Here is a 57,194-nt window from a genome sequence, read left to right as displayed (position 1 = left end):
AGAAAATAAGAAAAAACAATCATTCTTTGAAATGCTGAGCGAGTACATTATGCTTGGTTTCACAATCGCGATAACAGTAGCAGCGATGTTACTTGGTTTCGTAGCATTAATTACAGCAATTAATAGCTTGTTTGATTCAATGTTCGGTATTACATTCCAAGCTATTTTAGGATATATTTTCTCACCATTAGCATTCGTAATGGGTATCCCACAAGCTGAGATGGTAACAGCGGGACAAATTATGGCAACAAAATTAGTATCAAACGAGTTTGTTGCGATGCTTGATCTTGGAAAAGTAGCTGGTGATTTATCGGCTCGTACAGTTGGTATTCTTTCTGTATTCCTTGTATCATTTGCGAACTTTTCATCTATCGGAATTATTGCAGGTGCAACAAAAGGTATCGATGAAAATCAATCAAATGTTGTATCATCATTCGGTCTACGCCTTGTGTACGGTGCGACATTAGTAAGTATTCTATCAGCGATTATCGTTGGTGTTATGTTATAAAGTGAATTTTTAATCAGTGGGGGCTTTATTCCCCCTCATTATTAGCTCTCACCAATCGGGATAAAAAAGGGTGGTCCTAGCTCATAGCTAGGGCTATTTTTATGGTAAATTTACATGAAAAAACCAATTAATTAGGAATATATTAACATATAAAAATCTTTTAAAATTTATATTGCATTTCGTCTAGATAACGCTTACAATTTGATTTGTAGGTGGTATCAATTTCAGACTTTCAAGTATGGTAGGAGAGAAGAAGCTACCTTTTATAAATTGCAATTTATGTAAACGCTTACTGATTTTAGATGACAGTTGAATAGTTTTAGGGGTTTTAAATTTTTTTAACAACAATGGTCAGACGTCATTCGTTATACGTTATACGACCAATAACTTGTGGGAGAAGTGGAGGATTCACATATGAAGTTCGTAATGTTTCTAGTCGGTTTACTTGTAGTGTTTGTACTAGGTTTCCTTATTAGTTCAGATCGTAAGAAAATTAAATATAAACCAATTGCACTTATGCTTGTCATTCAATTGGTACTTGCGTATTTCTTACTAAATACAAAGGTCGGATTTGTATTAGTAAAAGGGATCGCAGATGGATTTGGCGCTATTTTAAAATTTGCGGAAGCTGGGGTTAATTTCGTATTTGGTGGTCTAGCAAACGATGGACAAGCACCATTCTTCTTAACAGTATTATTACCGATTATTTTCTTAGCAGTATTAATCGGGATTCTGCAACATATTAAAGTTTTACCGATTATCATTCGTGCAGTCGGTTTCCTATTAAGTAAAGTTAACGGTTTAGGAAAACTAGAATCATATAATGCGGTAGCAGCTGCAATCGTTGGTCAAGGGGAAGTATTCATTACAGTAAAAGATCAACTAAGCAAATTACCGAAAAATCGTTTATACACACTTTGTGCATCTTCAATGTCTACAGTATCGATGTCAATTGTCGGTTCTTATATGAAAATGATTGATCCAAAATATGTAGTAACAGCACTTGTATTAAACTTATTCAGTGGATTCATTATCGTTCATATCATTAATCCATATGAAGTAAAAGAAGAAGACGATATTTTAGAATTACAAGAAGACAAGAAACAAACATTCTTTGAAATGTTAGGCGAATATATTATGCTTGGTTTCTCAATCGCTGTAACAGTAGCGGCGATGTTAATCGGTTTCGTGGCATTAATTACAGCAATTAATGGTGTATTCGATTCAATTTTCGGAATCACATTCCAAAGCATTTTAGGATATATCTTCTCACCATTAGCATTCGTAATGGGTATTCCAACATCAGAGATGTTACAAGCAGGACAAATTATGGCAACAAAATTAGTAACGAACGAATTCGTTGCAATGCTTGATCTTGGTAAAGTAGCTGGTGATTTATCAGCTCGTACAGTAGGTATTTTATCTATCTTCCTTGTATCATTTGCGAACTTCTCATCTATCGGAATTATCGCAGGTGCAACGAAGAGTATCGATGGCAAACAAGCAAACGTTGTATCATCATTCGGTTTAAAACTTGTATACGGTGCAACGTTAGTAAGTATATTATCAGCGATTATCGTTGGGGTTATGCTTTAATAAATTAAGAAAAGCAATGAGCGTAGGCTCATTGCTTTTTTTGTTTAACCTGCTTTATCCAAGTCTCTTTTAAAACGTGGTTTCTCTAAATAAGTTCCCAGTCTCCACACATATTCCACTGGCCCCATTCGGTATTTCTGGAGCCAATAGGTGCTAACGAATAATTGAATCGTATAAATTCCGATGGTTAAAAGAATACCGAAGAAATAGCCGATTTTCCCGTATAAGCCAAATCCATATGCGTAAAAAATGGTTGTTGCGATAATAGATTGCGCTAAGTAATTACTAACGGACATTTTCCCCATGTTCGCCATGTATGTTAGTAGACGGGTTGCTTTTTTGTAATGGAATAATAAAATGATTGTGCTTCCGTAAAAGAAGGTCATAGTTACTGGTGTAAGGCCATCTTGTAACATAATTAAAACCGGGTGTTTTATGAACATAGCTAAGATTTTAATTGTAAAAGAGAAGAGACCGGTGGCAAACCATATTTTTTTGACAGCAGGTATATGTTTACTGACCTCAAATAGCCAGCCTTTTTTCCCTACATACATTCCGAGTAGGAACAGTGGAGACATAAAAATTATTGCGAAAACTGATATGAAAAATAATCCGAATGCACCGTCAATTCCCATGTAATCAAAAGGATTTTCAGTCAATCTAAAGTTGACGTGATCCATATAGCTTCCAGTTTGATGGACTTTATGTTCTTTTTCAGTATAAGGTGCGAAATCATTTATATTTGTAGATGGATCAGTTTGATAAGACATAAGTGTAATAAGTGCGAGTAGAATAATCGCCCAAATAAGCAAAGTTTTCGGTTTTCGATTGATGAATATCATTAAAAAAATCCCGATTATTCCGTATGCAAATAAAATATCTCCCTCCCAAACAAAAGTGCCGTGAATGTAGCCGAGTAGTAAAAGAATGATAATACGTCTTATGTATGTGGGGAAGAATCTTTTTCCTTTTGTGATAATACTTTTTTGTAACAAAATAATGCTAAGCCCAAATAGAAAAGAAAATAGGGATATAAAGTTATGTGTGCCGAAAAATTGAATAAACCAATTAGCACCTTTATCAAGATCGCCAAATAGATAAGTTGGTTTTTCACTGGTGAAGAACCCAAATTGAATTAATGTCATATTGACTAGTAAAATGCCAAACAAAGCGAAACCACGAATTGCATCAACAGCTTCTACACGTTGATTCATTTTTCCTCTCCTCGTATATTCGTTTTTATATTGAAAATAATACCATTTTATATCTGGCACTATGTCAAATATGAGGAAATTTAAGGTGATTTTAAGATAGAGAGCAAACAAAAAAATCACCTTAATACATGTATTAAGGTGATTGAAATATTACTCAGCTGGAGGCGTAAATGTACGTTTCTCTAATTCAGCATCTAGCATAAACAGTGCGTTTGAATCGCTTGTAATACGTTTTAGTTTTTGGATGATGCTATCGAATGAAGCTTCTTCTTCAACTTGTTCGTCAACGAACCATTTTAAGAATGTAATTGTTGCATGTTCACGCTCATCCCAAGCGATATCAGATAAGTTGTAAATACGTTTCGTTACTTCACGCTCGTGCTCAAGTGCGACTTCAAAAGCGTTTAATACAGATTCGTATTCGTTATTCGGATTATCAAATCCAGTAATAATAGCGCGCTCTCCGCGGTCATTAATATAGTTGTAAAGCTTCATTGCGTGGAAACGTTCTTCTTCAGCTTGTACAAGGAAAAAGTTAGCGAATCCATCATAGCTCTCAGCTGTACAGTAAGCAGCCATTGCCATATAAGCATGGGCAGAGTAAAATTCAAAGTTCATTTGTTCATTTAATGCGTCGTGCAATTTTTTTGATAACATAAAATCCCCCTTAGTATTGTGACAAGAATATTATACCATAATTGATAATATTCTCATTTAGATACTTCGAACCTTTTTGAAAGCTTTGCGACGTGTGCGTCCATAATGTCTTGTAAGTCTAAATCATATTTTTGCGAAAGAATAATAAGGTTAGATAGTACATCGCCAAGTTCTTCTTTTAGTTCTTGTTTTAGCTCTTCTTCTGTTTTCGCATCTTCATCAGGGCGATCGCGGCCAATTTCAATAGCACGAACGACTCGTGAAACTTCCCCAACTTCCTCGGTTAAGAAATTTAAGCGAATAAAGGCATTATACTGTGACCAGCTTCGTTTTTCGTAAAATTCCTCAACCCATCTTTGAAATGCAACGATATCCATTTCTTCCTCATCTCCTCAATATGTTGTACAATGTCAATTGTATCATAACAATATATAGTTTCGGGGTGTAGGAATGAGAAAGATTTGTGTGTTTGCAGGTTCTAATTTAGGGGAGAGACCAGAATTCAAAGAGCAGGCAATTCAGTTAGGTAAAATGTTTGTTGAGAACGAGTATGAGCTTGTATACGGTGGTTCATGCGTTGGATTAATGGGAGAAGTAGCAAACGAAGTTCTTCGTTTAGGTGGACGTGTAACAGGTGTTATGCCGCGCGGTCTATTTCGAGGAGAAATTGTACATACAGGATTAACAGAATTAATTGAAGTAGAAACAATGCACGAACGTAAAGCGAAAATGGCAGAGCTTGCGGATGCTTTTATCGCGCTTCCAGGCGGATACGGAACGTTTGAAGAACTATTTGAAGTTGTATGTTGGTCACAAATTGGTATACATAATAAGCCGGTTGGTTTATTAAACATAAAAGGTTTTTACGGACCAATTCTGCAAATGGTTGAACGTGCAGCAGAAGAAGGATTTATGAATCCATCAAATAAAGAATTGATCGTTTCAGCTGAGACAGCAGATAAACTAATTCATGCAATCCAAAATTATGAGCGTCCTGTTTTGGGAACGAAGTGGAAGCAACTATCATAGCAAATACGGAAACACATGTTGTTTTAATTTAAGATGGCATGTGTTTTTAATTTGGTTAAATATGTTAATGTTTAGATGTAATGTTTTGGGGAAAGGAGAAATAGATGGAGGAGTTCGTATATTTACGTCCGGTTTTTAAAAGTATTTTAGCAGCGTCTATTCTTGTTATGCTAATTGTTTTGAGACAGAAGAAAGAGTTGATTAATGAATTTTCGCTTTGGTTTATCTCGGTATTGTGTATCGGTGTTTCAGCGATAACGTTGTTTATGTCCGGATTTATCGTTGATGAGTATAATCTAGGTGGAGATCCACAATCGTTTTGTATGTTTATTGCGATTGGTTGTATTAGTGGTCTGAATTTCATTATTTATTACAGAAGGCAATAAAAGAGGCATTCCATATTACTTTGGAATGCCTTTATCATTTTGATTGCTTTGTTTTTTATACAGGTACCAGCCACCCCAGCCGCCACCAATTGCTACGACAACGAGGAAAGCATAGTCCTTAACCTCGACACGTATATTGAAAATATTAGCTATAAGTAAGAGAATCCCAACTGTTATTAACGCAAAAAATGCTCTAATTAAGTAGTCTTTCAACTGAACCACTCCCGTCATTTAAGTAGTAAATGATGAATTTGGAAAAGCTAAAGGGTGTTTCCTATATTTTAACATAGATGAGATTGTAATATATTGATAAAAGTAGGGGAGAGGGGCGCTGATATTGTCGTGATTTGTCGGCAAATTGATATCCTTTGTCAAATCGTTGATATATTGCGGGTAATGATCGATATAATGAAAAAATCGTTGATATATTGCGGGTAATGATCGATATATTTGAAAAATCGTTGATATAATTTCGTGTACCGTTAAGTGCGACCATTACATAAAAAAGCGACTCTAAACGAGCCGCTTCCGCTTTTAATTATTATTGATTCAAGAACGCACGTAGCATCCAAGCGTGTTTTTCTAGTTCTGTGTAGATGCCTAGTAGTAGGTCAGATGTCATTTCATCGTCAGAGTCTTGAGCAATTTCCATGCCTTTTTTCAGTTCGACTAGCATCATTTCGTAGTCTTTCATGATTGCTTCGACCATCCCTTCTGCAGTTTCTCCGTATGCTGCTTCTTGAATAGAAGATAGTTCTAAGTATTCTTTCATTGTTGCTACTGGTTTGCCGCCAATTGCTAAAATACGTTCTGCAATTTCATCGATGTGAGTAGCTGATTCTGTGTAAAGTTCTTCGAATTTCTCGTGTAATGTGAAGAATTGAGGTCCTTTTACGTACCAATGGAAGTTGTGAAGTTTTGTGAATAAAACGCTCCAGTCTGCTACTTGTTTGTTTAATACTTCAATTACTTGTTTGTTCATTATGATCAATCTCCTTTTGAGTTGTTATGTGATATCAATTACTAATTTATAATCATTATAATCTAGTAATCTCTATAAATCAACCCTTTTGCTGGAATTAATTTGAACAAATTATGAACTGTTGTAAATAAAAGGCCCTATTACGGTGAAGTAATAGGGCCTTTGTTTGAGATATGGCTCTTGTTCTAAACGAGCCGCTTGTGCTTTTAGTGATATCCAGCTCCGGTGACTAGACCAGTCGGTCATTTCGCTCTCTCGCTCGAAGCAAAAAGCGCTTCAAGGTCGAGAGCTTGAAGTGTCCTGCGATTCTGAACGAGCCGCTTCCGCTTTAAATGATATCCAGCTCCAGCGGCTAGAACAGTCGGTTGTTTCAATCCTTCATTCGAGGCAAAAAGCGCCTCGTAATCAGGAGTTCCAACACCCTCCTGTTCTGAACGAGCCACTTCGCTTTTATTTGTTAAACGGCCTTTTGTTTTTCTTCTACATCCTGCCCATCCCAGCACTCTGTATTTTTTAAGCCAGGGATAGAGTTTGCAACGAAGACAGGATCTTTTCCTTGTTTCTTTTGTTTCAAATAGTCTACTAATGCAGCGTAAGCAAATTTGCTAAGGAATGAGATGGCAATTAAGTTTGTGAATACCATTAGTCCCATGAATAAATCAGCTAAACTCCAAACTGTTTTAAGGGCAGCGATTGATCCGAAGAATACCATTCCGACAACTGCAACACGATAAATCATTAACCATGTTTTGCTTTCTTTAATGAATGCGATATTTGTTTCACCATAATAGTAGTTTCCTAGAAGTGAACTGAAAGCGAATAGGAAAATAATAATTGCTAAGAAGGTGCTTGCCCACGGTCCAATTTGTGAACTTAATGCGTTTTGTGTTAATTCGATACCTTCTAAATTTGATCCTTTGTAAAGTCCAGAACATAATACGATAAATGCTGTTGATGTACATACTAAGAATGTATCTACGAAAACGCCTAACGCTTGAACAAGCCCTTGTTTTACAGGGTGAGATACATCAGATGTTGCTGCTGCATTAGGAGAACTACCCATTCCCGCTTCTGTAGCGAATAAACCGCGCTGAATTCCGAACTTGATTGCTGCTCCAATACCACCAGCGATGGCTTGGTCTAAACCGAATGCACCGTTAAAGATTTCCATGAAAATGCTTGGTAACATACTGAAGTTGTTAATAACGACAAAAATAGCCACGCCGATATAAACGATTGCCATTGGCGGAACAATCATTTCTGTAATACGTGAAATGCTCTTAATGCCACCAAAAATAATAACTGCAACTAATAAGGCTAATAGAGCGCCTACGATTGTTCGCTCTAGTCCAAAAGCATTTTCAAACGCTATTGTTACTGTATTTGCTTGCACTGAATTGAAAATTAATCCGTACGCAACTGTAATAAGAAGTGAAAACCAGACGCCCATCCAGCGTTTGTTTAACCCTTTTTCCATGTAATATGCTGGTCCACCACGGAACCTACTTCCATCTTTTACTTTATAAATTTGCGCAAGTGTACATTCTACAAAACTAGTAGCTGCTCCGATAATTGCGATAAACCACATCCAAAATATTGCGCCAGGTCCACCCATTGAAATTGCTAATGCTACACCAGCTAAGTTTCCGATACCGATACGTGCTGCTGCACTTAAGCAAAATGCTTGGAATGGTGAGATGCTATCTTTCTTTTTTTCTTTTCGATTAAACCCTTTACTAATTAAGCTGACCATCTCACTGAAATGAGTAATTTGGACAAATTTTAATTTAAAAGAGAAGTAAAGACCGAAGCCGATTAGCATTGCAATAAGAATATATGACCATAAAATATTATTCGTTACCTCAAGGAATCTGCTAAAGATATCAACCATATAATACACTTCCTTTTTTTCGTAATAAGAAAATTATATGCAAAAAATATACGAGAATCAATTTTTCTAAAAAATTATGTTACTTAAATCATTTTTGTGTTATGATTATGTTACATCGTAATATTTTTAGAATTATTTACATTTTAAAAAACTAAATTTAAAGCGAGAAGGTGGGGATAATTTGAAAGAAAATTCTTTATGGAAAGTAAGCCTTGAGAGTTTGAAAATGAGAAGTAATATATTTTTTATCATTACATCTTTAAGTATCTTTTTAGGGTCCACTTATTATTACAATAAAAGATTTCCAAATCACAAATATCCTGAGTGGTTAGAATTTCTAAAGTTGATTGGATGAATAAAAGACAGAAAAACAGAAAATTAAAATAAATAAGTTATGGAGGAGCTAAAAATGAATATTAGAGAAAGTGAACTTCCAGGTATTGGTTATAAGTTTCAAATCGTTACGAAAGGTAACGAAAAGATGGTAATTGTCATTCATGATGATGGTCGTAGAGAAATGTATCATTTTGATTCAGATCATGAAGAAAGCATCTCAAGTATTTCGCTACGTGACTCAGAGGCGAGACAAATCGCTGCAATATTAGGTGGAATGGTATATAAGCCTAGGGCGTTAGAAAATGTTGAGATGGTTTTTGAAGGTTTAGCGATTGAGTGGTTCAAAGTGGAGAATACAGCTCCAGCAATCGGAAAAACAATTGGCGATCTTGAAATAAGAAAAACATATAGTGTAACAATAATCGCGGTTATGAAGAAGAACATGAAGAAGCTATTTAATCCAGGACCAGAAACAATAATTGAAGAAGGAGATATGCTTGTAGTTTCAGGTGAGAGAGAAGAAATTAAAAAAATCATTAATGAATTACTTTCAAATAGGGGGGACTGATTAGATGGATACGTTAATTTTTGAAGTTGGTACAGCTTTAGTTTTAGTGGCAATTGCAGCAGTAATTGCTGGAAAATTTAAATTCTCAGTAATTCCTTTTCTAATCGTTCTTGGAATGTTAGTAGGACCGCATGCACCGACAATAGGTGTTATCGATCTCAAATTTATTGAAAGTGCAAGTGTAATTTCCTTCCTTGGACGGATTGGGGTTTTATTCCTTCTATTCTATCTAGGATTAGAATTTTCAATGAAAAAACTAATTAAATCTGGACGCTCTATTGCGATTGGCGGAACGATTTATATTTTAATTAACTTTTCACTTGGTTTGTTATACGGATTTATAATGGGATTCCCATTACTAGAAATCTTAATTATTGCGGGTATTATTACGATTTCTTCTAGCGCTATCGTTGCTAAAGTGTTAGTGGACTTAAGAAGAACTGGTAATAATGAAACCGAATTAATTTTAGGAATTATTATGTTTGAAGATATATTCCTTGCTGTATATTTATCAGTTGTTTCTGGTTTAGTACTTGGAGATCACGCTTCCTTCTTAGGTGCTCTTACTTCAATTGGAATTGCTTTAGGATATATGCTTCTATTCTTTATAGTAGCTAGAAAGGCTACGCCGTTATTAAATAAATTGCTCAATATTAGCTCAGATGAAATCTTTATTATTGTAGTATTTGCTTCATTATTCTTCATTGCTGGTTTTTCAGAAACAATTCACGTTGCAGAAGCAATTGGAGCACTTCTTCTAGGATTAGTTTTCTCTGAGACAGAGCATAGTGACCGAATTGAACATCTTGTTGTTCCATTTAGAGACTTTTTCGGAGCTATTTTCTTCTTCAGCTTCGGGTTAAGTATTGATCCGTTCTCATTAGGCGGAGCGATATGGTTAACGTTAGGTGCTGTCCTTCTTACGATAATCGGTAACTTTGTAGCAGGAATGATTGCAGGAAGACAAGCTGGATTATCTCATAAAGCATCAACAAATATCGGATTAACAATCGTTTCAAGAGGAGAGTTCTCCATCATTATGGCTAATATCGGTATCGCCGGTGGTTTAATGTCAGTACTGAAACCATTCTCAGCACTATACGTGCTTATACTATCCATTTTAGGCCCACTTTTGACAAAAGAGTCGAAGAATGTATATAAATTCTTAAATAAAATCTTTAAGTGGGATATGAAGAAGAGCTGAATTTTTTTAAAGCAAAGTACAAGATATTTATGAAAAAGGGAGCTATGTCGACATAGATTCCTTTTTTATTGGTATTTTTTCAAGGATGAAAGAATACGTTTAATATTTACCATATTGTGGCATACATATAGAAAAAGGGTGCTTGGAAAGGGGAATAAAGAGAAATGGAACTCCAGTTTCAAAATGTATATCAACAGGTAGAGAATTGGTATGTGTTGGATTCGGAGCTTCCTTGGGATGTCAAAAAGTTGAGAGAGGATTTGTTTTCTCTTATTGGAGTATGTAAAACGCCCGTTATTTTTTGTGATACGTGTGATGCAAATGATGTGCTTCTATCATTAGGGGAAGAGGAAGAAGAGTTCCTATTCCCAGTAGGTGGTTTTTATCATAAAGAAAAGCAGTTAATTTTCGTTTGTATGTGGGAAGAGTATGATCAAGTTCTCAAAACGCTACTGCATGAATTCCGCCATGCGATGCAGCATGAGAGAGATATATTGTATGTAGGAAGTGAACGGTACGAAGAGCGGTGGATTGAAAAAGATGCGAGGAAGTTCGCGGAGAGGAAATTAGATGAATATAAGAGTAGAAAGTTAATGTAAAGCATAGTGGAGAAATAGCGCTGTGCTTTTTGTACTTATTAAAAATAAGTATTTGACTTTTATTAAGTTTAGTTCTAAACTAATGATATGAAACAAGCGAGGTGATGAAATGAAAACAGAAGATAGACTAGGGCTACTATTATGGTTTCGTTTGTCACGCTTTTATAATAAGAGTATTCGTGAGACGAATCAGCATTTGAAAAAATGGAATATATCTGCCGCCCAGTTTGATGTGTTAGCTCAAGTTGGAGGACATAATCGTTTAACGCAGCAAGAACTTGGAAATAAGCTATTTGTTACGAAAGGAAATATAACGCAGCTTTTAAATAAAATGGAGCAGCTTGAGTGGATTTTGCGTGAACAAGAGGGTACTACGAAATATATTTCTTTAACAGAAAAGGGAAGAGCTTTATATGAGGAAATCGTCCCACCTCAAGAAACGTTCCAAGCAGAGAAGTTTCATAATTTAAACATAGAGGAACAAAAGCAATTATTAACACTACTAAAAAAGTTACAGTAAGAAAAAATTTTAAAATAAATCTCGAATTCGAGATAGTATGAGGTGAAGGATATGTTTAGAAAAGTTGATCATAAAAATATGGGCAGAGCAAATCATGGTTGGTTAAATACACATTTTCATTTTTCTTTTGCCAATTACTATAATCCAAATAACATGAACTTCGGAGCGTTACGTGTTATTAATGATGATCTAGTAGCGGCGCAAACTGGTTTTGATATGCATCCGCACCGTGATATGGAGATTATTTCTTACGTTGTAGATGGTGCTTTAACACATGAAGACAGCATGGGAAATCGTGGAACGATTGAGCGTGGACATGTTCAATATATGAGTGCTGGTACGGGTGTATTTCATAGCGAACATAATTTAGGCGATGAAACGCTGCGTTTATTACAAATTTGGATTTTACCAGACCGTGCAGATCATAAACCAAACTATGGTGAGTTTAAATTTGATTGGAGCAAGCGTGAAAATGAATGGTTCCATATGGTGTCTTCAGTAGAAGGAAATGCACCAATTCAAATTCACCAAGATGCGAATTTATATTCTTTATCATTAGAGGCTGGAAAAGAAATTCATTTTCCAGTGAAAGAAGGCCGTCAATTGTACCTTGTACAAATTGAAGGAAGCAGTGTAATAAATGGTGAAACGTTTGTTATGCGGGATGCAGCAGAATCTGTAGAAGAAGATATTCACATTCAAGCGAAAGAGCAATCACACCATTTAGTAATTGAATTGAAAAAACAATAAAATGCGTAAAAGAAGAGGACATCCGATAGATGTCCTCTTTTTTTGATTGGAATTGTCTGAAAAATGTTTCTCAAATTTTAGGTAGAGGTATCAGCTGGGAAAATAAGAATTGTATAAAAGTGTCAAAAATCTTTATGGGAATGGGGAATGTTATAGTGAAAAAGCAAGTCATTTCATCAGCATTAGCGTTAACTGTTATCGCCGGGGGATTTGGAGCGTTTGGGGCAACGACAACGAAAGCGGAAGAACAAAAAATTCAATATCATCAAGAATTTAAAACACCTGCATACATAGGTGAAGAATGGAAAGCACCGGAAGGACTAGATAAAAAAGAGACAGTCTTTCAATACTTAGAGAGTAAGAAAGATATGTTTAAATTAGCAGGAAATATTGAAAAGCATTTTAATATCGTTGGGGAAGAAAAAGACGCTGAATCTGATACGACACATGTGAAGCTAGTTGAGAAACATAATAACATTCCTGTATACGGTTCTGATCAAACTGTTACACTTGATAAAGAGAATAATGTAAAAGCATTCTTCGGACAAGTTATTCCGAATTTAGATGATAAAAATATTCCTGCAGCTGCAAGCATTACTGCGGAACAAGCAGAAACAATTGCAAAGGCAGATATTGAGAAAGAAATTGGTAAAGTAAAGAGTTATGATGGTGTGAAAAAAGATTTATTTGTATATGAAAAAGACGGTAATTACTACCTTGCATACTTAGTTAAGGCATCGATTTCAAAACCAGCTCCAGGGTATTGGCATTATTTTGTTGATGCAACGAATGGAAATGTTATTGAGAAATATAACGCTGTAGATAACATTACTGGATTTGGTTACGGAGTATTAGGTGCTAGACAATCATTTGAAATTGCTCAAGATACGAAAACAGGACAATTCAACTTGTTTGATGGTAAACGAGGACAAGGTGTTCATACATTTGATGCAGAAAATATGGACGAGAACTGGTTTAATTTATTCTCACAATGGCTTGGATATACAGGAGAAGAAGTTGAAAGTAAATCTAAGTTCTTCGAAGATAAAGCTGCAGTTGATGCGCATGTAAATGCAGGAAAAGTATATGATTACTACAAAAAGACATTTAATCGTAACTCTTTCGATGATAAAGGTGCGAAGCTTATTTCAACTGTTCACGTAGGGGAGAGCTGGAATAACGCAGCTTGGAATGGTGTGCAAATGATGTATGGTGATGGCGATGGAAAAACGTTCATTCCATTATCTGCTGGACTTGATGTTATCGGTCATGAATTAACGCATGCTGTAACTGAACATACAGCAAACCTTGTTTACAAAAATGAGTCAGGGGCGTTAAATGAATCGTTATCTGATATTATGGGTGTTATGGTTGAGAAGAAGAGCTGGGATTTAGGTGCTGATATTTATACACCTGATAAACCTGGTGATGCACTTCGCTCTCTTAAAGACCCAGCGTCTATTCCAAATCCATTAAAACCAAGTGAAGGTTACCCAGATCACTATAGTAAACGTTATACTGGAACAGCTGATAATGGCGGTGTTCATATTAACAGCAGTATTAACAATAAAGCTGCATATTTAGTATCTGAAGGCGGAGATCATTACGGCGTGAAAGTAACTGGTGTGGGCCGTGAAGCGACAGAAAAAATTTACTACCGTGCGCTTACGAAATATTTAACTGCAAACTCTGACTTCAAAATGATGCGTCAAGCTGCTCTTCAGTCAGCTGAAGATTTATATGGTAAAAACTCTAAAGCTGTACAAGCTGTAACGAAAGCTTATGATGCAGTAGGTGTAAAATAATAAGAGAAAAGACCTGACATCCTAGTCAGGTCTTTTCTTTATCCCGCTATCCGCAAATGATGAAATTTCCACTTTATTTAGTCGCGAATACCTAATGCGATTTTCGCCATACGTGACATACGTTCTTTCGACCACGGTGGATTCCAAACGACATTTACTTCTATTTCATTAACTTCAGGTACGTTCGTTGATAATACTTTTTTAACGTCTGATACGATTTGCCCAGCCATTGGACAACCGATAGAAGTCATAGTCATCGTAATGACAGCATTATTATTTTCATCTGCTGTAACATCATACACTAATCCAAGATTAACGATATCAACACCTAGTTCAGGGTCAATAACAGCTTCTAAATTGGCAAATAATTTATTTTCAAATGCTTCTTGTGACATAAGCAGCCCCTCCTATATTATAATGATATCGATTCTCATTATAACGGAAATGAGTATAATGTGCAGGAAATGAGCTCAAAAAAATATCCCTCTTTCAAAGAAGGGATATTTTTTGAACATCTATTCTGTTTTAAAATGAGATACGAGTTGATCTAACTCTTCAACTGTTTGTTTCATTTTTCCAGCAGTTACTGTCATTTCATTCATAACGATAACTTTCTGTTCAGCAGATTGTGCCGTTGCGGCGGTTTCGCTGGATACTTCGGTCGAGATAGAAGCGATGTTATTAAGTGAAGCATTCATTTCTTCAGCACTTGCAGCCATCTCTTCAGCAGTTGCTGATATGTCTTGCATTTGAGTAGAAGCTTGATTTACTTGCTCCAAGATTGTTGTGAAAGAAGAACCTGCTTCACGAATAACGTTAATACCTTCTGATGCTTCAGATCGCCCTTGAGACATCATAGAATTGGCAATTTCTGTATCATTTTGAATTTGATGAAGTAATTGATTAATGTCTGTTGCAGCTGTTTTAGATTGTTCAGCAAGCTTTCGAACTTCGTCAGCTACGACAGCAAATCCTTTTCCTTGTTCACCAGCACGAGCTGCCTCAATAGAAGCATTTAAAGCAAGTAAGTTTGTTTGCTCAGCAATATTAGATATAGATTGTAAAGCTGTATCAATATATTTCGTATGAGTGATTAGACGTTCGACTACTTCTGACGTAGCATTTACAGCTTCGTGAATCGTTGTCATTTGTGTAATAGATTTTTGGATAACGTTATTTCCATCATTCGCATGTTCATAAGTGGCTACAGCCAATTCTGCTACAGAGGACGCAGAATTGGCAATACGTTGAACACTTACTGCCATATCGTCCATTGCAGTTGAACTTTCTTCCATACTAGCAGTTTGAGATTGAATACTTTCATTTAAATTAGACATCGATCGTTGAACTTTTATTGTTGCTTCGCGTGATGTAGTTGTTTTTTCTAGCATATTTTCAGAAGCAGTTTGTACTTCCACTGATGTTTTTTGAACACGATTAATGATATGTTGTAGGTTTTCTAACATTTTATTAAATGATGTTGCGATAGCACCGATTTCATCATTGCTATTTACTTGTAGACGTGCCGTTAAGTCACCTTCTTGAGATGCTAATTCTTTTAGCTTCGTGTCAATTTGTTGAATTGGTTTCACAAGTTTACCAGAGAACCACCATGCAAGAATAATTGCAGCGACAATACAAATAACAAGTGATAAGAAAATAACATATTCGATTAAGAGTGCAGATTGGTCAATTTTTTCAATAGATTGTTCACGTAATTTAGCTTGTTCATTACTGTAATTTGTGAAGTCACCAATTACTTTATAGACAGTTCCGTTCTCTGAAGAAGCTACTTGTAAAGCTTCTTCCCATTTTTGTTCTTTTGCAAGAGTGAATACTTTTTCCTCAACGAACTTTCTCCAAGTAGACCCTAATTCCATTGTGCTTTTTACGGACGAAGAAGCATTTGGATTAGAAAGAAGTTTATCTTTTGAATCCTCAAGACGTTTACTCATTTCATTAAACTTGTCTAATTCGACTTGATCATGTTGTAGTAAATAACCTCTTAAAGCAGAGAGCTGTACTTGATAAGCGTCTCCACGCTCTTTCAATTCTGTTGCCAGTGGAGAAATTTCTTTTTGTAATGTTTCAGCTTTACGAGATTGGTCGATAGCAAAAAATAAAATAAATGCTAAGGCGACACCAAATAAAGCGCAAATCGTTCCCATCATGAACATAAGTTTTTTTCTGATACTTACAAAATTCATATAATTAAAAGCCTCCTTTGTGAAATCTTAGTATTAGAATTAATAAATGTAAAAAATTGAAAGAAAGCTTTACTCCAGTTGGAATAAAGCTTTCTTATTTCCTTTAGGAATTATAGCAGACGGAATGAGAGATAGAAAGAGATATTTTAAAGTGAAAAAAGAGAGACTGTAAAACTTTCATTCCTATACCTTTGAGCTCGTGTCATTTTCACTTTAAGCGTTTGTTTTGAAATGAGAGACGAGAACTTCAAGTTCTTGTACGATTGTTTTCATTTTAGATGATTTTTTAGCCACGATACTCATTTTGTTTACTTGATCACCAGCCGAATGCGCTGTTTGTGATGTTTCTGCAGCAACTTCGTTTGAAATAGAAGCGATATTATTTAAAGCTGCGTTCATTTCTTCAGAGCTTGCAGCCATCTCTTCAGCAGTTGCAGACATTTCTTGCATTTGTGTAGAGATTTTGTTAATGTGGTTAACAATTTCTGAGAATGAAGATCCGGCGGTACGAATAACCGTAATTCCTTCAGAAGCTTCTGCTTGACCTTGTGTCATCATATCATTTGCTATTTTTGTATCAGCTTGAATTTGATGAAGTAAATGGTTAATGTCAGTTGCGGCTAGTTGAGATTGTTCAGCAAGTTTTCGAACTTCATCGGCAACAACAGCGAATCCTTTGCCGTGTTCACCAGCACGAGCTGCTTCAATAGAAGCATTTAAAGCAAGTAAATTTGTTTGGTCGGCGATATTTGAAATAGATTGAAGTGCAGTATCTATATGATTTGTATGTGTAATGAGTCGCTCAACTACTTGTGATGTAGCGTTAACGGCTTCGTTAATTGTATGCATTTGTGTAATAGATTTCTCAATGACTTTATTCCCATTATCTGCTTTTTCTGAAGTTGTGACAGCTAAACTAGTAACAGAAGAGGCGGACTCAGCGATACGCTGAACACTCGTTGCCATGTCATCCATTGCGGTTGAACTTTCTTCAATGCTAGAAACTTGTGAACGAATATTGTGTTCAAGAGCATTCATAGTTTCTTGGGTCCTTGCGGTATTTTCCATAGAAGCGGTTGTTTCAATAAATACATTTTCGGAAGCTTCTTTTACACTTGTTGATGTTTGTTGAACTTGTTTTATTATATGCTGTAAGTTAGTGAGCATTTGATTAAAGGAATTTGCAATGTCACCAATTTCATCTTTACTCGTTACGTGTAATCTAGCCGTTAAATCTCCATCTTGAGAAGCTAATTCTTTTAACTTCTCATCAATTTGTCGAATTGGTTTAACGAGTTTACCAGAGAACCACCATGCTAATAAAATAGACGTTAATGTACATGTAATGAGTGAGAAGAAAATAATATATTGAATAAGTGATGAAGAAGACTCGACATCAGCAATTAATGCGTCACGTTTCTCATTTTCTTCATTTGTATATTTATTAAAACGACCTAAAAGATCATTTACATAATCTGTTTGTGATAAAGCAATTTTGGATGCTTCGTCCCATTTTCCTTCACGCGCAAGAGGGAGTACCTCATTATCTATGACGCTACGCCATTTTCCTCCCATTAAAATGGCTTCTTTCATTCCTTCTGGGAGCTTTTTGTCACTTGTTACTTTCTCTCTAGTATCAGCTAATTTTTTCCCTTCTCGGTTGAACTTATCTAATCCTTTTTGATCATGTGATAGCAAATATTCTTGTAAACCAGCAACTTGTGCTTGGAACCAATCGCCACGTTCTTTTAAAATCGTCGCTCTTTTTGATACATCATTTTTTAACGTTTCGATTTCACTTGCTTGATTCATGGCGAATGAAAGAATAACAATAAGAGCAATGCTAAATAAAGAAGAAATGCTTAAGAGTGTGAACAGTAGTTTTTTTCGAATACTAACATATTTCATCGTTACCCCTACCCTCTTTTAAACTGTTTATTATGATTTATAGATATTTAAAACAAAATTAATAAAAACATTATTATGAAGTTATTAATCTGTTCAATGAAAATTATAGCAGATAATGGAAGGAGTCAGATTAGTATTAGAAAAAGTTCTTAAAATGTATACATTTGCATATCATAAAATTCATAAATAAATATTAGAAATGCTATTGAAATTTGAAATGACATCATGTATACTTCTAATTAGTTGATAACGATTATCAGTATCAACTAAAAACATTACTCTTCGTTATGTTGGTCATACCCCTTTTTGACGACGTAAGTCAGAGACGAAATGTTGAAATATCTTGTGTCCTATTCTACAGAATTATGGTAATCTCCAACCTCAACTTATATGCGTGAGCATGCAAAAAGGATCCTATCCGTGAAGGGATCCTTTTTTGCATGCTGTCGCAATTATTGTATATAGACCAGGGATACGTTCTTCGATTCCTTCTGGTGCAGTAGAAGGAAAGACCCATCTTTGATGAGATCCATGTTCTTCAACTAGTTTTTCGATTTTAAAACGTTCTTCCGCAAGTGTTGTAATGATTTCTCCTAGCGTCCAGCGACGGATGGTTGTTTGAGGTAGCGATTCTTTCTGTGCTTCTGTAAGAAGGATGCTATAAGCAACATCATCTTCAATTAATTCTTCATCGAAATAATTTCCATTGGCCTGAAATGATGGGTGGTCGACTCCTAATAATTTCGTGTAAACAGGATGATAGTCACGAAGGATAAGCATTCCATCTCGCTTAAGTAAAGTAGCAATTTTTTGAAAGAGTGGTTTTAAATCTAGAAAGTAATGGAGTACACCAAGTTCCAGCAATACGATATCAAATGATTCGGAGAGCTGCACATTTAATACATCAGAAACGACATACTGGATAGAGACACCTGCTGCGTCCGCAAGTTCATTTGCATATTTTGCATTACTTGCTGAAATATCAACAACTGTTACGTCAGAGCCTAAAAGAGCGAGAGCAACAGCTTTATTTCCTTTTGAGCCGAGTAAGTTAATAATACGTTTTCCTTTTGGAGATTGTATGTAAGGTAAATAATGTGCTACTTCGCGTGTGGGATCTTCCATAATTTTTTTTGCATAATCCTCTGGCGCCCCATGGCGATTCGTCCAAGCTTCATAAGCAGCTGTATTCCAGCTTTTTTCATTTATAGTGCTTAGTTGTTTTTGGTTCAATGTTATCACTCCTTTTGTGAACGTATAGGTATTCGGCGGGAGGATGGGATTTCCTTTTCGTTCTGGATAAAAGTTTGATTTTTCTGTGATTAAGTCGTACAATACTTGTTATACGTAAAAGCGTTGAAAAGGAAAAGTAGGATGAACACATTCTTTCCAGAGAGCTTCGGTAGCTGAGAAGAAGCAAGAATATTCATTTGAACAATGGCCTTTGAGCTTCGTCCTGAACTTATCAAATGATAATAGTAGGCGGCGACGAGAGTTGGTACTCGTTATCAAAACCACAGTATAAGAGCATATAGCTCCGTACTTGTTAAGGCTAATTATGTGAGTAATTGGCGAAATAAGGTGGTACCGCGACTGTTTATCCAGCCCCGCCCTTATCTTTTTTAAGATAGGGGTGGGGCTTTTTATATTTTAAAGGAGGAATGTAAGATGAGTATTTTTATTGGGGGCGCTTGGCCGTATGCGAATGGTTCATTACATCTTGGCCATATTGCGAGTTTATTACCTGGAGATATTTTAGCACGTTATTACCGGTCAAAAGGTGAGAATGTGTTGTATGTTTCGGGGAGTGATTGTAATGGAACACCGATTGCAATTAGGGCAAAACAAGAAGGTGTGACAGCGAAGGAAATTGCTGATCAGTATCATGAAGAGTTCCAGCGATGTTTTCGTAGCCTTGGTTTTACTTATGATTGCTATACACGTACAGATAGTGAGCACCATCATGAAACGGTTCAAAATGTTTTTTTACGTTTATTAGAAGAAGGACATATTTATAAAAAAATAGTGGAACAAGCGTATTGTGAAACGTGTACGCAGTTTTTACCGGATCGTTATGTAGAAGGAATATGTCCACATTGCCATGAAGCAGCAAGAGGAGATCAATGCGATGCGTGTTCTGCTATTTTAGATCCACTCGATTTGTTAGAAAAGAAATGTAAGTTATGTGGTAGTACACCATCTGTACAGGAAACAGAGCATTTCTATTTCGCATTGCATACATTTCAGGAGCAAATTAAAAGGGCTGTAGAAATTACCAAACGAACAGGGACATGGCGCGACAATGCGATTCAACTAACAGAGAGATATGTAAAGGAAGGATTACTAGATAGGGCCGTATCACGTGATTTACCAATTGGGGTACCAATTCCAGTAGAAGGGTATGAAGATAAGAAAATTTACGTATGGATTGAAGCAGTGACAGGCTATTATTCAGCGAGTAAATATTGGGCTGAAGAAACAGGGAAAGATGATCAAGAGTTTTGGGATAGCGAAGCGAAAACATATTATGTGCACGGAAAGGATAATATTCCGTTTCATTCCGTCATTTGGCCAGCGGTATTACTTGGAATAGGGGAGGAAGCAATCCCGCGTCATATCGTTTCGAATGAATATTTAACAGTTGAAAAAAGAAAATTATCTACAAGTAAAAACTGGGCAGTATGGGTGCCTGACATATTAGAACGCTATGATCCAGATTCTATTCGTTACTTTTTAACCGTCAACGCACCAGAAAATCGCGATACTGATTTTTCATGGCGGGAATTTATTTACAGTCATAATAGTGAATTATTAGGTGCATACGGGAACTTTGTGAACCGGACATTAAAGTTTATCGAAAAATATTATGGTGGTATCGTGCCGAAGCGAAGTATTGAGGTAGAGCTGAAAGATAAAGTAGAAGGATTATATAAACATGTAGGAGAGGCGATTGAGCAAACTAAATTTAAGGTGGCGCTAGAAACAATATTTGATGCAGTACGTTTTGCAAATAAATACTTTGATGAAAAGCAGCCTTGGAAACAAAGAGAAGATGATCCAGTTTCATGTGAAGAAACGATTTATAACTGTGTGTATCTTATCGCTAATTTTGCAAATCTCCTTGAACCGTTTTTACCATTTTCAAGTGAAAGGGTTAGAAACACATTGTCGATTGTGAAACGAAATTGGGAACCGCAAAATACGTTGCCAAGTAGAATTGATAGCGTACAGCCATTATTTGAGCGAATCGATGTAAAACAAATTGAGCATGAGATAGAGAAGCTGTATGGAGCAGTAAAATGAGATAGAGAAAAAGACCTTTCAAGTAAATGAAAGGTCTTTTGTTATGCAGTATGATTCTCTTTCTTATCTTTCAAAAAGAAAAGTACAGCAAGGATTACAAGAATAATAGCTGCAATATCATACGTTATTTTAAATGTAGTATTAAAGTTTAAGTACTCTACGAAAGGAGTTTTCACTGCTCCTGCATATATACAAACGGGAATGAGAAGTAAATCGTAAAATTTCTTTTCTTTCATATATCTTATTAGGAAGAAGATACACATAATAGCAAAAAATACGATGCTTAAAATAGTCATTTATACCTCCAGATAAATTTACTTATTTTAATTGCAGTTATATCTTTTATATAAATTCTGTATTTTTTCAAGCGCTATGCACGCGATTTTGTTTCCTTTCTTTCCTAGCCGTAAGCAGCTGAGGAATGAAGATCCCAACCAATATGAAAATAATTCCAATCCACTGCATGAACGTTACGACTTCATGTACAAGTGTAATAGAAGCAATAATAGCAGTTGGTAATTCAGCTGCACCTAATATCGTACCAAGCCCTGTTCCAACCTTTGGTACACCGATTGAAAAACAAATGACAGGTACAACAACGCCGAATAATCCGAGGAAGAAAGCATATTTCCATAGACCGGCTTGCAAAGCACCGTCTGTTAAAAAGGTTGGCGGAAAGAATAGGCATACGATAAGAGTAGCGCTTGTTGTCATAAGGAAGCTTTTCGTATAAGGCGGAACATCCGTAGCGACGCGCCCGCTTGCAAAAACATAGAATGAAAAAGAGACTGCAGCTAATAGTCCAAAGATAATCCCTTTCGTAGAAAAACTTTGTCCGAGGCCTTCAAATACACCACCTGCAAACAATGTACCAGCAAATAAAATAAGGATAGATATGATCTTATCGCGGCTTGGAAATGTTCGATTTGCAATCGCTTCGATAATGACACCAATCCAAGTGAACTGAAAGAGTAGGACGACAGCGATAGATGCGGGTAGTTCTTCTACAGAAATAGCGTAGAAAATCCCAGTCATACTCATTGTTGTTCCGACGGTTAGTAATGAAAAGAATTGTTTTTTTGTTACTTTATGACGTGAAAAGAAAAGAACGAGTAGAAATAGTCCAATCCATCCGAAGACATATTGTCCTCCTAATAGTTGATGTGCTGAAAATCCATTTATGAATCCGAGTTTGAAAATAGTTGAAAGTATGCCATAGCTGCAAGCACCGAATAAAACGAGCAATGAATATTTAAACTTCTCCATAAAAAATCCTCCTTTTAAGTAATAAAAAACGCCCGCTATCCAAATAAGGATAACGGGCGAACGAAACAGAGTAAGACACTCTACAAAATTCCGCCACTCATACGAAGTATGAATTTGGGGTATGAAATTGTAGTAGGTTTTTACATTGCTTTTGGGAATACAATAGAACATTTTACACCTTGAGGCGTGTTTTGTATCCCATAAGGAAATTGATGTTTATCTAATATTTGTTTCACGATATATAATCCAAGACCACTACCTTGTACTAAACCGTGTTTATCAGGGTTTGCGCGATAGAAAGGCTCAAATAAATGAGCAAGTTTATCTTCATCAATTTGTGAACCTGTATTTAATACTTCTAATGCGTAACCATTTGGTTTTTCATAAAGCTTTATATATACGTGCTGATGGTCAATTGTATAATGAATTGCATTTGAAATAATGTTAAAAATAGCAGTTTGAATAAATTTAGGATCAGCTAAAATTTGTACGTCGTGTTTAATATTAGATTGTACATTTAATTGTTTTACAGATACAAAGTAATCTACTTTCTTCATAACATCCTCAATAATATTAGATAAAGAAATGACTTCTAAATTAGGTTTAAATTGAGGGTTTTGTATTTTGGATAATTCCGACATTTTTTCCGTTAATATGTTAATGTCTTGCATCATCTCGTAGGAACGTTTCAAATACTTATCTCTATCTTTATAAGCTCCAATTCCGTGAATCATGCCATCTAGTTGTCCCATAACGGCTGCGATTGGTGTTTTTAATTCATGGGATACCATAGACATAAATTCTTTACGAGATTGTTCTAATTGTTGTTCCTTCTTGAGCTCATTTCTTAAATCTTGATTGCTTGCATGTAAATTCTTCACAATGTTTGGTACTTGTGAAGCAGCTACTTGCAAATTAAAATCTGTTTGATCTGCATTTTTGTTAAGTAGCTTTTTATCTGAGAAATCAAGATTCATAATATCTTTTAAAGCATCGCTCATATATTGAAAAGGTTTGGCAATTAGTTTTGTATAAATTAAAGATCCGAGTAGTGATAATGCAAGCATTGTCACGCCAATATGTGGAGCTAATTGCTGCAATGCATCTGCTAACTTTGGATTATCATTTGTATCATTTGTTTTACTTGCTGCATTTTGTGTATGTAAGGCATCATTATTAGCGGCTTTCTTTTCTGCTTCTGTAGGCGGATTAGAAGTGCTATTTTTCCCCGAAAGATTTTGTGTATGTTCTTTTGCCTTTGCAGTTTGGCTAGGCTGCAAAAGGTGATTGATAGCTGTAGAAAGAGATTTATAATCTATAATAGAAGATTGGAAATTAGAAATGCTTCCCTCTGACACAGCTTTATTTTGCGTCGTTTTACTTCCGTCGTTTTGCTTATCTGAATTCGCCTGTTCTGTAGTCGGCGTTCCATTTTCTTTCGCAAAACGTTCTTTATCGTAGTTTGAAGCTAGAAAGTAAATAATTTGATAAAGACAAAGTGATAAAAGAATACAAAATAATAAGGTTTTGATGAAAATATTTTTGGTGATGTTGTCTTTGCTACGATTCGATTTTGTAGCCAATGCCTTTCACCGTTTTAATATAAGGAATTCCTAATTTTTTTCTTAAGTTTTTAATATGTGTATCTATAACTCTTACATCACCATAATGTTCATAGCCCCATACCTTATTCAACAAATCACTTCTTGATAATACTTTTCCTCGATTTTGCAGTAAAGTATAAATAATTTCAAATTCTTTTGTTGTCAATTCAATTTGATTACCATGAACATAAGCTGCATATGCTGTAGAGTTTAACATCAATTCATGGAATTGTAGTATAGTTGCAGCTTCTGCTTCCTTCGTTGCTGCCCTTCTTAATACAGCCTCTACACGCTTAATAAATACAGTGTAATGGAACGGTTTCGTAATATAGTCATCAATACCTAACTCAAATCCTTTAATTTCACTTTCTTCATTATGTAAGCCTGTTAACATAATGATTGGTACATCAGATTGTCCTCGCATAATTTTACAAATACTATAGCCATCTATATCTGGTAACATTACATCGAGGAGGACAAGGTCGTATGAATTTTTTTGGAAAAGAAGAATACCTTCTGTTCCAGCACCAACTACATCAACTGTAAAGTTTTGTGCCATTAGAAATTCACGAATAAGTTCTTGTATATCTGGGTTGTCTTCAATCACCAGTATATGCGTCATAGTAACACCTCCTAAATAACGCTTTTTACTGCAATATTCGAATTCATCATTTTTCGAGTGACTCAGATTGTTTATACATATAATAAGCCCCCGCTATAAAATAATCATAAAGGTAGCAAGGGGAATAGTTTAGTGTTACTGAATAGTTCAGAATTACAGTAGTTCTATTATAGTATGTATTATAAAATTTATAAAACATTATAACTGTATAATTTTAATATCTACGTTTATCAATGTTTAAATGTTAGCTAATCAAATCTATTCCTATTATATATGTAAATACAGTTGTTTTGCTACTGTAAATGAATAAATAAAATAAGCCAAGACATAAAATTCTTGGCTACACATAAATCTTGTTTTTAGGCTATTTTACAGTGACAGTAGCTTGCTGCTGAACGCGCTCAAATAACCAGTGTATATCATTGTTATACATACGAATACAACCAAGTGTTGTCCATTTGCCGATTGCTTGATTATTGTTAGTTCCGTGAATCGCATAAGTTGTTCCGTAAGTTCCTGCCATATTTAATCCGAGCCAACGGTCACCAAGTGGATTACGTGGATCGCCGCCTTTAATTTTGCCTGTATAATAAGGGCGATTTTTAATTTTATTTACGATTTGAAAAGTGCCTTTAGGTGTAGGTGTTGCAGCTTTTCCAGTAGCGACAGTAAAACTTTTTATAAATTTTCCATCCTGATAATAATCCATTTTATTTAACTGAGTGTCTACGATTAATTGATCTTTCGTTGTAGCTGCCTCTGCGCTAGCGAATGGAAGAGTTAAAAATCCTAATGATAATAGTGCGCTTAATAATAATTTTTTCATTGTTATTCTCCTTTTACTATCGTAAGAGTCTTACATACAATGAAGTTGTAATCCTCGTAATGCTTTATTTACATTTTCATCTAATGTTTCAAAGAATGTAGTGATTTTGCTGTTGTGTTTGTTGTTGTTATCAATAAGTAATCTTTCATTTAATAAAAGCTCACCACGTAGTCCAAAACTTTGAACTTGAATATTTAGCTCATCTTCATTTTCAGAGATGATTGGTAAGAAATAATGAAAAGCTTTTGTTGGAATGATGTAGCTTTTGCCAATCATGCTTTCTTGATTTGAATTAATCCATTTTTTCGTGACAATTTTAATATTCTTTTTTGAAACGATAAAAGATAGTGTTGTAGATTTTGTTAAACTTACGTCAAATTCACTTGTTTCACATATTTGTAAATTAAAAACGGTTTCATTTTGATGAGATTCAACATTTGTATTAATAAAATCGTGCATTTTATATGCTTCCATTTCGTATTCACCCTTTTTTCAATTTCGAAAAACGACTTATATTTATTCAAATTAATGCTTAGTCATATATTGGTTAAATTTTTCAACAAATTCCGATATAATCTTACAATACGTATATGAAGCTAATATGAAGTTAGCATGAGTTTGTGATGGTTTTTTATTGAGAACAAAATAAGAGAGGTTTTTTAGTGCTAAAAAATGGATAAAATTTGCATGTTATTAATGCGCCTTTTCGCTATTTCGACTTGAAAAATGATTTTTAATATTTAATAAAGAACGAAAATCATTAGTGTGACCCTTACAAAAATGTAATAAAAATGTAAGCTATTGTGATAGTTATTTCGACAATTTTTTTATACAATAATAGTAAGAAGTTGTACGTGATTGAAAGGAGAGATGACATGGAATGGATTCATGAATTATTTCAGCAATACGGGTACTATGTTGTACTTGTCGGCTTGCTGTTAGAATATATTGCACTTCCGTTTCCGGGAGAGCCAACGTTAGCATATGCGGGATTTTTAGCACATAAGGGTGATTTAAGTTTACCGATTTTAATTATTCTATCCTTTATTGGGACAAGTGTAGGAATGACGATTCAATACTTTTTAGGAAATAAATTAGGTATGCCTTTCATTCAAAAGTATGGGAAATACGTATTTTTAACGCAAAGAAAAATTGACTTAACGAGAATGTGGTTTGATAAGTATGGGTACTTCTTAATTTTTATTGGTTTCTTTATTCCTGGTGTACGTCATTTCACAGGATACTTTGCAGGAATTATTAATTTACCATTTCGTCGTTTTGCCATTACAATTTATTCAGGTGCTCTATTTTGGGTATCATTCTTCTTAATCGGTGGTTACTGGTTAGGTGGAAACTTACATGATATCTTTGGAGTGCTAGAAGGTCATATCGGTAAAATCATTTTTGGAGTTATTGTGATTGTAGCGGTTACGTTAGGTATTCGTTTCCGTAAGCAGTTAAAACGAGTATTACTACAAAACGCAAGTTAATATGAAATCCATTCTATGTCAGAATTTAGGAAGTCAGTGCAAAAGCACTGACTTTTTTATTTTCAAGACTATGTTTAATGCGCATTTTACATTCTTTATAGGAATTTGATACAGGATAAGAAATAAGTATCTTGTCAATTATTATAGTCGTAATGACAATTATAATTGACAAAGATAAGGATATTATTTACAATTTTAATTAAATAAATGAAAAAGAGGGAAGACATGAAGCTTCAAAATCGAGTGAGGGAATTGCGAGCAAAGCATCGTTTATCACAAGGGGATTTAGGGAAAGCGATTGGATCATCACGGCAAACGATTAGTTTAATTGAGCGCGGGGATTATGCACCATCTATCGTATTGTCGTTAAAAATCGCACAAATTTTCAATGTACCGGTGGAGGAAATATTTACGTTAGTAGAGGGGGAAGAGGACGATGAAGAGTAAACGAAAAAAACAATTTGATTCTGTGGGGAAAATAGCATTAAGTATGATGGGTGGCTTTTTAACGTCTTATATAGCTTTAAATTTACTCTCGGATGAACCGAAAAAATTATCATCCAATACATTTATAGGTATATGTACTATTTTTGGAATTTTAATGATGTACTATACTTGGAAGAATACACGTATGTTAGCAGAGGCACGCGATGAAGAAGAGAGCGTACAAGGCAGAAAATTAGGCATTATAAGTATATATTTACGTGTAGGCGATATAGTTACGCAGGCATGGTTTGTATATGCAGTTATTACATGTAGACGTGCACTGTTGCAGGATACAAATGTTTCATTTGCGGTGTGGAATTTAGTAGCTTCTATTGTTTGTTTAACTACTGTAGTAATTATCGGACTTATAACAAAAAATCGTTATAATAAGCTATATCCTGAACAAGGTGTAACGTATATGGAATCTATGAAAATGTGGACGAAAAACGCAGATGAAGGATTAAAGCACATTGTGCATGAGGCTGGATATAAAGCGTATGAATTTACGAATACAATATTGGCATATGTATGGTGGGCTGCCGTTATATATACAGCTGCTAGTGATATCGATTTTGTATTAATTGGCTTAATCTCATTTATTTGGATATTGCATCTCGGGAAGTTCATGTACGAAATGCAAAGAAAAATGATTTATTAAGGGGAGAAAAAGGTGGATATTTTAAGAAGGCCAGCTGGCTCAATGACAGTGGCGCTAATTCTGTCCATTTTATACGGAGTAATCCGAACTGGGAAATTAGAAGTAATTTTGAACTTATGGGCAATAGTTGGAATTTCATTGTTAGTGTTAGCCATTCATGAGCTAGGACATGTAGTATTTGGTGTAATAGGTGGTTTGACATTTAAATTTATGACAGTAGGACCCATTACTATTCAAAAAGAAAAGGGAAAATTACGCATTCGAGAAAATAAATTGTGGGCGTACTTTGGAGGCGTTGCAACACTAGTTCCACCTTCTATAGAGACACCGAATCTTTCGAAAAAGTGGGCGTGGCTCACTTTAGGTGGACCGATTACGAGTTTACTATTTGGTATTACTTCCGGTTACATATATATGGTGAGTTATTATCAATATCTTTTATATTTTTCCTTTTTCCATTTTGCAATCTTTGCGGTTACAATTGTGCCGATAAAAGGAATGCTTATGAGTGATGGGATGCAATTTCTTATTTTAATTAAAGATGATGAAAGAGCTAGAAATCACTTATATGAGATTCAAATATCGAGTGAGTTATTTAGTTATAAAAGACCGAAAGATTGGGATGAAAGGTTAGTAGAATTGAGTGAGGAGAAAATAAAAGAGAATAAAGGGATAAGAGAGATAATGAGTAGACTTATGCTCGTCTTTTTTGCTCGTGCAGATCAAGAGGGAATGGAAAGAGCGATACCGTATATAGAACGAATTGTTCAACTACCTGTAACGAAAGAAAATAAGTTTTTCGTTAGTAGTTTTCATAGTTGGTACCTTTTATATAAAGCCCTTTATCAGATGGATAGTCTTTCTTTGCAAGAAGCAAAGGAACATGCAAAGGCTATTACAAAAATGGACCTAAGTGGATATTACCGTACACAAGGGATTATTAAATATGTAGAGGGCGATATGGAAGCGTCCCGTACTTATATGAAGAAAGCCGATCAAGAGTTAAAGAGCGCCGAGAAGAGTGAGGTGGGATATTTACAATTAGAAAGAGAATGGTTTAAGCAGCTGAAAGAGAGGGTATCTTACGATGGGTGAGGTATCCTCTTTTTTATATGTCATCTTATGCCGTTCCATAAACAGCCTAGGGCGAGTAAAATGAGATAAGAAGAGCAAAGCTTGGAGGAAGTAAATATGGAAATCTTATCAATTATTTTGATAGTCTTGCTCATTTATGTTGTTTTTAAAGTGGCATATGTAGCATTAAAGATACTCGCGATCCTATTAATTATCTTTTTAATCGTAGAGTTCGGCAGTAAGTTGCTTGGGGGATAGGGTATGTTGTGCGTTTTGAGTGTCGAAGGATGTCGGTAAATCGATATCCTACGTCGAATCGTTGATATAATGAAAAAATCGTTGATATAAGTGGAGAAACAATCGATATATTTGAAAAATCGTTGATATATTTTAGTGAATACGAAGTGGGGTATATGGAAAAGAAGTTGCCGTGAGGGTAACTTCTTTTTATCGTGATGCGGGGATATGCAAACCAACATAAAAAAGCTGGAAGAGTATCTTCCAGCTTAAGAGTTACTTTCGATTTGGCGACCGCTATCTTCTTCATTGTCTTGTAATAGGTTGAATACGTCTGCTAAGCAGAATGCAATGAACCAAGTCCATAGACCGTGGAAGAAAGCTGAGCTTAATTGAAGTGGTAATGTATAGTTTGTCATTGAGTAGGAAATACATCCACCAACGATTCCGATCATTGTTAATAACATTGTTTTTTGAGCGTTTTCTTCTGGATTGAAGAGGAAGTAAATGTATCCGCCTAAAATTGAAGCGCTTACAAGTGTTTCGATTCCATTAAAAATGATATTCTCTCCAAGCTGTGTGTTTGTCCAGAAGCAGATTGTTCCGCCGATAATAGCAAACAGGACAGCTATTGTATATCGTATATATTGATTCATATGTTCATCTCCTTATGTAATAAGATGATTTGGAAGTCAAAAAGGTAGGTATAGTATATTGAAGTGAGTTTTAATTGTACGTATCTTTTTATAAAAAGATCATTGAAGAGTAACTAAGATGATCGGTTGTTTAAACCGTTACGTGTATGGTGTCTGAAATATACCCGACTGCTCGTTTCTTTTTGCTTGTAAAATAAGAGAAACTTCCAAGTCTATATACTCTTTTTTTGTGAGTCTGCTTTCATTATAACACATTTAGGGACATAATAATAGAATTATCTGATTTTGTAATAAGTGTGAAAAATAAAAAGCGCAAGGAAATACCATTAACGGTGCAGTTTAGTGGAAGAAGGATTTTAATTTATTATGATGAAATATGTAATCAAGGTGAGATCTAAGAATGAGGCTTAAATACTATAAAAAATGTTTTATAGCATGAATGTAAGGGAGGAGAGCTAACTTGGAGTTCACAACAGAAAGATTAATAATTAGACCTTTTAAGAGTACTGATTTACAGGATGTATTTGCTATTTATAATAGTGATGATACATGTAAGTTCCTATTACATAACAAGTGGACTCATGAAGACATGCAGAAAAGATTTAATAAGAAGCTAGCAAATCATGTACTTACTAAAGAATCAATATTAAGTTTGGCAGTTATATACAAAACTAAAGTAGTTGGTGATTTATCCGTATGGTACACAAATATGAAAGACACTGTTGAGATTGGTTATAGTTTTTCAAATGAAGTAGCTGGGAGAGGTTTGGCGACAGAAGCAGTAAGTAGTTTGGTATTGAAATTATTTAATGAATGTAATGTACATCGTATACAGGCTAATCTTGATGCACGTAATACAGCTTCACAAAAATTGTGTGAACGAATAGGTATGAGAAAGGAAGCCCATTTCATACAAGATTTTTGGAATAAAGATGAATGGACAGATAGTATTGTATATGGAATGCTATCCTCCGATTTGTAGTAATAAACTTAGTGATTTTATTATGCTAAAAGGTACGTTAGTTGAATAACAAAGGGCATAACATATTATATATGACTAATATGTTATGCCCTTTAATTTATTAACCTTTTTATATGCGTTTGAAACGGCCGACAATTTCAACTGTTTCAGTAATGTTCATAAATGCTTTGTTATCCACTTGACGGATAATACGTTTCATTTCGCCTAACTCATAGCGAGTCACGACAGTGTAAATCATTTTTTTCTTATGGTTTGTATAGCCGCCGACAGCGTCTACCATTGTCACCCCGCGTATGCCGTGATGTAGTAGTGCGCTTTTTATTTCCTCGCCTTTTTCTGTAATAGTCATTATCGTTAATTTAATATGTTTCGTATGCACAGCGTCGATAACTTTGCTGACTACAAATCGACTAATTAACGTATAAAGTGTAATATCCCATCCGAAAATAAAACCTGCTGCTACAAGTAAGATTAAGTTGAATACAAATATGATTGCTCCAATTGAAACATCTCGATATTTAGCTACAATCAATCCAACAACATCAAAACCACCTGTTGAAGAAGCAAATCGGAATATAATTCCTGAAGCTGCTCCGCAGATAACACCACCGAATACAGAAGAAAGTAAAATATCGTCTGAAACTTGGTGTACCGGGATAATGTTCATCGCTAACGATGACACAGCTACAAAGTAAGCTGTTAAAAAGGTTGTCTTCTTGCCTAAGTAAAAGTGACTTAAAATAAGAAGAGGAATGTTTAGTAAAAAGATAAGTGCACCGATATTGTAGTGCATTAAATAACCGATAATCATCCCTACACCAGCGAATCCACCGCTAATCATATTATGCGGGATAAAAAACATATTCATAGAAATTGCATACAAAATAGAAGCTATAAAAATAACAACCAACTGTATCATAAATTCTAAGTGAAATGTTTTAGCTGCTGGGAAGGATAAAAAGGCGGTGTCGGGAACGTAATCGGCGTCTCCTAGTTGACCCATAGTATGTTTCATCTCCATATTCATTTTTGATTACAAGAAGAGAATAAAGGTTTTTTCAAAAACTGGCAATAGTTTTATTATAATGCAAAAATTTTATAAATTTCTAATAAATCAAGCCTATTCATTGATGTGTGTGAATATGCTAAAGAAAGCGAATACAACGTTTCTTAATTATTGTTTTCTTGAGAAAATATGCAAAATACTTTTTTTGAAAATAAAAGGAAATAGAGAATATTTGCCCGATGTGCTAAAATGACCTTATTAAGGATGTGAAGCGATGGAATTTTTATTGCAGGATGCAATTCTATATATATCGTTTGTAACGACGGCACTTTGTTTATTAGAAGTTTTCTTCCTTGCTAATGTTTCTCGCTTTGTGCGTCAACAAGCATCAAGCGGTAGACAAAGAGCTTTTGCGTTAGTTGATACATGTGAAGATAGTGCAGGAAATGTACCGCTATTTTCTATTTTTTATAAATATGGAATGATTCGTTCTGTACGCAGACAAGAATCAAGTGAAGAGAATGACGAGGTCGGTCCGTATACGCCAATGTTTCGCTAAATAATTACGAAACATTGGAGGAATGAACATGTTAAAATCATACCGAGCTGTGCTCGTTAGTTTATCATTATTACTTGTTTTTGTTTTATCTGGTTGCAGTAATACAGCCCCAATTGATGCACATAGTACGGGGATTTGGGATCATTATTTTGTATATCCAATCTCGTTTATGATTCAATTTGTTGCTCATCACATACCTGGAGCTAGCTTCGGGATTGCTATCATTATTATGACGCTCGTTATTCGTTCAGCCATGATTCCATTAGCTGTTTCGCAATATCGTAGCCAAGCGAAAATGAAGAAAATGCAACCTGAATTGCAGAAGCTAAAGAAGAAATACGGTGATGTAAGCAAAGACCTTGAAAAACAAAAGCAGTATCAAAAAGAAATGTCAGAACTAATGAAATCAGGCGGTTGGAATCCACTTGCTGGTTGCTGGCCATTATTAATACAAATGCCGATTTTCTCTGCTTTGTATTATGCGATTAGCAGAACAGAAGAGATTCGCACATCTTCGTTTTTATGGGTGAACTTAGGACATGCAGATCCATATCATATATTACCGATTATTGCAGCGTTAACGACATTTATTCAGATGAAAGTTTTCCAATCGAATATCACACCTGGAGAACAAGTACAGATGCTAAAGATGCAGCAAATTATGATGCCGGCAATGATTCTATTTATGGGGTTTGCGGCGCCATCAGGACTTGTATTGTACTGGATAACAGGTAACTTATTTACAATGACACAAACAATTGTATTAAGAAAAATAATGGAACGTGAAGAATTACAATTACAAAAAGCATAGAGAAACACCGCTCATTACGAGCGGTGTTTTTTTGTTAAATCGTTAAGGAAATGTTAAGAAACCGACATTACTATAGGCATTGTATACGAAAGTGTACATGCATTAGAAATATGAAGGAGGAAATTTCCTATGAAGAAGAAAACAGTTGGTTATTTAGCGATTGCAGGTGCTTTATCATTCGGAATCATTGGAGGAGTCGGCATTCCGGCATTCGCGGCAACGAATACTCCAGCAGTGGATCAGCCTGCAAAAACGGCGAAAAAGGATTTGGATGACGCTACAAAACAAAAAGTAAAAACAATTATGGACGATACAAAGAAACAGTTAGAGGAACTAGGTGTAAAGCTTCCAGAGAAAGAGAAGCGTAAAGACATGTTTGCAGGATTAGATGAACAGGCGAAAGAAAAAGCGAAGTCCATTTTAGAGCAAGAGAAGTCTGGTAAATTAACACGAGAACAAGCAAAAGAAGAATTAACAAAATTAGGCGTGAAGTTCCCGGAAAAGGGTAAGCACAAAGAAATGTTTGCGGGATTAGATGAACAGGCGAAAGAAAAAGCGAAGTCCATTTTAGAGCAAGAGAAATCTGGAAAATTAACGCATGAGCAAGCAAAAGAGGAATTAACAAAGCTAGGCGTGAAAATGCCGGAGAAAGGTAAACATGGAGACATGTTTGCTAACTTAGATGAACAGACAAAAGAGAAAGTGAAGTCAATTTTAGAGCAAAAGAAATCCGGAAAATTAACGCATGAGCAAGCAAAAGAAGAATTAACAAAATTAGGTGTGAAACTTCCAGAGAAAGAGAAGCATGAAGACATCTTTGCTGGATTAGATGAAGCAACAAAAGCAAAAGCAAAAGCGATTTTAGACAACGAAAAGAAACAATTAGAGGCATTGAATGTTGATTTACCGCACCATAAGTTTTTTATGAAAAAAGAAGATAAATAATTGATTTATGTATCTTTCGTGTGGGCAACCGGAAGGTACGTGCGAGGACCGATTTCTGTCAGCAGAAATCGGTCCCTTTTAATGATTCAATAAAATTCTTTTCATTGTTAGTATGTATCCGAAGATGCAGTAGAAGATTGCAAAACCGATAAACACTTCCGTATATTGATATTTACCCAATACGTAGAAGGAAACAGCTGGTATAATAGCTACCGCTAAAATGCTATAACCAGGATACTTGTGCCGATGCATGATAGCGAATAGAATAGAGAGAAACGTAGCAATGATACAAAAGACAGCAATCATTATTAGTACACCTCCTAAATGGATTATACCATTTTTAGGGAATTAGAGAAGTTTTGTATGTTCTGTTATAATATAAGAAGAGAAATATTTCCTATGTTATATAAAAAAATATATTGATTTTTTCTAACAATTCAATATAATGAACAATAACTACAAAATTCGACATCAAGAAGTGATGATGAGGACATGATCAATTTTTTACGATTTTCAGAGAGGGAAGCCTTTGGCTGTGAGCTTCCTAATACGGAAAAATGGATTACCACCTCTGAACTGCAGCAGTGAACGAGCATCTAGTAATTGCTTGCCGGCAAAAACCGTTATTTAGACTTGAGAAATTGGTGAAGTGTGTTACTTTACGAATTGAAACAAGGGTGGAACCACGAATACAACACTCGTCCCTTTTTTAGGGAGGAGTGTTTTTTTATTTCATTTTTGCATCACACTAGGATTGGAAGGAGGATACGCAGCATGCATCATGATGAGAAGAACAAAATTGGTTTAACAGTAGCACTTTCTATCGTAGTAGGAACGATTATTGGATCTGGTGTGTTTATGAAACCAGGGAGCGTATTAGATTACTCGGGGAGTTCTAATATGGCCATTCTTGCTTGGATAATTGGTGGTCTGTTGACGCTAGCGAGTGGTTTAACAGTAGCTGAAATTGGAGCGCAAATCCCGAAAAATGGTGGGTTGTATACGTATTTAGAGGAGATTTACGGAAGTTTTTGGGGATATTTATCAGGTTGGATGCAAACAATTGTTTATGGACCTGCTATTATCGGAACATTAGGTTTATACTTTAGTTCTTTAATGATTAATTTTTTCTATTTAGATAAAGTATGGAATTTACCAATTGCAATTGGAACAGTTGTGTTCCTTGGCGTTGTAAATAGTATGGGAACAAAATACGGAGGTATCGTTCAAACAATCACGACAATTGGGAAGATGATTCCGATTGTGTTAATTGTTGTGCTAGGTTTCTGGAAAGGGAATAGTGATATCTTTAACGTAGTTGTGCCGATATCGGAAAATCAAAGTATCGGAATGGCAATTTTAGCAACGTTATTTGCTTATGACGGCTGGATTTTACTTGCTTCGATTGGTGGAGAAATGAAGAATCCAACAAAGTTATTACCGAAAGCAATGACAGTAGGGATTTTAATCGTAACGGCTGCTTACGTATTAATTAACTTGGCGTTATTAAATGTATTACCAGCAGCGAAAATTGTAGACCTTGGAGAAAATGCAACAGCGACAGCTGCAGGCATGTTACTTGGAGAATATGGCGGAAAAATTATTAGTATCGGTATTATCGTTTCCATTTTCGGCTGTTTAAATGGAAAGATTTTAACATTCCCACGTATTCCAATGTCTATGGCAGAGCGTGGACAACTTCCATTTTCTAAGTTTATTGCAAAGGAAAGTCCGAGATTTAAAACACCAGCAAATGCGATTACTGTTGAAATCATTTTAGGAATTATTTTAATGATTATTAGTGATCCAAATAAGCTATCTGAGATTTCCGTATTCATTATTTATATTTTCTACGTAATGACGTTTATTGGTGTCTTCATCTTAAGAAAACGTAATAAGAATAAAGAGCGTGCATATAGTGTACCGTTATTCCCAATCGTACCAATCGTAGCGATTTTAGGTTCGTTCTTTGTAATCGGTAGTGCGATTATTAACGATCCGGTAAGTTGTTTCTTATCAATTGGAATTGTCTTTACTGGACTGCCGGTGTATTGGTATTTAAATAAGAAGAAAGAAACAGAATGATGGAAGGGTAGGCGTATAATACGCCTACCTTTTTTACTGTAAAAAAATTATACTTGCGTCCACTTTCTATTTTGGTTACTATATTCGTAGTAACCAAAATAGAAAGCGTGGGGAAAGACTTGAATTTTCGTGTTTATATTTTAGCTATCGCGGCTTTCGTAGTCGGAACGGTTGAGTTAATTATAGGAGGAACGCTCGATTTAGTTGCCAATGATTTAGGAGTATCTATTAGCGCAGCTGGTCAGCTTATAACAATATTTTCGGTAGTATTTGCTTTGTCAGGTCCAGTTTTATTAGCTGTGACAGGGAAGTTTGAAAGAAAAACATTGTATGTTGGAGCATTATCGATTTTCTTAATCGGAAATATTATTTCAGCATTTAGTGTGAATTACGGGATGTTAATGTTCTCAAGGGTGATTTGTGCGGCGAGTGGTTCGCTTATTATTGCACTGTCAGTAACACTTGCTTCTAGCGTTGTAGAACCGCATTTTCGTGCGCGTGCAATTGGAATCATTTTCATGGGGATTAGTGGATCACTTGTACTTGGAGTACCGCTTGGCCTTGTACTCGGAAATGCATACGGATGGCGTGCACCATTTGTACTCATTTCAATCTTAACAGTTATGGCAATCGCTTGTATTTCTCTATTTTTAACGAAAGTACCACCGACATCGGTATTATCAATAAGAGAGCAAATTGCTACGTTAAAAGATAAAAAAATCGTCAGTGCACAGTTAACGTCATTCTTATTTTTAACGGGTCATTTAACACTATATGCATATTTAACACCATTTTTAAAAGATGTTATGCATGTGGAAGCGAATTGGATTAGTGTATTTTACTTCATTTTCGGAATCGCAGCAGTAATCGGCGGCGGATTCGGTGGCTGGCTTGCTGATAAATGGGGATCGAAGAAAAGTATTATTTCTATCATTATCGTATTTGCGTGTGCAATCTTCATACTGCCATTAATGACATTCTCATTCCCGCTCTTCATCATTATGATGGGACTTTGGAGTATGCTGAGCTGGGCGATTTCGCCAGCACAACAAAATTATTTAATTGAAATTGCACCGGAATCAGCTGGTATTCAGCAAAGTTTAAATAACTCTGCACTTCACTTAGGAATTGCGCTCGGTTCAACAGTAGGTGGAGTTGTTATTGAGAAATCGTCTGTTATATATAATGCTTGGGTAGGAGGCGGCTTTATTATATTAGCACTGCTTTGCGCGATTTTCTCGATTACGAGAGGACGCTCTACTCAGTTCGTGAAAGAAGAATCTATCGTTTGATAGGTTCTTTTTTATTTGTAAAAAATTGCAGGTTTTAGTAAGAATATGGAGAATTGGTATGTAGCGAGGTGATGGGAAAATGGTGTTTAATTTCTCGATATTCGGTATAATACTTACACTATTACCGATAGTTGTAGCTGTTTTTGTATTAGGCTGGATTCGTTGCATCTATCAAAATTCAGAGAAACAAGTGGAGCAAAATGAGAAAATCATTGAGCTGTTGATGGAGATAAAGGAACAAAATAAAAAGGAGTCTAAGTGAAAAATTAGACTCCTTTTTATTACTTAATTAGTATCTTAATTTCATTAACAAACTCTTAATTTCCTCATCTTCCATAAAGAGATCGTGGTGCTTCTGGGTAATCTTTGCAAGTGCAACGTCGTGATAGAAAAATTCTGTAAAGAACTTTACGAAAGGTTGTGACATTGTTTTCATCGCTTGCCATGACTCTTGTTCTACGCCAGCAAATAAAATTTCACGATCGTCAACGATAAGTAGCAAGTAGCGCTCTAATGCATTAGGTTCTTCAGCTGGGATTAGAAAATGCATGTTTTCTAAGTCTGTTTCTACTTCTCCAACAATAAGGGATTCAATTTGAACACCTTGTTTTGCTTTTTGTTCTAGTAAAGGGAGATATTCTAAAAGAGTATCATTCCAAGCTGAAATACGGATTGATTCTTGTGCACTTTCAATGAGTTCTTTACTTTGAACTCGAATAGAAGATTGCATTTTTAAGCTCCACACACGGTCATCTGTAAATGATTTTTTTGATATATTTGTTTCCAGTTCTTTAATATTTGATTGGAATTCTGTCGTTAATTTTTCAATTGCTAGTTTTAGTGGTAATGCTGTATACAATTTTTTCTTTTCTGAAACAGAATCCATTACCATTCCTTTATCGATTAGGCGTGCTAGTACTTCATATATTTTTGCTTTTGGAACACCTGAATGCTTCACAATTGTTGTAGCATCTAATGGTTCATTGCTTGATACGACAACTTCATAAGCCTGGCTTTCATATTGTGAGAAACCGAATTTTTGTAACATAGTTCCCTCCGAACGAATGAGATTATATTTTAAGGATAATGAACTATTTGTTTTTGCACAAGTGGTAGTCCGTTTTCTAATTGTATTAAGGTGAGAATTAATTTCAATTTTTTAATTTTATCTATTATACTTAATATAGTGATTAATAAGATTTTAATTTAATGCGAAGGGGATGCTTTGGGGGAAATGTTAAGAAGTTTACGTTTAAAAATTGCGGTAGTGTTTTCAGTTCTTATTTCTATGATGTTCGTAATATTGGGTACAGCTGTGTATCAATTACAGAAAGAAAAGGAAGTGCGTTCCTTAGACGAGTATTCTCAAAATGCGATGGATCTTGTGACAGAGCAACTTACGACATTTGTTCAAAGAACGGATGAAGATATGGGGTATTACGCGAACAGTGAGATGATTCGTAATATGCTTCAAGGTGGGGTTACTCCGGAAGAGGAAGCGTTTTTAACGAAAGAGTTTGCGGAGTATAAAAAGAATCATCCTGGTATTTTAGATTTATATATTGGTACGAAAGATAAAAAAACATTAAGTGCCAATCTTGCTGAAGGTGGGCAAGTGCCAGAAGGATATGATCCAACGACAAGACCATGGTATAAAGATTCAGAGGCTGATGTAAAAAAGGTCCATTGGGGACAACCTTCTTATGAAATTGCAACAGGAAAGTTAAGTGTAGGTGTTTCTAAAGCAATTACAGCTCAAGATGGATCTGTATTAGGCGTTGTTGCGATGGATGTATCGCTTGGGACGATTCAGAAGTTGCTTCACAATATTCAATACAATAATGACGGAGAAATGTTTATTATAAATGATAAAAATATGGCTCTTGTTTATCCAGAAAAGATAGGGAAAGATGTTTCTAAAGAGCCGCTTATAAAGAGCTTAAATAAAGAGGGAACAAAATATGCGGTCACTACAATAAAAGGTGAAGATGTAGTTGTTTACAGTCAATCATTTGATACGATGAAATGGACGATAGGAATCTTTTATCCGAAAGAAACGATCGATGGGCTATTAAATAGTACGAGAAATACAGTTATTATAATGGCATGTATTAGTTTATTAGTTGGAATCGTAGCTTCCTACTTGTTCTCAAGAAGATTAGCAAGACCACTGCAACTATTAAAGAATCACGTGCAAAAAGTAGCAGAAGGCGATTTAACGCTGCGAATGAAAGTGACAAGTAAAGATGAAGTTGGAGAGTTGACGAAGCACTTTAATGATATGGTTGAACAAATGAATGAAATGGTAAGTAAAATTAAAAACAGCGTATCAACGGTGCAACAATCAACGAATAGTTTACATTATTTAACGAACGAAACAGTAGCGGCTAGTAGAGAAGTTTCAGGAGCGATGGATGATGTGAGCGGAGGAGCTTCTACTCTTGCGAATAGTGTGGATGAAGTTTCAGCTCAGCTCGAGAATATGGCGGAGTCAGTAGAACAAATGAATAGCTCCGTTGGTGAAATAAAAGGAGTGGCTGGCAAAGCGGAAGAGGCATCTAAGCAAGGATTAAATACAATGAGGAATTTAATCCGTACGAGGGGACAATCATCTTCGATTGTTGTTCATACAGAAGAAGCATCGGATAAGTTAGAACAAAGAGTTGGATCGATTCAAAATGTTGTTGAGCTTATAAAAGGTATTTCGGATCAAACAAATTTACTTGCTTTAAATGCATCGATTGAAGCTGCCCGTGCAGGTGAGCAAGGTAAGGGATTTGCGGTTGTTGCTGAAGAGGTTCGGAAATTAGCGGAACAATCAAAAGAGGCAACCGGAGAAATCACAATGATGATTGGTGATGTACAATTAGAAGTAAAAAGGGTTGTAGAAGTTGTAAGTAAATTGAAAGACATTGCAGATGTGCAAAATAAAGTGACGTCAGAGGCGGAAATGGAGTTCCGTACAATTATGTCAGTTGTAAATACGATTAGTACTTCAGTTGAAAAAATTGTAGAAGAGGTACATAACATAGGTTATGAGCAAGGGGAAATTACAGCGGTAATGCATACAATTGCTGGTACGAGTCAAGAAAGTGCAGCTGTTTCTGAAGAGGTACATGCTGCAACGGAATCACAGGTGAATCATTTAGAAAAGGTAGCTCACACGATGGAAAGTTTGACAGAACATATGAGAGATTTAGAAAGATTAGTCGAGCAGTTTAAAGTGGAAGAGTAACATATTAGTAAAATGATGAGGATTTCGGTAAAATAGACAATGGATATATAAGAAACGATTATAGGAGGAAGACTACTATGGCAATTGTTGATGTATCGATTATTCCAGTAGGAACAGGTAATCCAAGTGTTAGTGAATATGTAGCAGAAGTACAAAAGGTGCTAGAGAAAAATGCGGATCGCGTGAAGTATCAATTAACACCGATGAATACAATTATTGAAGGAGATCTTCCTGTCATTCTAGAAGTAATACAACAAATGCATGAAGTTCCATATACGAAAGGTGCACAGCGTGTTGCAACAACTATTCGTATTGATGATCGTCGTGATAAAGTAAGCACAATGGAGAAAAAATTAAACTCTGTTCGATCAAAATTATAAGAAAAAGCAGCGATCTTCGCTGCTTTTTTCATATAGGAGGTAAATAAAATGAGTGAAAAGTTTAACGAGCAGTTTGATGGTTTACTGGAGAAATATACTGAGCTGTTACTTGGAGAGAGCAATGAAGAGAGAAAAGAACAGGTACAGAAGTGGGCACTGTATTCTTACATAGCTAAGACGATGCCAGCTTTAGTAAAGCATTGGAATGAAACTTATCCAGATGCGAAAGAAGAGATGGTACAGTTAATTACAGATATTAAAAGGCTGAATGAAGAGAAGCGAAATGAGCAATAAAAAAACTTGAGGTAAATATAATCGCAAGTTTTCTGTATTAATATCCTTATATAATTTACATGGAATATAAAGGATTTTATAGGCATGTCGAATATTTTCGACATGCCTATTTTATACCTATTAAACTCCATTTTTCTAAATGTCGAAAAATATTTCAGGTATATTTATAAGCAGAAATATAGGTTTTTAAATGTTTTTATAGTATTTTATAAATTATCTAAATAATTATTTGTATCCAATAATTTTAAACAATGATATAATTTTGAAGAGGGGTAAAAAACAGATAAATTACAGTCATAGGGGTGAATTACATGGAACAATTAATGCGAAATTCGTTTCTTTTCTTATCTAAAAATAAAGCGCTAACAAAACTGGCTAAAAAGTACGGTTTACGCTTTGGTGCAGGTCGCTTCGTCGCAGGGGAGACGATTGAATTAGCGACAGCTGCCATTCAACAATTAAATAAGCAAGGTCTTTGTGTAACAATCGATTATTTAGGTGAATTCGTTGATAATGAAGCGGAAGCAAATGAAATGGCTAACCAATCGATTGAAGCGATCCGTGCAATTGGAAGAGAAGGTCTTGATTCGCAGCTTTCTTTAAAGATGACTTCTATGGGATTAGATATCTCTGATGAAATCGTAATGAACAATATGCGCCGTATTTTAGAAGCGGCGAAAGAAAATGGTGTGTTCGTTACAATTGATATGGAAGATTATACACGCTGCGGTAAAACAATTGATATCTTTAAACAATTAAAATCTGAGTACGATAATATTGGTACTGTTATTCAAGCTTACCTATATCGTACAGAAAAAGATATTGAGGATTTAAATGCTTATAAACCTAATTTACGTCTTGTAAAAGGAGCTTATAAAGAACCTGAAGAAGTGGCGTTCCCGGACAAGAAAGATGTAGATGACAATTATAAAAAGATTATTAAAATGCACTTATTAAATGGAAATTATACTGCAATTGCTTCACATGACGAAGCAATTATTGAATATACAAAAAAACTTGCTGAAGAACATAATATTCCAAGGGATCAATTTGAATTCCAAATGTTATATGGTATTCGTAATGAGCGTCAACTTGAGCTAGTAAAAGAAGGTTACAAAATGCGTGTTTACGTACCTTATGGAAACGACTGGTATGGATATTTCATGCGTCGTCTAGCAGAGCGTCCAGCAAACGTTGCGTTCGTATTAAAAGGTATGGTTAAAAAATAACCAAGGAGAAAATACTCCTTGGTTATTTTAATTGCTGAAATGCGTAATGTGCCATTTTTTTCGTATCAGGATATAGTTGCGCGCGAGTAGAAGATAATACGACGTTAATGACGCGTTTACCGTCTTTTTCATCCACTGTTACGACTGTATATTTTCCGAGTGCTGATAGACCGCTTTTACTTCCAATCGCATATGGATCGTCATATAGTTCTTCTCGTCCGTAGTTTGCGATGTTTGGAGAGCGTTCTGAAGTATGTAGAGTCGTACGTGTTGAATTCATATATTTTAAAACAACTGGATACTTTAATGCTTCTTTCGTAATAATAGCAATGTCATATGGCGATACTTTATTTCCAAGTGCATCAGCACCACTTGCGTTCTTGAAAGTCGCATGCTTTGTACCGAGTTCCTTCGCTCTAGCATTCATCATTTTCACAAATTCATTTTTTGATCCTGCAATATGTTCTGCGATGGATTCAGCTATTGGATCTGCACTAATGATAAGCATCAGTTTTAATGCCTCATCACGTTTTAACTTTTCCCCAGCACGAAGTTTAATTTTCTTACTTTGACTTTCTGTTTTAATTGCGTTTTCTGTAACTGTAATTTCTTCATCCTCTTTTACATTCTCTAGTAAAAGAAGGGTTGTCATCATTTTGGCTATACTAGCCGGATAAGAGCGTTCGTCTTCGCGTTTTCCATACAAAACTTCACCTGTGTCTGCATCGATTGTAACTCCATATTGCCCAGTAATATTAGGTTGATCAGCTCTTACAGCTTGTTGCCTTTGTGCATAAGAGAAGAAAATCATCCCTATAAATAGTGTGGCAATCATTACAATCATAACTATTGTTCGTTTCATTATAATTCCCTCATTTGTTACAAATAAATTGGGCAGAAAAAGCAGCCATTAATCATTATGCCACGTTCTCTGCCCAAAAATATAGCGTTATTTTTCGCCCATATTATGCTTTTTATATTGTTGGTTATTACCTTGGCGTCCTTTTTCAACACCGTGGTTATGCGGACCTGCGTTTCCAGTTACACTAGCTGCACTAATTCCAGCCTTTGAAGGGTTCTTCTTAAGTTTTGCCATATATATTCCTCCAGTTTCGTCAGATTATAAAAAGGGAAAGTGTATTTTAGTGAAGAAAATACATATATAGCATGGGCAAATAAAAGAAAAATATTTATTTCAGAAAATTTTATCAATAAATATATTGCGAAAATTTAAACAGTATCATATATTTATTAGTAGAGGCTCACTCATTGATTGCGACTTATGTCGAAAAATTGAATGAGCATTCATTCAAGAATAGGGGGAGAATTGGATGTTCCAAATTAAAAAGGCTGCTGTTCTAGGTTCAGGCGTAATGGGTTCGGGAATTGCGGCACACTTAGCTAATATTGGTATTCCGACATTATTGCTTGATATTGTACCACCTGCGCTTACGAAAGAAGAAGAAGCGAAGGGACTTACATTAGAACATAAAAGTGTGAGAAATCGTTTTAGTAATATGGCTGTGCAAAAACTATTAAAGCAAAAACCAGCTCCTCTGACAGTGAAAGGAAATTTAGCACTGATTGAAGCAGGTAATTTAGAAGATGACCTTGAGCGTCTAGCTGATGTAGATTGGATTATTGAAGTAGTAGTTGAAAACTTAGATATTAAAAAGAAACTATTTGAAAAAGTAGATGCGGTTCGTAAACCGGGTTCTATCGTAAGCTCGAATACGTCAGGTATTTCAGTTGAAAAAATGGCAGAAGGTCGTTCAGACGACTTCCAGAAACACTTCTTAGGCACACACTTTTTTAACCCACCACGATATTTAAAACTTCTAGAGGTAATACCGACGAAAGAAACAGATCCACAAGTATTAAGCTTCATGAAACTATTTGGCGAAGACGTTCTTGGAAAAGGCGTTGTTATCGCAAAAGATACACCAAACTTTATTGGAAACCGCATCGGTACGTACGGTTTACTTGTTACTCTTCAAGAGATGGTAAAACGCGGCTATAGCATTGGGGAAGTTGATTCTGTAACAGGCCCACTTATTGGTCGTCCGAAGAGCGCAACGTTCCGCACATTAGATGTTGTCGGTTTAGATACATTCGTACACGTTGCAAATAACGTATATGAAAATGTGCAAGAAGAAGAGCGTGATGTATTTAAAGTACCAGCTTTCATGCATGACATGCTGGAGAAAAAATGGCTTGGAAGTAAAACGGGTCAAGGCTTCTTCTTAAAACAAGGAAAAGAAATTTTAGAATTAAATCCTGAAACGATGGAATACGAAGCGCGTAAAAAATTAAAAGCTGTATCCGTAGAGTTAAGTAAACAAGAAAAAGGATTAGCGAATAAATTGAAAGCGCTTGTATACGCAAAAGACCGTGCAGGAGAGTTATTATGGAACATCATTACACCAACTCTTTTATACTCTGCAAAACTTCATAAAGAAATTGCTGACGATATCGTTGCAATTGACCAAGCGATGAAGTGGGGCTTTGGATGGGAGCAAGGGCCATTTGAAGTGTGGGATGCAATCGGCGTTGAAAAATCTGTTCAAAAGATGGAAGAAAACGGCGTAGTTGTTCCTACTTGGGTGAAAGAAATGTTAGAGAAAGGTTTCACTACTTTCTATAAACATGATAACGGCGATAGCTACTATTACGATAATGGCGAATATAAGCTAATCGAGCGTAATAAAAAAGCAATTTCTCTTAAGCAATTAAAAGCGAAAAATGGTGTATTAAAGAAAAATAGCGGAGCGAGCTTAATTGATTTAGGCGACGGCATCCTTTGTTTAGAGTTCCATTCGAAGAGCAATGCAATCGGTATGGATATTACGCAAATGATTAACTACGCTGTTGATGAAGTAGAAAAGAATTATAAAGGTCTTGTTATCGGTAACCAATCGAAGAACTTCTGCGTTGGTGCGAACCTAGCAATGATCTTAATGGAAGCACAAGACGACAACTACTTTGAAATTGAGTTAGTTGTGAAAAACTTCCAAGATGCAATGACGAAAATTAAGTACTCTTCTAAGCCAGTTGTAGCAGCACCATATGGTATGACGCTTGGCGGAGGTACAGAAGTTTGCTTACCAGCAGCGAGCATTCAAGCTTCTAGTGAAACGTATATGGGCTTAGTAGAAGTTGGTGTTGGCTTAATCCCTGGCGGAGGCGGTAATAAAGAGCTATACATTAAACACTTAAACAAAATGGCAAACGGTGTAGAGTTTGATCTGCAAAAAGTTGCAAATAAAGTGTTCGAAACAGTCGCAATGGCGAAAGTTTCAACTTCAGGACAAGAAGCAGTTTCTCATAACTTCTTAGGTGATAAAGATGGTATTAGTGTGAATGGTGATCACTTACTATACGATGCGAAACAGAAAGCACTTGCTTTATATGAAGCTGGTTACAAAGCGCCAATCCGCAAAAAGATACCAGTTGTTGGGGAAACAGGATATGCAACTCTTGCACTTGGTGCAGAAGCAATGCATTTATCTGGTTACATTTCAGAGTATGACCTTCACATTGCGAAGAAACTTGCATATGTCATTGCGGGCGGAAAAGTACCGTACGGAACAGAAGTTGATGAGCAATATTTATTAGATGTAGAACGTGAAGCATTTATTAGCTTAGTAAGTGAGATGAAATCACAAGCAAGAATGCAGCACATGCTTGTAAAAGGAAAGCCATTACGTAACTAATAACGAGGGGAGATATCGTTCATGAGAGAAGCTGTCATTGTTGCGGGAGCAAGAACACCAATTGGAAAAGCAAAGAGGGGTTCATTAAAAACAGTTCGTCCTGACGATCTAGGGGCGTTAGTAGTAAAGGAAACGTTAAAACGTGCGAATTATGAAGGACCAATCGATGATTTAATTTTTGGTTGTGCGATGCCAGAAGCAGAGCAAGGTTTAAATATGGCTCGTAACATCGGTGGATTAGCAGGACTTTCTTACGATGTTCCAGCTATTACAATTAACCGTTACTGTTCTTCTGGTTTACAAAGTATCGCTTACGGAGCAGAGCGCATTATGCTTGGTCACTCGGAAGCGGTATTATCAGGCGGAGCGGAATCAATGAGTTTAGTTCCAATGATGGGACACGTTGTTCGTCCGAATAGTCGCCTTGTAGAAGCGGCTCCGGAATATTATATGGGTATGGGACATACAGCAGAGCAAGTTGCTGTGAAATATGGAATTTCTCGTGAAGAGCAAGATGCATTTGCAGTAAGAAGTCATCAACGTGCTGCAAAAGCATTAGCTGCAGGAAACTTTGCTGATGAAACAGTATCTGTAGATGTAACGTTACGTACTGTTGGATCAAACAATAAACTGCAAGAAGAAACAATCACTTTCGCACAAGACGAAGGTGTAAGAGCAGAGACGACGCTAGACATTTTAGGTAAATTACGTCCAGCATTTAACGTTCGCGGTTCTGTAACAGCTGGTAACTCTTCACAAATGAGTGATGGTGCAGCATCTGTACTATTAATGGATCGTGAAAAAGCAGTGAGCGATGGCATGAAGCCACTTGCGAAATTCCGTTCATTTGCAGTAGCTGGCGTACCACCAGAAGTAATGGGAATCGGCCCAATCGCTGCAATTCCAAAAGCGCTAAAACTAGCTGGCTTAGAGCTATCTGATATTGGCTTATTCGAACTAAATGAAGCATTCGCTTCTCAATCGATCCAAGTTATTCGTGAACTTGGTTTAGATGAAGAAAAAGTAAACGTAAACGGTGGTGCAATCGCACTTGGACATCCACTTGGCTGTACAGGAGCAAAACTAACACTATCTCTTATTCACGAAATGAAACGTCGCAACGAACAATTCGGTATCGTAACAATGTGTATCGGCGGCGGAATGGGAGCAGCGGGAGTATTTGAATTACTATAAAAAGTGGAAGCGGCTCGTTCAGAATGTGAGGGGGATGGAGCTTCAGACGTAGAGGCGTTCTTTGCCTCGCAGGAAGAAGCGAAGCCACCAAACATTCTAGCCGCTGGAACTGGATTATAAAAAAGTGCAGGTGGCTCGTTTAGAACAAGAGGGCGTTGGAAGCCCTGACGAAGAGGCGCTTTTTGCCTCACAGGAAGGGGTGAAACGACCGACTGTTCTAGCCACGGGAACTGGATTATAAAAAAAGTGGAAGCGGCTTGCTCAGAATGAGAGGGGGATGGAGCTTCAGACGTAGAGGCGTTCTTTGCCTCGCAGGAAGAAGCGAAGCCACCAAACATTCTAGCCAAAAAAAGAATGGAAGCAACAAAGGTTTATAAAAAAAGGGAGAGCCAGCTTCTTTCAAAAAGAGAGAAGCGGCTCATGAAAATATGAAGGAGGAAATTTTCATGGAAAAAACAGTAGGAAATGCGGTTAAAGGCGGTAGCTTTTTAGTAGATGAGATTACGATTGATCAAGTGTTTACGCCAGAAGATTTTTCATCTGAGCATAAAATGATTGCAAAAACGACAGAGGACTTTATCGTAAATGAAGTTCTTCCAGAGCTTGAATATTTAGAGCAACATGAATTTGATCGTTCAGTTCGTCTTTTAAAAGAAGCTGGGGAACTTGGTTTATTAGGCGCTGACGTACCAGAAGAGTACGGCGGAATTGGTCTTGATAAAGTAAGTTCAGCGTTAATCGCAGAGAAATTCTCTCGCGCTGGTGGCTTTGCAATTACTCACGGTGCTCACGTAGGTATCGGATCTTTACCAATCGTATTATTCGGTAACGAAGAGCAAAAGAAAAAGTATTTACCATTACTTGCAACTGGTGAAAAATTAGCTGCATACGCATTAACAGAGCCAGGTTCAGGATCTGACGCATTAGGTGCAAAAACAACTGCACGTTTAAATGCAGAAGGTACACATTACGTATTAAATGGTGAAAAACAGTGGATTACAAACTCTGCATTCGCTGACGTATTCGTTGTATATGCAAAAATCGATGGAGAGCACTTCTCAGCATTTATCGTAGAGAAAGACTACGCTGGCGTATCTACAAGCCCAGAAGAAAAGAAAATGGGTATTAAATGTTCTTCAACTCGTACGTTAATTTTAGAAGATGCGTTAGTACCGAAAGAAAACTTACTTGGTGAAATCGGTAAAGGTCATATTATCGCATTCAATATTTTAAATATCGGTCGTTATAAATTAGGTGTTGGTACAGTTGGATCTGCGAAACGTGCAGTAGAAATTTCAGCACAATATGCAAACCAACGTCAACAGTTCAAACAACCAATCGCTCGCTTCCCATTAATTCAAGAGAAACTTGCGAATATGGCAGCAAAAACATATGCAGCTGAAAGCTCTGTATATCGTACAGTAGGTTTATTCGAAAGCCGCATGAGCACATTATCTGAAGAAGAAGTAAAAGACGGTAAAGCAGTAGCAGCTTCTATCGCTGAATATGCAATCGAGTGCTCTTTAAACAAAGTATTCGGTTCTGAAGTATTAGACTATACAGTAGATGAAGGTGTTCAAATTCACGGTGGTTACGGATTTATGGCAGAGTACGAGATTGAAAGAATGTACCGTGATTCTCGTATTAACCGTATTTTCGAAGGAACGAACGAAATTAACCGCCTAATCGTACCAGGTACGTTCTTACGTAAAGCGATGAAAGGTGAATTACCACTTCTTCAAAAAGCACAAAAATTACAAGAAGAGTTAATGATGATGATGCCAGAAGAAGTAGGCGATGAGCCATTAGCACTTCAAAAGTATTTAGTAACTAATGCGAAGAAAATCGGCTTAATGGTAGCTGGATTAGCGGCTCAAAAATACGGTAAAGCATTAGATAAAGAGCAAGAAATTCTTGTGAATATCGCTGACATCGTAAGCAATCTATACGCAATGGAATCAGCTGTTCTTCGTACAGAAAAAGCGATCAAAACAACTGGTCTTGAAAAGAATAAACAAAAAGTGTTATACACTGAAGTATTCTGCCAAGAAGCATTTAACGAAATCGAAGCAGATGCGAAAGAAACACTTATCGCAGTTGAAAACGGCGACATGCTGCGCATGATGTTATCATCATTACGTAAATTAACTCGCCACACACCACTTAACGTAATTCCGAAGAAACGTGAAATCGCTGCGAAAATTTTAGAAGATGAGCGTTACACAGTTTAATATCTTTAAAGAACAGTAGTCGTTTATACGGCTACTGTTCTTTTTTTTGAAAAAAAGAAATTTTTAGTGACATAAAACTAATACCATTAGTATAATAAAACTAATGGTATTAGTTTTCGTGAAAAGGGAGATGGGACTATGAGGATGATACATGAAAAAACGGTATATCAATTGTCATTTTTGCCAAGAGCGTTTCCTGTGAATTGTTACTTTGTGGAGGAAGAAGCTGGTTTAACTTTAATTGATGCGGCTTTGCCATATAGCGCAAAAGGTATTTTACAGGCGGCTGAGAAAATAGGAAAACCAATTACTAAAATTGTACTAACACATGCGCATGATGATCACATTGGTGCATTAGATGCATTAAAGGAAGTACTTCCTCATGTTCCAGTCTATATTTCTAAGCGGGACGCAAAGCTGTTAGAAGGAGATACGACGTTACAAAAGGATGAACCGAATATACCGATAAAAGGCGGTGTACCTAAAAAATTAAAAACGGTACCTGATGTTTTATTGGAAGATGGCGACCGAGTTGGATCGCTTCTTGCGATTATGACACCGGGACATACGCCGGGCTCCATGTCGTTTCTTGATGTAAGAAATAAAGCTCTTATTGTTGGGGATGCATTCCAAACAAGAGGAGGTATGGCCGTTTCGGGACAAATAAAATTTTGGTTTCCGTTTCCGGCGATGGCAACGTGGAGCAAAGAAATATCATTACAAAGTGCACAGAAGCTAAGCGAATATGAGCCTTCCTTGCTTGCGGCAGGACATGGAAAAATGATAAACGATCCAGTGGTTTTCATAGAGCTTGCTATTAAAGAAGCGAAGCGGAATATAGAAAGTAGAAAAGAGGGTTATTGATGTCGCCGAGAATCGGACTTACATTACAAAAAATTGTAGAAACAGCAGCAGAAATTGCAGATGCAAATGGAGTACAAGAAGTAACGTTAGCTTCATTAGCGCAAACGTTAGGGGTACGTTCGCCCTCACTATATAATCATGTAAAAGGGTTACAAGATGTACGGAAAAATCTTGGCATTTACGGAATCAAAAAGCTGCATAACAGACTGGAAGAAGCTGCCGAGGATAAACGGATGGATGAAGCAATTCATGCTTTAGGAGAAGCGTATGTAGCATTTGTCCGAAAACATCCTGGACTATATGAAGCAACTTTTTTACGAGATGAAGAAGTAAGAAAAGCAGGTGACGGAATTGTAAAGCTTTGTCTTCAGGTTTTACAACAGTATGGCTTAGAAGGAGAGAATGCACTTCATGCGACACGCGGATTCAGAAGTATTTGTCATGGATTTGCTTCGATTGAACAGCAAGGCGGATTTGGTTTGCCGTTAGATCTGGATATAAGTTTACATGTATTATTGGAAACGTTTATTAAAGGATTACGTGAATAAGAAGCGAGGCAAACAAAAACCTTAGAAGTGATTCTAAGGTTTTTTAGTGCATATAATTCGAAAAGAGCGGTAGGCTTTTTCTCATTACATGATATTATTTAGCAGGTTTGAAAAATGTGTATATGGCTACGGAAAGGCAAACGAAAATAAATGCAATAGGATCTTGATATGGATTAGGCTCAGAGCCCTTCTGGATTTCTGTAAGGAAGTCATGTGTTTTCATGTTCATTGCTCCTTTAACTAATAAGTTTTATATGATGCGAGGGTTATAGTGGATAGGAAGTATTTTTTGAAATTTCATATAATAATTATTGCATAGCAATTCTATTCCTAAAACTATAAAATATAAAGTTTTCATAATATGTAAAATTGCATATTATTCTTTTTGAAAAAATTGTTATATTATCTATATATTTGTATTAAAGGATTTTTGTTAAGGTAATGAAAACAAATGGAGGAATAGTATGAGAAAAACAGTATTAGACGCGTATAATGCAGAAAGAGAAGTAGATAACATAACATATAAAAATCTAGTTGTAACGATTGCAAGCATTCTAGGGTTCTCACTCTTAGGGGGATTATTCCTTGCTTTAGCCCTTGGAATTTTTGGAGAAGAGGTATTACGTGCTAATTTAGAGGGATATTATTTACTTCTATTTGATGCAGCTGTTGTTACTATTGTTTTATTTGCTTATAAACCAGTGCTTCATTTTATTAAGAACATATGGGATGTATCTGTTTTAAAAAATTGGAAAACCTACTTGTATTTATTAATAGGTTTTATCATCATTGCATTAACTCAGTATGTAATGTTAGAGTTGTTTAGCTTTGAAAGTGCAGGGCAGCAGCGAGATCAATTAGGGAGCTTAGGACTTCAAAATAGTCTACAAAGTATTATATATGTGTTAAGTGTTGCTATAATTACACCAATTAAAGAAGAAATTTTATATAGAGGTATTTTGTATCGATTTTTTGAAAAGAAATATAGTTTTCTAGTTGGTATCATTATTTCTTCCTTCATCTTTGGGATTCTTCATGGTGGTTTTCCGGTTACGGCAATGATTATGGGGATTGTATTTGCTATGTTATACAAAAAGACGCAATCTATTATACCTAGTATTATTTTACACATTATATGGAACTTACTTGTGAGTATAAGTATGATTGTATCTCTATAAAAATAAATACATAACCAGTATAAAAGATGAATGGCTTAGCTATTCATCTTTTATTTTTTTTATATGTGGGAAAAGTTGATGAATACAATCCAAAAAGAACCAAATACTAATGATGAATGAACAAAGAAAGGCGGGTATGTTATATGCAAAACTTAACAGAGCTTGAAGTAGAAAACTTACGTCATTTAATTGGTGGACACGCAACAATTATTAACAAGTTGGAGCAGTATGCACAGACGTGTACAGATCCACAACTGAAACAAATGCTACAAAAAGATGCGCAAGATGCACGAAATACGAAACAGCAATTAATGACTTTCCTAGGATAGGAGGAAGCGGAAAATGAATGAAAAAGATATGGTAAATGATTATTTAGCAGGATTAAATGCAAGTTTAACAAGCTATGCAAATTATATTGCTCAGTCTGATAATGAACAGTTACATCAAACGTTAATTCAAATTCGTAATCAAGACGAGGCGCGCCAACGTAATATGTATGAGTACGCAAAGCAAAAGAGTTATTACAAACCGGCAGCACCTGCTAATCCAATGATTGTACAGCAATTAAAAAGTCAATTAAGTGCGGAATAACAGGAAAAAGAAAACGAGCGAATTTATTCGCTCGTTTTCTTTTTGTATATGTCAATAAATACATAATAAATATTTTTCCAGTTGTAACAAATATGACGAAAATGGAATATGACAATTCACAAAAAGGACAAAAACTTTGTTCAACATTTCACAAAGTATCCATGGTTTCTATCGTGGGAACCTCTATAATTAAGAATGTAAAGAACAAAAGAAATAGATTATATGATCAATTAGGAGAGATTGCTATGAAAAGACATACAAGAAAAATTGCAATTATCGGTACTGGATTAGTTGGATCAAGTTGTGCGTATTCCATTGTAAATCAAGGGATTTGCGAAGAGCTATTATTAATTGATATAAATCATGAACGTGCAGTTGGGGAAGCAATGGATTTATCACATTGCATTAACTTTACAAATACAAGAACAAAAGTATATGCAGGAAGCTATGAAGACTGCAAAGATATGGACATTGTCATTATTACAGCAGGTCCAGCACCAAAACCAGGGCAAAGTCGCTTAGATACTTTAGGAGCGAGTGCGAAGATTATGGAAAGTGTTGTTGGTGGCGTAATGGAAAGTGGATTTGATGGTATTTTCTTACTTGCATCGAACCCAGTTGATATTATTACATATCAAGTTTGGAAATTATCTGGATTACCTAGAAATCGCGTAATCGGTACTGGTACATCACTAGATTCTTCTCGCTTAAGAACAATTTTATCTGAAATGTTACATGTAGACCCTCGTAGTATTCATGGGTATTCATTAGGAGAACATGGTGATTCTCAAATGGTTGCGTGGTCTCACGTAACTGTTGGTGGAAAGCCAATTCTGCAAATTTTAGAAGAACAAAAAGAACGATTTGGTGAAATAGATTTAGATGGAATCGTTGAGAAGACTGCAAAAGCCGGCTGGGAAATTTATAAACGTAAAGGAACTACTTATTACGGAATCGGAAATTCTCTAGCATATATTGCGAGTTCAATCTTTAACGATGATCACCGTGTCATTGCTGTATCAGCCATTTTAGATGGTGAGTACGGTGAATATGATATTTGCACAGGAGTACCAGCTATTATTACTAGAGACGGTATAAGAGAAGTTGTAGAACTCAATTTAACAGAGGATGAAGAATCTCGATTCGCAAAATCAAACGATATTTTACGTGATTATATGAAAACAATTGGTTACTAACTTATAGGAGAAGGTGAAACAAATGAAGGAATATATAATGTCTCGTGTATTTAAAGCATCTGCTGGAATCGCACAAGGTATTTTCGTATCCCTCGGAATTGGTTTACTGATCGAAAATATAGGAAGAATTGTTGATATACCATTACTTATTACAATCGGAGTTGTTGCAAAATCACTAATGGCACCGGCAATTGGTGCTGGAATTGCTTTTATGCTCGGTGCAAACGGTCTTGTAATCTTCTCGGCGATGGTAGCCGGAGCGATTGGTGCCGGATCCATTTCGATTACTGAAGCTGGTCTAATTATTAAAACAGGTGAGCCAATCGGTGCATTATTAACAGCAACTTTAGCTGTATATATTGGTAAACGTTTAAGCGGAAAAACTGCTTTAGATATGATGCTCGTTCCATTTGCGGCCATATTAGGTTCTGGTTTAGTAGGCATTTGGTTATCTCATAATATTACTCCTGTTTTAAATGCAGTTGGAGCGTTTATTAAAGATAGCTCAGCTGGTAGCCCATTCATCGCTTCTATCGTCATTGCAGTAGTTTGGGGACTATTACTTATCTCTCCAGCTTCATCAGCTGCGTTAGCAATTGCACTTAGCTTAGACGGTGTTGCAGGTGGTGCTGCTCTTGCTGGATGCGTTGCTCAGTTTATCGGATTCTCTGTCATCTCAGCAAAAGAAAACAATTTAGGTGGCATATTAGCTCAAGCACTTTGTACTCCGAAAGTACAGTTACCAAATATCACTAAAAATCCAATGATTCTCGTCCCAACTGTCGTCGCCAGTGCTATAGTCGGTCCAGTATCAGCATTAATTTTCCAACTGGAAGCAGGAAAGGAAATTGCAGGTCTTGGATTAAGTTCTCTTATCGCACCAATTAATTTAATTTCCAGCCAAGGATGGGAAGTTCTCCCGGCGATGGTAATTACTTATATCGTCATTCCAGTAGCTGTTTCTTATATACTTTACATTGCTCTTAAAAAAGCAGGTCGTATTCATTCTGGTGATATGACTGTACCGCAATCTTAAATTGAAAATCTCCTTAATAATAGATAAAAGCAGACTGAAGCCACAGTCTGCTTTTTTGTCATGCTACATTCTATGATTTTGTTTTACTGGAACTTTTATTGGTTCTTTTGCTAATAAGAGCTGAACTCCGAAGTATAGTATGCTTGCAAGTGTCATTCCAGAAACGGCATCTAAAAAGGCATGCTGCTTCGTAAATAGCGTTGATAAAATAATAAGTGTACCGAAGAAAGTAAGGATGTAATATTCAAAAGCATGTTGTTCTCTACGCTTAAAGGCAGCTAACATAATTACAAATGTAGTAAGAACGTGAATGCTAGGGAAACAGTTTACCGGTTGATCGATACTATAAATATAGCGAACTAGTTCAGAAAATACATCTGTTCCAACGACAGTCGGACGCGGTACAGTTGTTTGCCAAAAATAATAAATAGAAAAACAAGCAAGCTTTCCAAAAATAACACTACTTAAAGTGACATAATATTGCTTTCGGTCAGCGAAGCAGTAATAAATAAGTGCGCCGTATAAGTATGGAAACCAAAGTAAATAAGGAATAATAAATGCTTTTACAAATGGAATCCAATCATCTACTACAGTTGTAACGTCTACTGCGTGAACAGTCGATTTATTTAATACGTCGTAAAGGGGACTTACGAGTACGAGTAGAAGTATATAACTTAACGGAAGAAAAGATGAAAGTTTAAATTTCTTCATGTTGATCTCCTATGTTTAGTAATGTAAGTAAATTCAATTGATTATAATATAGAAACGTGAATTGGGCTATCGATTTTACTTACATTTTCTTGAATTAACCTTACGTTTTTGTCACTTGACTAAAAAGAAGGGGAGGGTGCTAAATGAAGCGTTTATCGTATTTCTTATTTTTTATATTGATATGCCTAGTCGGTGCTGGGTGTGCAAAGGATAAAGAAGGAGAGAAATTAGAATATAACGGAAGAGCACTCGTAATTGGAGTTGTTGGAGAAAAACCGAAAGATACGTTTAGGAATATAAAGTTTGAGGAAATGAAGTTAGAGGAACTGGAAAAGAAATCTAAGGAAGTAGATGGTTTTCTAATAATGAAAGATCACTTTCAAAAAGCCTCAACAGAGCAATATAAAAATGTATTTTCATCACTAAAGAAACCAGTGTTTTTTATCGGTTTACAAGATAAATCATATTCGATTTTTATTACAAAAGGGATAGAGTATAACAGTGCCCGAAAAGATGTAAATGCTATGTATACGCAAGGGTTTGCGAATATCGGAAGTGGTGAAGGACAACAATGGGCAATTGGTTTATCGAATGGTGGAAATACAGAAGAAAGTATTCATAATATGTATATCGTCGTATTTCAAACAATTGCAGATTATTTAAATAGATAATGAAGGAGCCTACAAAAGAGGCTTCTTATTTTTTTAATCAAACGTTTGTTTAAGCTGTATG

General features: G+C 35.8%; 61 protein-coding genes and 2 other annotated features (1 of these 63 only partly in view). Of the genes, 38 read left to right on the top strand and 23 right to left on the bottom strand.

Annotated features, from left to right (window positions below; translation table 11 throughout):
• Positions 1–508: the 3' portion of a NupC/NupG family nucleoside CNT transporter gene (locus MR136_RS08555; protein WP_000673839.1), read on the top strand. 674 nt of this gene lie to the left of the window's left edge; the window shows 508 of its 1,182 coding nt (coding positions 675–1,182); its start codon lies off the left edge, out of view; the stop codon is at positions 506–508.
• A 414-nt stretch (positions 509–922) separates the two neighbouring features.
• Positions 923–2,104, top strand: a complete 1,182-nt coding sequence (locus tag MR136_RS08550; protein ID WP_000673874.1) for a NupC/NupG family nucleoside CNT transporter — start codon at positions 923–925, stop codon at positions 2,102–2,104.
• Positions 2,105–2,148: 44 nt separating this feature from the next.
• On the opposite strand, the gene MR136_RS08545 is transcribed toward MR136_RS08550, so the two are convergent.
• From MR136_RS08545 to MR136_RS08535, 3 genes are all read right to left on the bottom strand, one after another.
• A complete protein-coding gene (locus MR136_RS08545) occupies positions 2,149–3,318 on the bottom strand; it encodes a DUF418 domain-containing protein (RefSeq protein WP_061457849.1) in 1,170 nt (389 codons plus the stop codon).
• Between the two features lie 150 nt (positions 3,319–3,468).
• Positions 3,469–3,975: a ferritin gene (locus tag MR136_RS08540; protein WP_000949403.1), complete on the bottom strand. Its 507-nt coding sequence runs from the start codon at positions 3,973–3,975 to the stop codon at positions 3,469–3,471.
• Between the two features lie 53 nt (positions 3,976–4,028).
• Complete coding sequence (locus tag MR136_RS08535) at positions 4,029–4,352, bottom strand: MazG nucleotide pyrophosphohydrolase domain-containing protein (protein WP_000355744.1); 324 nt, start codon at positions 4,350–4,352, stop codon at positions 4,029–4,031.
• A 73-nt stretch (positions 4,353–4,425) separates the two neighbouring features.
• Between MR136_RS08535 and MR136_RS08530 the strand changes: the two genes are divergently transcribed.
• Together MR136_RS08530 and MR136_RS08525 are read left to right on the top strand one after the other, a co-directional pair.
• The gene (locus MR136_RS08530) at positions 4,426–5,004 is read left to right on the top strand and encodes an LOG family protein (protein WP_001225756.1); all 579 of its coding nucleotides are present in this window, start codon (positions 4,426–4,428) and stop codon (positions 5,002–5,004) included.
• 104 nt (positions 5,005–5,108) lie between these two features.
• Positions 5,109–5,390, top strand: a complete 282-nt coding sequence (locus MR136_RS08525; RefSeq protein ID WP_000390910.1) for a hypothetical protein — start codon at positions 5,109–5,111, stop codon at positions 5,388–5,390.
• Positions 5,391–5,405: 15 nt separating this feature from the next.
• Here the strand turns inward: MR136_RS08525 and MR136_RS08520 are convergent, their stop codons facing one another.
• The 3 genes from MR136_RS08520 to MR136_RS08510 all read right to left on the bottom strand — a co-directional run bounded on the left by MR136_RS08520 (position 5,406) and on the right by MR136_RS08510 (position 8,263).
• A complete protein-coding gene (locus MR136_RS08520) occupies positions 5,406–5,603 on the bottom strand; it encodes a hypothetical protein (protein WP_000656312.1) in 198 nt (65 codons plus the stop codon).
• 328 nt (positions 5,604–5,931) lie between these two features.
• A complete protein-coding gene (locus MR136_RS08515) occupies positions 5,932–6,372 on the bottom strand; it encodes a Dps family protein (RefSeq protein ID WP_001041895.1) in 441 nt (146 codons plus the stop codon).
• A 457-nt stretch (positions 6,373–6,829) separates the two neighbouring features.
• A complete protein-coding gene (locus MR136_RS08510; RefSeq protein WP_000227591.1) occupies positions 6,830–8,263 on the bottom strand; it encodes an alanine/glycine:cation symporter family protein in 1,434 nt (477 codons plus the stop codon).
• A gap of 409 nt (positions 8,264–8,672) precedes the next feature.
• Here MR136_RS08510 and MR136_RS08505 point away from each other — a divergent pair, with 409 nt between their 5' ends.
• The 6 genes from MR136_RS08505 (at position 8,673) to nprB (ending at position 14,045) form a co-directional block, all read left to right on the top strand.
• Entirely contained in the window at positions 8,673–9,167 is a 495-nt protein-coding gene (locus MR136_RS08505; RefSeq protein ID WP_001026073.1) for a cation:proton antiporter regulatory subunit, read from the top strand.
• A 4-nt stretch (positions 9,168–9,171) separates the two neighbouring features.
• A complete protein-coding gene (locus tag MR136_RS08500) occupies positions 9,172–10,371 on the top strand; it encodes a cation:proton antiporter (RefSeq protein ID WP_000380222.1) in 1,200 nt (399 codons plus the stop codon).
• A gap of 164 nt (positions 10,372–10,535) precedes the next feature.
• Positions 10,536–10,970, top strand: coding sequence for a DUF3920 family protein (locus MR136_RS08495; protein WP_224201263.1), 435 nt, complete (start codon positions 10,536–10,538; stop codon positions 10,968–10,970).
• Positions 10,971–11,079: 109 nt separating this feature from the next.
• On the top strand, positions 11,080–11,490 hold the full coding sequence (locus MR136_RS08490) for a MarR family winged helix-turn-helix transcriptional regulator (protein ID WP_098606782.1): 411 nt from the start codon (positions 11,080–11,082) through the stop codon (positions 11,488–11,490).
• A 51-nt stretch (positions 11,491–11,541) separates the two neighbouring features.
• A complete protein-coding gene (locus MR136_RS08485) occupies positions 11,542–12,240 on the top strand; it encodes a pirin family protein (protein WP_017674535.1) in 699 nt (232 codons plus the stop codon).
• A gap of 155 nt (positions 12,241–12,395) precedes the next feature.
• Complete coding sequence (nprB, locus tag MR136_RS08480) at positions 12,396–14,045, top strand: neutral protease NprB (protein ID WP_000745123.1); 1,650 nt, start codon at positions 12,396–12,398, stop codon at positions 14,043–14,045.
• Positions 14,046–14,122: 77 nt separating this feature from the next.
• Here nprB and MR136_RS08475 read toward each other — a convergent pair whose 3' ends face one another.
• From MR136_RS08475 to MR136_RS08460, 4 genes are all read right to left on the bottom strand, one after another.
• The gene (locus MR136_RS08475; RefSeq protein ID WP_000076418.1) at positions 14,123–14,440 is read right to left on the bottom strand and encodes a metal-sulfur cluster assembly factor; all 318 of its coding nucleotides are present in this window, start codon (positions 14,438–14,440) and stop codon (positions 14,123–14,125) included.
• A 120-nt stretch (positions 14,441–14,560) separates the two neighbouring features.
• Positions 14,561–16,252 (bottom strand): methyl-accepting chemotaxis protein, encoded by a 1,692-nt coding sequence (locus tag MR136_RS08470; protein ID WP_017674533.1) that lies wholly within the window; start codon positions 16,250–16,252, stop codon positions 14,561–14,563.
• A gap of 213 nt (positions 16,253–16,465) precedes the next feature.
• A complete protein-coding gene (locus tag MR136_RS08465) occupies positions 16,466–18,160 on the bottom strand; it encodes a methyl-accepting chemotaxis protein (protein ID WP_017674532.1) in 1,695 nt (564 codons plus the stop codon).
• Between the two features lie 414 nt (positions 18,161–18,574).
• Positions 18,575–19,393, bottom strand: coding sequence for a class I SAM-dependent methyltransferase (locus MR136_RS08460; protein WP_001072261.1), 819 nt, complete (start codon positions 19,391–19,393; stop codon positions 18,575–18,577).
• A gap of 114 nt (positions 19,394–19,507) precedes the next feature.
• Positions 19,508–19,778: a binding site (T-box leader), on the top strand.
• Between the two features lie 50 nt (positions 19,779–19,828).
• Here MR136_RS08460 and metG point away from each other — a divergent pair.
• Positions 19,829–21,463 (top strand): methionine--tRNA ligase, encoded by a 1,635-nt coding sequence (gene metG / locus MR136_RS08455; protein WP_061457848.1) that lies wholly within the window; start codon positions 19,829–19,831, stop codon positions 21,461–21,463.
• A gap of 41 nt (positions 21,464–21,504) precedes the next feature.
• Here metG and MR136_RS08450 read toward each other — a convergent pair whose 3' ends face one another.
• The 6 genes from MR136_RS08450 to MR136_RS08425 all read right to left on the bottom strand — a co-directional run bounded on the left by MR136_RS08450 (position 21,505) and on the right by MR136_RS08425 (position 26,255).
• Positions 21,505–21,759: a hypothetical protein gene (locus tag MR136_RS08450; protein ID WP_000154129.1), complete on the bottom strand. Its 255-nt coding sequence runs from the start codon at positions 21,757–21,759 to the stop codon at positions 21,505–21,507.
• A gap of 67 nt (positions 21,760–21,826) precedes the next feature.
• A complete protein-coding gene (locus tag MR136_RS08445) occupies positions 21,827–22,729 on the bottom strand; it encodes an EamA family transporter (RefSeq protein ID WP_000410481.1) in 903 nt (300 codons plus the stop codon).
• Between the two features lie 140 nt (positions 22,730–22,869).
• Entirely contained in the window at positions 22,870–24,312 is a 1,443-nt protein-coding gene (locus MR136_RS08440) for a sensor histidine kinase (protein WP_017674531.1), read from the bottom strand.
• Entirely contained in the window at positions 24,290–24,955 is a 666-nt protein-coding gene (locus MR136_RS08435; protein ID WP_000148833.1) for a response regulator transcription factor, read from the bottom strand. Before MR136_RS08435 ends, MR136_RS08440 begins: the two co-directional genes overlap by 23 nt.
• 364 nt (positions 24,956–25,319) lie before the next feature.
• Positions 25,320–25,781, bottom strand: coding sequence for a L,D-transpeptidase (locus MR136_RS08430; RefSeq protein WP_000735058.1), 462 nt, complete (start codon positions 25,779–25,781; stop codon positions 25,320–25,322).
• Between the two features lie 30 nt (positions 25,782–25,811).
• The gene (locus MR136_RS08425; protein WP_000388769.1) at positions 25,812–26,255 is read right to left on the bottom strand and encodes a DUF3978 family protein; all 444 of its coding nucleotides are present in this window, start codon (positions 26,253–26,255) and stop codon (positions 25,812–25,814) included.
• Positions 26,256–26,656: 401 nt separating this feature from the next.
• On the opposite strand from MR136_RS08425, the gene MR136_RS08420 reads away from it, so the two are divergent.
• The 5 genes from MR136_RS08420 (at position 26,657) to MR136_RS08400 (ending at position 29,747) form a co-directional block, all read left to right on the top strand.
• The gene (locus MR136_RS08420) at positions 26,657–27,271 is read left to right on the top strand and encodes a DedA family protein (protein WP_000454754.1); all 615 of its coding nucleotides are present in this window, start codon (positions 26,657–26,659) and stop codon (positions 27,269–27,271) included.
• A gap of 225 nt (positions 27,272–27,496) precedes the next feature.
• The gene (locus tag MR136_RS08415; protein WP_000776168.1) at positions 27,497–27,718 is read left to right on the top strand and encodes a helix-turn-helix transcriptional regulator; all 222 of its coding nucleotides are present in this window, start codon (positions 27,497–27,499) and stop codon (positions 27,716–27,718) included.
• Positions 27,708–28,415 carry a DUF3169 family protein gene (locus MR136_RS08410; protein WP_017674530.1) on the top strand — a complete coding sequence of 236 codons (708 nt, stop codon included), beginning with the start codon at positions 27,708–27,710 and terminating at the stop codon, positions 28,413–28,415. The genes MR136_RS08415 and MR136_RS08410 overlap by 11 nt, the downstream gene beginning before the upstream one ends.
• Before the next feature lie 42 nt (positions 28,416–28,457).
• A complete protein-coding gene (locus MR136_RS08405; protein WP_242259369.1) occupies positions 28,458–29,510 on the top strand; it encodes a zinc metalloprotease in 1,053 nt (350 codons plus the stop codon).
• A 96-nt stretch (positions 29,511–29,606) separates the two neighbouring features.
• Positions 29,607–29,747 (top strand): DUF3985 family protein, encoded by a 141-nt coding sequence (locus MR136_RS08400; protein WP_000404758.1) that lies wholly within the window; start codon positions 29,607–29,609, stop codon positions 29,745–29,747.
• A 248-nt stretch (positions 29,748–29,995) separates the two neighbouring features.
• Here the strand turns inward: MR136_RS08400 and MR136_RS08395 are convergent, their stop codons facing one another.
• On the bottom strand, positions 29,996–30,382 hold the full coding sequence (locus MR136_RS08395) for a DUF3938 domain-containing protein (RefSeq protein ID WP_001077773.1): 387 nt from the start codon (positions 30,380–30,382) through the stop codon (positions 29,996–29,998).
• A 460-nt stretch (positions 30,383–30,842) separates the two neighbouring features.
• Here MR136_RS08395 and MR136_RS08390 point away from each other — a divergent pair, with 460 nt between their 5' ends.
• Positions 30,843–31,364 carry a GNAT family N-acetyltransferase gene (locus MR136_RS08390; RefSeq protein ID WP_017674527.1) on the top strand — a complete coding sequence of 174 codons (522 nt, stop codon included), beginning with the start codon at positions 30,843–30,845 and terminating at the stop codon, positions 31,362–31,364.
• Between the two features lie 109 nt (positions 31,365–31,473).
• On the opposite strand, the gene MR136_RS08385 is transcribed toward MR136_RS08390, so the two are convergent.
• Positions 31,474–32,367 carry a YitT family protein gene (locus MR136_RS08385; RefSeq protein WP_000530044.1) on the bottom strand — a complete coding sequence of 298 codons (894 nt, stop codon included), beginning with the start codon at positions 32,365–32,367 and terminating at the stop codon, positions 31,474–31,476.
• A 277-nt stretch (positions 32,368–32,644) separates the two neighbouring features.
• On the opposite strand from MR136_RS08385, the gene MR136_RS08380 reads away from it, so the two are divergent.
• From MR136_RS08380 to MR136_RS08370, 3 genes are all read left to right on the top strand, one after another.
• A complete protein-coding gene (locus tag MR136_RS08380; RefSeq protein ID WP_000394930.1) occupies positions 32,645–32,929 on the top strand; it encodes a hypothetical protein in 285 nt (94 codons plus the stop codon).
• Between the two features lie 28 nt (positions 32,930–32,957).
• Positions 32,958–33,740 (top strand): membrane protein insertase YidC, encoded by a 783-nt coding sequence (gene yidC / locus MR136_RS08375; RefSeq protein ID WP_017674525.1) that lies wholly within the window; start codon positions 32,958–32,960, stop codon positions 33,738–33,740.
• Between the two features lie 129 nt (positions 33,741–33,869).
• Positions 33,870–34,685 (top strand): hypothetical protein, encoded by an 816-nt coding sequence (locus MR136_RS08370; RefSeq protein ID WP_000730851.1) that lies wholly within the window; start codon positions 33,870–33,872, stop codon positions 34,683–34,685.
• Between the two features lie 78 nt (positions 34,686–34,763).
• Here MR136_RS08370 and MR136_RS08365 read toward each other — a convergent pair whose 3' ends face one another.
• A complete protein-coding gene (locus MR136_RS08365; protein ID WP_000562231.1) occupies positions 34,764–34,991 on the bottom strand; it encodes a hypothetical protein in 228 nt (75 codons plus the stop codon).
• 166 nt (positions 34,992–35,157) lie between these two features.
• Positions 35,158–35,394, top strand: a binding site (T-box leader).
• 65 nt (positions 35,395–35,459) lie between these two features.
• On the opposite strand from MR136_RS08365, the gene MR136_RS08360 reads away from it, so the two are divergent.
• From MR136_RS08360 to MR136_RS08350, 3 genes are all read left to right on the top strand, one after another.
• Positions 35,460–36,770, top strand: coding sequence for an APC family permease (locus MR136_RS08360; RefSeq protein ID WP_000546299.1), 1,311 nt, complete (start codon positions 35,460–35,462; stop codon positions 36,768–36,770).
• Between the two features lie 107 nt (positions 36,771–36,877).
• The gene (locus tag MR136_RS08355; RefSeq protein WP_128809347.1) at positions 36,878–38,062 is read left to right on the top strand and encodes an MFS transporter; all 1,185 of its coding nucleotides are present in this window, start codon (positions 36,878–36,880) and stop codon (positions 38,060–38,062) included.
• Between the two features lie 79 nt (positions 38,063–38,141).
• Positions 38,142–38,324 carry a hypothetical protein gene (locus MR136_RS08350; protein ID WP_017674523.1) on the top strand — a complete coding sequence of 61 codons (183 nt, stop codon included), beginning with the start codon at positions 38,142–38,144 and terminating at the stop codon, positions 38,322–38,324.
• Between the two features lie 27 nt (positions 38,325–38,351).
• Here MR136_RS08350 and MR136_RS08345 read toward each other — a convergent pair whose 3' ends face one another.
• Positions 38,352–39,110 carry a TrmB family transcriptional regulator gene (locus MR136_RS08345; protein ID WP_000939481.1) on the bottom strand — a complete coding sequence of 253 codons (759 nt, stop codon included), beginning with the start codon at positions 39,108–39,110 and terminating at the stop codon, positions 38,352–38,354.
• A 186-nt stretch (positions 39,111–39,296) separates the two neighbouring features.
• Here MR136_RS08345 and MR136_RS08340 point away from each other — a divergent pair, with 186 nt between their 5' ends.
• The 4 genes from MR136_RS08340 (at position 39,297) to MR136_RS08325 (ending at position 43,200) form a co-directional block, all read left to right on the top strand.
• Complete coding sequence (locus tag MR136_RS08340; RefSeq protein WP_000946359.1) at positions 39,297–41,297, top strand: methyl-accepting chemotaxis protein; 2,001 nt, start codon at positions 39,297–39,299, stop codon at positions 41,295–41,297.
• 77 nt (positions 41,298–41,374) lie between these two features.
• The gene (locus MR136_RS08335; protein WP_001018860.1) at positions 41,375–41,677 is read left to right on the top strand and encodes an MTH1187 family thiamine-binding protein; all 303 of its coding nucleotides are present in this window, start codon (positions 41,375–41,377) and stop codon (positions 41,675–41,677) included.
• A gap of 48 nt (positions 41,678–41,725) precedes the next feature.
• Positions 41,726–41,971, top strand: a complete 246-nt coding sequence (locus MR136_RS08330; RefSeq protein WP_001290594.1) for a YusU family protein — start codon at positions 41,726–41,728, stop codon at positions 41,969–41,971.
• Positions 41,972–42,282: 311 nt separating this feature from the next.
• Entirely contained in the window at positions 42,283–43,200 is a 918-nt protein-coding gene (locus tag MR136_RS08325; protein ID WP_000436783.1) for a proline dehydrogenase family protein, read from the top strand.
• 22 nt (positions 43,201–43,222) lie between these two features.
• On the opposite strand, the gene MR136_RS08320 is transcribed toward MR136_RS08325, so the two are convergent.
• Both MR136_RS08320 and MR136_RS08315 read right to left on the bottom strand, forming a co-directional pair.
• A complete protein-coding gene (locus tag MR136_RS08320) occupies positions 43,223–44,062 on the bottom strand; it encodes a D-alanyl-D-alanine carboxypeptidase family protein (protein WP_242259320.1) in 840 nt (279 codons plus the stop codon).
• An 87-nt stretch (positions 44,063–44,149) separates the two neighbouring features.
• Positions 44,150–44,296, bottom strand: coding sequence for a YuzL family protein (locus MR136_RS08315; protein WP_001096344.1), 147 nt, complete (start codon positions 44,294–44,296; stop codon positions 44,150–44,152).
• A 235-nt stretch (positions 44,297–44,531) separates the two neighbouring features.
• Here MR136_RS08315 and MR136_RS08310 point away from each other — a divergent pair, with 235 nt between their 5' ends.
• From MR136_RS08310 to MR136_RS08265, 10 genes are all read left to right on the top strand, one after another.
• Positions 44,532–46,913, top strand: coding sequence for a 3-hydroxyacyl-CoA dehydrogenase/enoyl-CoA hydratase family protein (locus MR136_RS08310; RefSeq protein WP_078420916.1), 2,382 nt, complete (start codon positions 44,532–44,534; stop codon positions 46,911–46,913).
• A gap of 21 nt (positions 46,914–46,934) precedes the next feature.
• Positions 46,935–48,107, top strand: a complete 1,173-nt coding sequence (locus tag MR136_RS08305) for an acetyl-CoA C-acetyltransferase (protein ID WP_001206345.1) — start codon at positions 46,935–46,937, stop codon at positions 48,105–48,107.
• 446 nt (positions 48,108–48,553) lie between these two features.
• Entirely contained in the window at positions 48,554–50,338 is a 1,785-nt protein-coding gene (locus tag MR136_RS08300) for an acyl-CoA dehydrogenase family protein (RefSeq protein ID WP_000416291.1), read from the top strand.
• A gap of 138 nt (positions 50,339–50,476) precedes the next feature.
• The gene (locus tag MR136_RS08295; RefSeq protein ID WP_242259319.1) at positions 50,477–51,202 is read left to right on the top strand and encodes an MBL fold metallo-hydrolase; all 726 of its coding nucleotides are present in this window, start codon (positions 50,477–50,479) and stop codon (positions 51,200–51,202) included.
• Positions 51,202–51,750, top strand: a complete 549-nt coding sequence (locus MR136_RS08290) for a TetR/AcrR family transcriptional regulator (protein ID WP_000074925.1) — start codon at positions 51,202–51,204, stop codon at positions 51,748–51,750. The genes MR136_RS08295 and MR136_RS08290 overlap by 1 nt, the downstream gene beginning before the upstream one ends.
• A gap of 464 nt (positions 51,751–52,214) precedes the next feature.
• A complete protein-coding gene (locus MR136_RS08285) occupies positions 52,215–52,928 on the top strand; it encodes a CPBP family intramembrane glutamic endopeptidase (protein ID WP_078420920.1) in 714 nt (237 codons plus the stop codon).
• 143 nt (positions 52,929–53,071) lie between these two features.
• On the top strand, positions 53,072–53,257 hold the full coding sequence (locus MR136_RS08280; RefSeq protein WP_001180555.1) for a hypothetical protein: 186 nt from the start codon (positions 53,072–53,074) through the stop codon (positions 53,255–53,257).
• Positions 53,258–53,270: 13 nt separating this feature from the next.
• Positions 53,271–53,519 carry a spore coat protein gene (locus tag MR136_RS08275; protein WP_001002981.1) on the top strand — a complete coding sequence of 83 codons (249 nt, stop codon included), beginning with the start codon at positions 53,271–53,273 and terminating at the stop codon, positions 53,517–53,519.
• 245 nt (positions 53,520–53,764) lie between these two features.
• Positions 53,765–54,715 (top strand): L-lactate dehydrogenase, encoded by a 951-nt coding sequence (locus MR136_RS08270; RefSeq protein WP_061457847.1) that lies wholly within the window; start codon positions 53,765–53,767, stop codon positions 54,713–54,715.
• Positions 54,716–54,737: 22 nt separating this feature from the next.
• Entirely contained in the window at positions 54,738–55,751 is a 1,014-nt protein-coding gene (locus MR136_RS08265) for a PTS sugar transporter subunit IIC (protein WP_000666172.1), read from the top strand.
• Between the two features lie 63 nt (positions 55,752–55,814).
• On the opposite strand, the gene MR136_RS08260 is transcribed toward MR136_RS08265, so the two are convergent.
• Complete coding sequence (locus MR136_RS08260) at positions 55,815–56,462, bottom strand: phosphatase PAP2 family protein (RefSeq protein WP_017674516.1); 648 nt, start codon at positions 56,460–56,462, stop codon at positions 55,815–55,817.
• 143 nt (positions 56,463–56,605) lie between these two features.
• On the opposite strand from MR136_RS08260, the gene MR136_RS08255 reads away from it, so the two are divergent.
• Positions 56,606–57,133 (top strand): hypothetical protein, encoded by a 528-nt coding sequence (locus tag MR136_RS08255; protein ID WP_242259318.1) that lies wholly within the window; start codon positions 56,606–56,608, stop codon positions 57,131–57,133.
• The last annotated feature ends 61 nt before the right edge of the window (positions 57,134–57,194 follow it).

The sequence above is a fragment of the Bacillus cereus group sp. BfR-BA-01311 genome, assembly GCF_022664295.1.
Classification (GTDB): Bacteria; Bacillota; Bacilli; order Bacillales; family Bacillaceae_G; genus Bacillus_A; species Bacillus_A cereus.
The sequence above is the reverse complement of the archived record's forward strand: the minus strand, read 5'-3'. Positions and strand labels throughout refer to the sequence as shown.

What these genes read in the sequence shown, in the direction of transcription:
- MR136_RS08550 (WP_000673874.1), top strand. Translation starts at nt 923, where the DNA reads ATGAAGTTCGTAATGTTTCTAGTCGGTTTACTTGTAGTGTTTGTACTA.
- MR136_RS08545 (WP_061457849.1), bottom strand. Translation starts at nt 3,318, where the DNA reads ATGAATCAACGTGTAGAAGCTGTTGATGCAATTCGTGGTTTCGCTTTG.
- MR136_RS08540 (WP_000949403.1), bottom strand. Translation starts at nt 3,975, where the DNA reads ATGTTATCAAAAAAATTGCACGACGCATTAAATGAACAAATGAACTTT.
- MR136_RS08535 (WP_000355744.1), bottom strand. Translation starts at nt 4,352, where the DNA reads ATGGATATCGTTGCATTTCAAAGATGGGTTGAGGAATTTTACGAAAAA.
- MR136_RS08530 (WP_001225756.1), top strand. Translation starts at nt 4,426, where the DNA reads ATGAGAAAGATTTGTGTGTTTGCAGGTTCTAATTTAGGGGAGAGACCA.
- MR136_RS08525 (WP_000390910.1), top strand. Translation starts at nt 5,109, where the DNA reads ATGGAGGAGTTCGTATATTTACGTCCGGTTTTTAAAAGTATTTTAGCA.
- MR136_RS08515 (WP_001041895.1), bottom strand. Translation starts at nt 6,372, where the DNA reads ATGAACAAACAAGTAATTGAAGTATTAAACAAACAAGTAGCAGACTGG.
- MR136_RS08510 (WP_000227591.1), bottom strand. Translation starts at nt 8,263, where the DNA reads ATGGTTGATATCTTTAGCAGATTCCTTGAGGTAACGAATAATATTTTA.
- MR136_RS08505 (WP_001026073.1), top strand. Translation starts at nt 8,673, where the DNA reads ATGAATATTAGAGAAAGTGAACTTCCAGGTATTGGTTATAAGTTTCAA.
- MR136_RS08500 (WP_000380222.1), top strand. Translation starts at nt 9,172, where the DNA reads ATGGATACGTTAATTTTTGAAGTTGGTACAGCTTTAGTTTTAGTGGCA.
- MR136_RS08495 (WP_224201263.1), top strand. Translation starts at nt 10,536, where the DNA reads ATGGAACTCCAGTTTCAAAATGTATATCAACAGGTAGAGAATTGGTAT.
- MR136_RS08490 (WP_098606782.1), top strand. Translation starts at nt 11,080, where the DNA reads ATGAAAACAGAAGATAGACTAGGGCTACTATTATGGTTTCGTTTGTCA.
- MR136_RS08485 (WP_017674535.1), top strand. Translation starts at nt 11,542, where the DNA reads ATGTTTAGAAAAGTTGATCATAAAAATATGGGCAGAGCAAATCATGGT.
- MR136_RS08475 (WP_000076418.1), bottom strand. Translation starts at nt 14,440, where the DNA reads ATGTCACAAGAAGCATTTGAAAATAAATTATTTGCCAATTTAGAAGCT.
- MR136_RS08470 (WP_017674533.1), bottom strand. Translation starts at nt 16,252, where the DNA reads ATGAATTTTGTAAGTATCAGAAAAAAACTTATGTTCATGATGGGAACG.
- MR136_RS08465 (WP_017674532.1), bottom strand. Translation starts at nt 18,160, where the DNA reads ATGAAATATGTTAGTATTCGAAAAAAACTACTGTTCACACTCTTAAGC.
- metG (WP_061457848.1), top strand. Translation starts at nt 19,829, where the DNA reads ATGAGTATTTTTATTGGGGGCGCTTGGCCGTATGCGAATGGTTCATTA.
- MR136_RS08450 (WP_000154129.1), bottom strand. Translation starts at nt 21,759, where the DNA reads ATGACTATTTTAAGCATCGTATTTTTTGCTATTATGTGTATCTTCTTC.
- MR136_RS08445 (WP_000410481.1), bottom strand. Translation starts at nt 22,729, where the DNA reads ATGGAGAAGTTTAAATATTCATTGCTCGTTTTATTCGGTGCTTGCAGC.
- MR136_RS08435 (WP_000148833.1), bottom strand. Translation starts at nt 24,955, where the DNA reads ATGACGCATATACTGGTGATTGAAGACAACCCAGATATACAAGAACTT.
- MR136_RS08430 (WP_000735058.1), bottom strand. Translation starts at nt 25,781, where the DNA reads ATGAAAAAATTATTATTAAGCGCACTATTATCATTAGGATTTTTAACT.
- MR136_RS08425 (WP_000388769.1), bottom strand. Translation starts at nt 26,255, where the DNA reads ATGGAAGCATATAAAATGCACGATTTTATTAATACAAATGTTGAATCT.
- MR136_RS08420 (WP_000454754.1), top strand. Translation starts at nt 26,657, where the DNA reads ATGGAATGGATTCATGAATTATTTCAGCAATACGGGTACTATGTTGTA.
- MR136_RS08415 (WP_000776168.1), top strand. Translation starts at nt 27,497, where the DNA reads ATGAAGCTTCAAAATCGAGTGAGGGAATTGCGAGCAAAGCATCGTTTA.
- MR136_RS08410 (WP_017674530.1), top strand. Translation starts at nt 27,708, where the DNA reads ATGAAGAGTAAACGAAAAAAACAATTTGATTCTGTGGGGAAAATAGCA.
- MR136_RS08405 (WP_242259369.1), top strand. Translation starts at nt 28,458, where the DNA reads ATGACAGTGGCGCTAATTCTGTCCATTTTATACGGAGTAATCCGAACT.
- MR136_RS08400 (WP_000404758.1), top strand. Translation starts at nt 29,607, where the DNA reads ATGGAAATCTTATCAATTATTTTGATAGTCTTGCTCATTTATGTTGTT.
- MR136_RS08395 (WP_001077773.1), bottom strand. Translation starts at nt 30,382, where the DNA reads ATGAATCAATATATACGATATACAATAGCTGTCCTGTTTGCTATTATC.
- MR136_RS08385 (WP_000530044.1), bottom strand. Translation starts at nt 32,367, where the DNA reads ATGGGTCAACTAGGAGACGCCGATTACGTTCCCGACACCGCCTTTTTA.
- MR136_RS08380 (WP_000394930.1), top strand. Translation starts at nt 32,645, where the DNA reads ATGGAATTTTTATTGCAGGATGCAATTCTATATATATCGTTTGTAACG.
- yidC (WP_017674525.1), top strand. Translation starts at nt 32,958, where the DNA reads ATGTTAAAATCATACCGAGCTGTGCTCGTTAGTTTATCATTATTACTT.
- MR136_RS08370 (WP_000730851.1), top strand. Translation starts at nt 33,870, where the DNA reads ATGAAGAAGAAAACAGTTGGTTATTTAGCGATTGCAGGTGCTTTATCA.
- MR136_RS08365 (WP_000562231.1), bottom strand. Translation starts at nt 34,991, where the DNA reads ATGATTGCTGTCTTTTGTATCATTGCTACGTTTCTCTCTATTCTATTC.
- MR136_RS08360 (WP_000546299.1), top strand. Translation starts at nt 35,460, where the DNA reads ATGCATCATGATGAGAAGAACAAAATTGGTTTAACAGTAGCACTTTCT.
- MR136_RS08350 (WP_017674523.1), top strand. Translation starts at nt 38,142, where the DNA reads ATGGTGTTTAATTTCTCGATATTCGGTATAATACTTACACTATTACCG.
- MR136_RS08345 (WP_000939481.1), bottom strand. Translation starts at nt 39,110, where the DNA reads ATGTTACAAAAATTCGGTTTCTCACAATATGAAAGCCAGGCTTATGAA.
- MR136_RS08340 (WP_000946359.1), top strand. Translation starts at nt 39,297, where the DNA reads ATGTTAAGAAGTTTACGTTTAAAAATTGCGGTAGTGTTTTCAGTTCTT.
- MR136_RS08335 (WP_001018860.1), top strand. Translation starts at nt 41,375, where the DNA reads ATGGCAATTGTTGATGTATCGATTATTCCAGTAGGAACAGGTAATCCA.
- MR136_RS08330 (WP_001290594.1), top strand. Translation starts at nt 41,726, where the DNA reads ATGAGTGAAAAGTTTAACGAGCAGTTTGATGGTTTACTGGAGAAATAT.
- MR136_RS08325 (WP_000436783.1), top strand. Translation starts at nt 42,283, where the DNA reads ATGGAACAATTAATGCGAAATTCGTTTCTTTTCTTATCTAAAAATAAA.
- MR136_RS08320 (WP_242259320.1), bottom strand. Translation starts at nt 44,062, where the DNA reads ATGAAACGAACAATAGTTATGATTGTAATGATTGCCACACTATTTATA.
- MR136_RS08315 (WP_001096344.1), bottom strand. Translation starts at nt 44,296, where the DNA reads ATGGCAAAACTTAAGAAGAACCCTTCAAAGGCTGGAATTAGTGCAGCT.
- MR136_RS08310 (WP_078420916.1), top strand. Translation starts at nt 44,532, where the DNA reads ATGTTCCAAATTAAAAAGGCTGCTGTTCTAGGTTCAGGCGTAATGGGT.
- MR136_RS08305 (WP_001206345.1), top strand. Translation starts at nt 46,935, where the DNA reads ATGAGAGAAGCTGTCATTGTTGCGGGAGCAAGAACACCAATTGGAAAA.
- MR136_RS08300 (WP_000416291.1), top strand. Translation starts at nt 48,554, where the DNA reads ATGGAAAAAACAGTAGGAAATGCGGTTAAAGGCGGTAGCTTTTTAGTA.
- MR136_RS08295 (WP_242259319.1), top strand. Translation starts at nt 50,477, where the DNA reads ATGAGGATGATACATGAAAAAACGGTATATCAATTGTCATTTTTGCCA.
- MR136_RS08290 (WP_000074925.1), top strand. Translation starts at nt 51,202, where the DNA reads ATGTCGCCGAGAATCGGACTTACATTACAAAAAATTGTAGAAACAGCA.
- MR136_RS08285 (WP_078420920.1), top strand. Translation starts at nt 52,215, where the DNA reads ATGAGAAAAACAGTATTAGACGCGTATAATGCAGAAAGAGAAGTAGAT.
- MR136_RS08280 (WP_001180555.1), top strand. Translation starts at nt 53,072, where the DNA reads ATGCAAAACTTAACAGAGCTTGAAGTAGAAAACTTACGTCATTTAATT.
- MR136_RS08275 (WP_001002981.1), top strand. Translation starts at nt 53,271, where the DNA reads ATGAATGAAAAAGATATGGTAAATGATTATTTAGCAGGATTAAATGCA.
- MR136_RS08270 (WP_061457847.1), top strand. Translation starts at nt 53,765, where the DNA reads ATGAAAAGACATACAAGAAAAATTGCAATTATCGGTACTGGATTAGTT.
- MR136_RS08265 (WP_000666172.1), top strand. Translation starts at nt 54,738, where the DNA reads ATGAAGGAATATATAATGTCTCGTGTATTTAAAGCATCTGCTGGAATC.
- MR136_RS08260 (WP_017674516.1), bottom strand. Translation starts at nt 56,462, where the DNA reads ATGAAGAAATTTAAACTTTCATCTTTTCTTCCGTTAAGTTATATACTT.
- MR136_RS08255 (WP_242259318.1), top strand. Translation starts at nt 56,606, where the DNA reads ATGAAGCGTTTATCGTATTTCTTATTTTTTATATTGATATGCCTAGTC.